Origin of the sequence: Nitrosovibrio sp. Nv4, assembly GCF_900215485.1 — a bacterium.
In the GTDB taxonomy this organism is placed as follows: domain Bacteria; phylum Pseudomonadota; class Gammaproteobacteria; order Burkholderiales; family Nitrosomonadaceae; genus Nitrosospira.
This window is the reverse complement of sequence record NZ_OCMZ01000002.1, coordinates 173,015-230,685: the sequence shown is the minus strand read 5'-3', so window position 1 is coordinate 230,685 and position 57,671 is coordinate 173,015. Positions and strand designations below refer to the sequence as shown.

General features: G+C 54.3%; 57 protein-coding genes and 1 tRNA gene (2 of these 58 running past the window's edge). 13 read left to right on the top strand and 45 right to left on the bottom strand.

Translation table 11 applies throughout. The annotated features are described in order from the left end of the window. A protein-coding gene (gene fliF / locus CRO05_RS09145) for a flagellar basal-body MS-ring/collar protein FliF (protein ID WP_097066923.1) crosses the window boundary here: on the bottom strand, positions 1–513 show its 5' portion. It extends 1,209 nt beyond the left edge of the window; 513 of the gene's 1,722 nt are visible here — the first part of the coding sequence; it begins with the start codon at positions 511–513; the stop codon falls past the left edge of the window. A gap of 110 nt (positions 514–623) precedes the next feature. Here fliF and fliE point away from each other — a divergent pair, with 110 nt between their 5' ends. Then, the gene (gene fliE / locus CRO05_RS09140; protein WP_339389608.1) at positions 624–1,079 is read left to right on the top strand and encodes a flagellar hook-basal body complex protein FliE; all 456 of its coding nucleotides are present in this window, start codon (positions 624–626) and stop codon (positions 1,077–1,079) included. Between the two features lie 43 nt (positions 1,080–1,122). Here fliE and CRO05_RS09135 read toward each other — a convergent pair whose 3' ends face one another. The 23 genes from CRO05_RS09135 to flgB form a co-directional block, all read right to left on the bottom strand. After that, positions 1,123–1,437, bottom strand: coding sequence for an EscU/YscU/HrcU family type III secretion system export apparatus switch protein (locus CRO05_RS09135; protein ID WP_097066922.1), 315 nt, complete (start codon positions 1,435–1,437; stop codon positions 1,123–1,125). Continuing rightward, positions 1,424–2,482, bottom strand: coding sequence for a flagellar hook-length control protein FliK (locus tag CRO05_RS09130; RefSeq protein ID WP_097066921.1), 1,059 nt, complete (start codon positions 2,480–2,482; stop codon positions 1,424–1,426). Before CRO05_RS09130 ends, CRO05_RS09135 begins: the two co-directional genes overlap by 14 nt. A gap of 135 nt (positions 2,483–2,617) precedes the next feature. Next, positions 2,618–2,959, bottom strand: a complete 342-nt coding sequence (locus CRO05_RS09125; RefSeq protein ID WP_097066920.1) for a flagellar protein FliT — start codon at positions 2,957–2,959, stop codon at positions 2,618–2,620. Then, on the bottom strand, positions 2,956–3,426 hold the full coding sequence (gene fliS / locus CRO05_RS09120; RefSeq protein ID WP_097066919.1) for a flagellar export chaperone FliS: 471 nt from the start codon (positions 3,424–3,426) through the stop codon (positions 2,956–2,958). The genes CRO05_RS09125 and fliS overlap by 4 nt, the downstream gene beginning before the upstream one ends. A 32-nt stretch (positions 3,427–3,458) precedes the next feature. Then, the gene (fliD, locus tag CRO05_RS09115; RefSeq protein ID WP_097066918.1) at positions 3,459–5,483 is read right to left on the bottom strand and encodes a flagellar filament capping protein FliD; all 2,025 of its coding nucleotides are present in this window, start codon (positions 5,481–5,483) and stop codon (positions 3,459–3,461) included. A 50-nt stretch (positions 5,484–5,533) separates the two neighbouring features. Further along, positions 5,534–5,848, bottom strand: coding sequence for a flagellar protein FlaG (locus CRO05_RS09110; protein WP_097066917.1), 315 nt, complete (start codon positions 5,846–5,848; stop codon positions 5,534–5,536). 105 nt (positions 5,849–5,953) lie between these two features. Beyond that, positions 5,954–7,123 (bottom strand): flagellin, encoded by a 1,170-nt coding sequence (locus CRO05_RS09105; RefSeq protein WP_097066916.1) that lies wholly within the window; start codon positions 7,121–7,123, stop codon positions 5,954–5,956. 570 nt (positions 7,124–7,693) lie between these two features. Next, on the bottom strand, positions 7,694–8,320 hold the full coding sequence (locus tag CRO05_RS09100) for a response regulator transcription factor (RefSeq protein WP_200814344.1): 627 nt from the start codon (positions 8,318–8,320) through the stop codon (positions 7,694–7,696). Positions 8,321–8,325: 5 nt separating this feature from the next. Then, positions 8,326–9,507, bottom strand: coding sequence for a sensor histidine kinase (locus CRO05_RS09095; RefSeq protein ID WP_097066914.1), 1,182 nt, complete (start codon positions 9,505–9,507; stop codon positions 8,326–8,328). A 200-nt stretch (positions 9,508–9,707) separates the two neighbouring features. Then, complete coding sequence (locus CRO05_RS09090; RefSeq protein ID WP_097066913.1) at positions 9,708–10,040, bottom strand: thioredoxin family protein; 333 nt, start codon at positions 10,038–10,040, stop codon at positions 9,708–9,710. A 170-nt stretch (positions 10,041–10,210) separates the two neighbouring features. Further along, the gene (locus CRO05_RS09085; RefSeq protein WP_097066912.1) at positions 10,211–11,665 is read right to left on the bottom strand and encodes a hypothetical protein; all 1,455 of its coding nucleotides are present in this window, start codon (positions 11,663–11,665) and stop codon (positions 10,211–10,213) included. A 677-nt stretch (positions 11,666–12,342) separates the two neighbouring features. Continuing rightward, entirely contained in the window at positions 12,343–13,620 is a 1,278-nt protein-coding gene (locus CRO05_RS09080) for an EAL and HDOD domain-containing protein (protein ID WP_097066911.1), read from the bottom strand. 157 nt (positions 13,621–13,777) lie between these two features. After that, complete coding sequence (gene flgL, locus CRO05_RS09075; protein WP_097066910.1) at positions 13,778–14,713, bottom strand: flagellar hook-associated protein FlgL; 936 nt, start codon at positions 14,711–14,713, stop codon at positions 13,778–13,780. A 169-nt stretch (positions 14,714–14,882) separates the two neighbouring features. Next, positions 14,883–16,793 (bottom strand): flagellar hook-associated protein FlgK, encoded by a 1,911-nt coding sequence (gene flgK, locus CRO05_RS09070; RefSeq protein ID WP_097066909.1) that lies wholly within the window; start codon positions 16,791–16,793, stop codon positions 14,883–14,885. 303 nt (positions 16,794–17,096) lie between these two features. Beyond that, positions 17,097–18,122 (bottom strand): flagellar assembly peptidoglycan hydrolase FlgJ, encoded by a 1,026-nt coding sequence (gene flgJ, locus CRO05_RS09060; protein ID WP_097066907.1) that lies wholly within the window; start codon positions 18,120–18,122, stop codon positions 17,097–17,099. Beyond that, positions 18,122–19,207, bottom strand: a complete 1,086-nt coding sequence (locus CRO05_RS09055) for a flagellar basal body P-ring protein FlgI (RefSeq protein WP_097067895.1) — start codon at positions 19,205–19,207, stop codon at positions 18,122–18,124. Before CRO05_RS09055 ends, flgJ begins: the two co-directional genes overlap by 1 nt. Positions 19,208–19,263: 56 nt before the next feature. Then, positions 19,264–19,908, bottom strand: coding sequence for a flagellar basal body L-ring protein FlgH (locus CRO05_RS09050; RefSeq protein WP_235001365.1), 645 nt, complete (start codon positions 19,906–19,908; stop codon positions 19,264–19,266). A gap of 134 nt (positions 19,909–20,042) precedes the next feature. Further along, positions 20,043–20,825: a flagellar basal-body rod protein FlgG gene (gene flgG / locus CRO05_RS09045; RefSeq protein ID WP_097066905.1), complete on the bottom strand. Its 783-nt coding sequence runs from the start codon at positions 20,823–20,825 to the stop codon at positions 20,043–20,045. 199 nt (positions 20,826–21,024) lie between these two features. Then, on the bottom strand, positions 21,025–21,777 hold the full coding sequence (locus CRO05_RS09040; protein ID WP_097066904.1) for a flagellar basal body rod protein FlgF: 753 nt from the start codon (positions 21,775–21,777) through the stop codon (positions 21,025–21,027). Positions 21,778–21,932: 155 nt separating this feature from the next. After that, on the bottom strand, positions 21,933–23,156 hold the full coding sequence (gene flgE / locus CRO05_RS09035; RefSeq protein WP_097066903.1) for a flagellar hook protein FlgE: 1,224 nt from the start codon (positions 23,154–23,156) through the stop codon (positions 21,933–21,935). Between the two features lie 55 nt (positions 23,157–23,211). Further along, entirely contained in the window at positions 23,212–23,880 is a 669-nt protein-coding gene (locus CRO05_RS09030) for a flagellar hook assembly protein FlgD (protein ID WP_097066902.1), read from the bottom strand. A 10-nt stretch (positions 23,881–23,890) separates the two neighbouring features. Next, entirely contained in the window at positions 23,891–24,310 is a 420-nt protein-coding gene (gene flgC, locus CRO05_RS09025; protein ID WP_090877794.1) for a flagellar basal body rod protein FlgC, read from the bottom strand. A gap of 14 nt (positions 24,311–24,324) precedes the next feature. Next, positions 24,325–24,729: a flagellar basal body rod protein FlgB gene (gene flgB / locus CRO05_RS09020; RefSeq protein WP_097066901.1), complete on the bottom strand. Its 405-nt coding sequence runs from the start codon at positions 24,727–24,729 to the stop codon at positions 24,325–24,327. A 455-nt stretch (positions 24,730–25,184) separates the two neighbouring features. Here flgB and flgA point away from each other — a divergent pair, with 455 nt between their 5' ends. The 3 genes from flgA to CRO05_RS09005 all read left to right on the top strand — a co-directional run bounded on the left by flgA (position 25,185) and on the right by CRO05_RS09005 (position 26,964). Beyond that, positions 25,185–25,910 (top strand): flagellar basal body P-ring formation chaperone FlgA, encoded by a 726-nt coding sequence (flgA, locus tag CRO05_RS09015; RefSeq protein ID WP_235001364.1) that lies wholly within the window; start codon positions 25,185–25,187, stop codon positions 25,908–25,910. A gap of 258 nt (positions 25,911–26,168) precedes the next feature. After that, positions 26,169–26,486: a flagellar biosynthesis anti-sigma factor FlgM gene (gene flgM / locus CRO05_RS09010; protein ID WP_097066900.1), complete on the top strand. Its 318-nt coding sequence runs from the start codon at positions 26,169–26,171 to the stop codon at positions 26,484–26,486. A 1-nt stretch (position 26,487) separates the two neighbouring features. Beyond that, positions 26,488–26,964 carry a flagella synthesis protein FlgN gene (locus tag CRO05_RS09005; protein WP_097066899.1) on the top strand — a complete coding sequence of 159 codons (477 nt, stop codon included), beginning with the start codon at positions 26,488–26,490 and terminating at the stop codon, positions 26,962–26,964. Positions 26,965–27,015: 51 nt separating this feature from the next. On the opposite strand, the gene motD is transcribed toward CRO05_RS09005, so the two are convergent. The 12 genes from motD to flhD form a co-directional block, all read right to left on the bottom strand. Further along, positions 27,016–27,918: a flagellar motor protein MotD gene (gene motD, locus CRO05_RS09000; RefSeq protein ID WP_235001363.1), complete on the bottom strand. Its 903-nt coding sequence runs from the start codon at positions 27,916–27,918 to the stop codon at positions 27,016–27,018. A gap of 6 nt (positions 27,919–27,924) precedes the next feature. Then, a complete protein-coding gene (locus tag CRO05_RS08995; RefSeq protein ID WP_097066897.1) occupies positions 27,925–28,164 on the bottom strand; it encodes a hypothetical protein in 240 nt (79 codons plus the stop codon). A 76-nt stretch (positions 28,165–28,240) separates the two neighbouring features. Further along, positions 28,241–28,981, bottom strand: coding sequence for a flagellar motor protein (locus CRO05_RS08990; protein WP_097066896.1), 741 nt, complete (start codon positions 28,979–28,981; stop codon positions 28,241–28,243). Beyond that, positions 28,963–29,700 carry an RNA polymerase sigma factor FliA gene (locus CRO05_RS08985; protein WP_097067893.1) on the bottom strand — a complete coding sequence of 246 codons (738 nt, stop codon included), beginning with the start codon at positions 29,698–29,700 and terminating at the stop codon, positions 28,963–28,965. The genes CRO05_RS08990 and CRO05_RS08985 overlap by 19 nt, the downstream gene beginning before the upstream one ends. 8 nt (positions 29,701–29,708) lie before the next feature. Then, positions 29,709–30,611, bottom strand: a complete 903-nt coding sequence (locus CRO05_RS08980) for an AAA family ATPase (protein ID WP_159462714.1) — start codon at positions 30,609–30,611, stop codon at positions 29,709–29,711. Beyond that, positions 30,604–32,232: a flagellar biosynthesis protein FlhF gene (gene flhF / locus CRO05_RS08975; RefSeq protein WP_097066894.1), complete on the bottom strand. Its 1,629-nt coding sequence runs from the start codon at positions 32,230–32,232 to the stop codon at positions 30,604–30,606. Before flhF ends, CRO05_RS08980 begins: the two co-directional genes overlap by 8 nt. Beyond that, positions 32,229–34,322 carry a flagellar biosynthesis protein FlhA gene (gene flhA / locus CRO05_RS08970; protein ID WP_097066893.1) on the bottom strand — a complete coding sequence of 698 codons (2,094 nt, stop codon included), beginning with the start codon at positions 34,320–34,322 and terminating at the stop codon, positions 32,229–32,231. Before flhA ends, flhF begins: the two co-directional genes overlap by 4 nt. After that, the gene (gene flhB, locus CRO05_RS08965; RefSeq protein ID WP_097066892.1) at positions 34,319–35,491 is read right to left on the bottom strand and encodes a flagellar biosynthesis protein FlhB; all 1,173 of its coding nucleotides are present in this window, start codon (positions 35,489–35,491) and stop codon (positions 34,319–34,321) included. The genes flhA and flhB overlap by 4 nt, the downstream gene beginning before the upstream one ends. 169 nt (positions 35,492–35,660) lie before the next feature. Continuing rightward, entirely contained in the window at positions 35,661–36,581 is a 921-nt protein-coding gene (gene motB, locus CRO05_RS08960; RefSeq protein ID WP_097066891.1) for a flagellar motor protein MotB, read from the bottom strand. A gap of 11 nt (positions 36,582–36,592) precedes the next feature. Further along, positions 36,593–37,456: a flagellar motor stator protein MotA gene (gene motA, locus CRO05_RS08955; RefSeq protein ID WP_097066890.1), complete on the bottom strand. Its 864-nt coding sequence runs from the start codon at positions 37,454–37,456 to the stop codon at positions 36,593–36,595. A 294-nt stretch (positions 37,457–37,750) separates the two neighbouring features. Further along, a complete protein-coding gene (gene flhC / locus CRO05_RS08950; protein WP_097066889.1) occupies positions 37,751–38,299 on the bottom strand; it encodes a flagellar transcriptional regulator FlhC in 549 nt (182 codons plus the stop codon). Positions 38,300–38,345: 46 nt separating this feature from the next. Continuing rightward, entirely contained in the window at positions 38,346–38,663 is a 318-nt protein-coding gene (gene flhD / locus CRO05_RS08945) for a flagellar transcriptional regulator FlhD (protein ID WP_097066888.1), read from the bottom strand. 662 nt (positions 38,664–39,325) lie between these two features. Between flhD and CRO05_RS08940 the strand changes: the two genes are divergently transcribed. Continuing rightward, entirely contained in the window at positions 39,326–42,397 is a 3,072-nt protein-coding gene (locus CRO05_RS08940; RefSeq protein ID WP_159462713.1) for an EAL domain-containing protein, read from the top strand. Between the two features lie 616 nt (positions 42,398–43,013). Then, the gene (locus tag CRO05_RS08935) at positions 43,014–43,649 is read left to right on the top strand and encodes a MarC family protein (RefSeq protein WP_097066886.1); all 636 of its coding nucleotides are present in this window, start codon (positions 43,014–43,016) and stop codon (positions 43,647–43,649) included. A 188-nt stretch (positions 43,650–43,837) separates the two neighbouring features. Here CRO05_RS08935 and CRO05_RS08930 read toward each other — a convergent pair. Beyond that, positions 43,838–43,926 (bottom strand) — tRNA-Leu (locus CRO05_RS08930). 319 nt (positions 43,927–44,245) lie between these two features. Continuing rightward, positions 44,246–44,836 carry a CHRD domain-containing protein gene (locus CRO05_RS15830; RefSeq protein ID WP_097066885.1) on the bottom strand — a complete coding sequence of 197 codons (591 nt, stop codon included), beginning with the start codon at positions 44,834–44,836 and terminating at the stop codon, positions 44,246–44,248. Positions 44,837–45,260: 424 nt separating this feature from the next. On the opposite strand from CRO05_RS15830, the gene CRO05_RS08920 reads away from it, so the two are divergent. From CRO05_RS08920 to CRO05_RS08895, 6 genes are all read left to right on the top strand, one after another. Then, the gene (locus CRO05_RS08920; RefSeq protein ID WP_097066884.1) at positions 45,261–47,159 is read left to right on the top strand and encodes a Tar ligand binding domain-containing protein; all 1,899 of its coding nucleotides are present in this window, start codon (positions 45,261–45,263) and stop codon (positions 47,157–47,159) included. 12 nt (positions 47,160–47,171) lie between these two features. Beyond that, positions 47,172–47,585 (top strand): response regulator, encoded by a 414-nt coding sequence (locus CRO05_RS08915; protein WP_097066883.1) that lies wholly within the window; start codon positions 47,172–47,174, stop codon positions 47,583–47,585. Between the two features lie 51 nt (positions 47,586–47,636). Next, positions 47,637–49,346 (top strand): ATP-binding protein, encoded by a 1,710-nt coding sequence (locus CRO05_RS08910; RefSeq protein WP_097066882.1) that lies wholly within the window; start codon positions 47,637–47,639, stop codon positions 49,344–49,346. A gap of 587 nt (positions 49,347–49,933) precedes the next feature. After that, complete coding sequence (locus CRO05_RS08905) at positions 49,934–50,563, top strand: UdgX family uracil-DNA binding protein (protein ID WP_097066881.1); 630 nt, start codon at positions 49,934–49,936, stop codon at positions 50,561–50,563. A gap of 130 nt (positions 50,564–50,693) precedes the next feature. Then, on the top strand, positions 50,694–51,041 hold the full coding sequence (locus CRO05_RS08900; RefSeq protein WP_090877834.1) for a cupin domain-containing protein: 348 nt from the start codon (positions 50,694–50,696) through the stop codon (positions 51,039–51,041). Further along, entirely contained in the window at positions 51,038–51,901 is an 864-nt protein-coding gene (locus CRO05_RS08895) for a DUF72 domain-containing protein (RefSeq protein WP_097066880.1), read from the top strand. The genes CRO05_RS08900 and CRO05_RS08895 overlap by 4 nt, the downstream gene beginning before the upstream one ends. 141 nt (positions 51,902–52,042) lie before the next feature. On the opposite strand, the gene CRO05_RS08890 is transcribed toward CRO05_RS08895, so the two are convergent. Continuing rightward, entirely contained in the window at positions 52,043–52,414 is a 372-nt protein-coding gene (locus CRO05_RS08890) for a KGG domain-containing protein (protein WP_097066879.1), read from the bottom strand. Between the two features lie 415 nt (positions 52,415–52,829). On the opposite strand from CRO05_RS08890, the gene CRO05_RS08885 reads away from it, so the two are divergent. Then, on the top strand, positions 52,830–53,339 hold the full coding sequence (locus CRO05_RS08885; RefSeq protein WP_097066878.1) for a hemerythrin domain-containing protein: 510 nt from the start codon (positions 52,830–52,832) through the stop codon (positions 53,337–53,339). 120 nt (positions 53,340–53,459) lie between these two features. Here CRO05_RS08885 and CRO05_RS08880 read toward each other — a convergent pair whose 3' ends face one another. The 6 genes from CRO05_RS08880 to CRO05_RS08855 form a co-directional block, all read right to left on the bottom strand. After that, positions 53,460–53,888: a KGG domain-containing protein gene (locus CRO05_RS08880; protein WP_097066877.1), complete on the bottom strand. Its 429-nt coding sequence runs from the start codon at positions 53,886–53,888 to the stop codon at positions 53,460–53,462. A gap of 191 nt (positions 53,889–54,079) precedes the next feature. After that, on the bottom strand, positions 54,080–55,390 hold the full coding sequence (locus tag CRO05_RS08875) for a cytochrome c (RefSeq protein WP_235001362.1): 1,311 nt from the start codon (positions 55,388–55,390) through the stop codon (positions 54,080–54,082). Continuing rightward, positions 55,387–56,115: a cytochrome C gene (locus CRO05_RS08870; RefSeq protein ID WP_097066876.1), complete on the bottom strand. Its 729-nt coding sequence runs from the start codon at positions 56,113–56,115 to the stop codon at positions 55,387–55,389. Before CRO05_RS08870 ends, CRO05_RS08875 begins: the two co-directional genes overlap by 4 nt. A 58-nt stretch (positions 56,116–56,173) precedes the next feature. Next, positions 56,174–56,485 carry a metal-sensitive transcriptional regulator gene (locus CRO05_RS08865; RefSeq protein ID WP_339389595.1) on the bottom strand — a complete coding sequence of 104 codons (312 nt, stop codon included), beginning with the start codon at positions 56,483–56,485 and terminating at the stop codon, positions 56,174–56,176. 79 nt (positions 56,486–56,564) lie between these two features. Next, a complete protein-coding gene (locus tag CRO05_RS08860; RefSeq protein WP_097066874.1) occupies positions 56,565–56,774 on the bottom strand; it encodes a heavy-metal-associated domain-containing protein in 210 nt (69 codons plus the stop codon). Between the two features lie 38 nt (positions 56,775–56,812). Next, positions 56,813–57,671 carry the 3' end of a heavy metal translocating P-type ATPase gene (locus tag CRO05_RS08855; RefSeq protein WP_097066873.1) on the bottom strand. It continues 1,535 nt past the right edge of the window, so the window shows 859 of its 2,394 coding nt (coding positions 1,536–2,394); its start codon lies beyond the right edge, outside the window — the gene reads right to left on this strand; its stop codon occupies positions 56,813–56,815.

The window sequence follows — 57,671 nt, the reverse complement described above, 5'->3', positions numbered from 1 at the left end:
TACCGATTGCTTGCCCATGGCCAGATGAACCCGCGCGCTATCGACCGCCGCAATTGCCTGGATCGAGCGGGCAAGTTCGCCTTCCAGCGCACGCTGGAAATTGACTTGTTCAAGAAACTGGCTGGTGCCAAATTTCTGGTTCTCCATCAGCTCAAAACCCACCAGTCCACCCTTTGGTAAACCCTGCGCGGCAAGCTTCAGCCGGACATCATGAACCCGATCGGCAGGCACGAGAATCGCGCCCCCGCCATCGACAAACTTGTGCGGCACATTCATTTGCTGCAGGGATGCGATGATGGCTCCGCCATCACGGTCGGACACGTTGCTGAATAACACTTTGTAGTCTGGAGCCTGAGTCCACATCCAACCGCCCGCCAGCAGCGCAATAATGGCCGAGACAGCCAGCATCAGGCCCGTTTTTTGCGGACTCGACAGCCGGGCCATAAAACCCTGTACAAAATTCTGAATGCCGCCCCCCGGGACGGTTGCGACTGCCTCCGCCGCTACTGCCATGACGTTGTCTCCGGTGATTCCATGCGAATCGAAAAGGATTTTTTATTGGTCGTCATATTCAGGGTAGGCCTGCGGTCGCATAAAGGAATTGGAATTCCAGCATTATCGACATGCGCGCCCCTTTTAATGCAGAGAATAAAAGTGGGTTTCCCGGCTATTTCGGGACATGGGGTTGGGTCAACGGATGCTATCGTGCACACTTTCCTGAAAGCACGAATGGCGGAGGCAATATGGATGTATCGAAAATAGACGCGATGCTCGCGCAGCTGCAAACCGGTGCAGCGCGCGCCGCCGGAAAAATGGCGCCGATCTCGACAGCATCGAACGCGGCTGCGGGTGGAGGTGTTGATTTCACCTCCGTACTCAAGAAGTCGCTGGATCACGTTAATAACGTCCAGCAGCATGCCACAAAGCTTGGTCGGGATTTCGAACTGGGCGCGCCCGAAGCAAACCTGACCGAGGCCATGATTTCCATGCAGAAGGCGTCCATCTCATTCCAATATACGCTGCAAGTGCGCAACAAGCTGGTGTCGGCATATCAGGACATCATGAATATGCCGGTCTGAAATTATCGGCTACCCATAGAAGGAGGTCCATGGAAGGAAATACCTAATCCGGACGCGGAAGCGCCGAAATTTCCATTTTGGTTTCCATTTTGGTTTCCATCTTATAAAGCCACGCCAGCAGTTCCGCCACGGCGCGATAGAGTTGAGGCGGAATATACTGATCCAGATCCACCTGCATCAGCAGGGATACCAGTTCAGCCGATTCATGCACGTAGATGCCATGGGCTCGCGCCTCGCTGATAATGGTTTCAGCGATCAGTCCGCGCCCCTTGGCGATTACCTGGGGAGCTGCACGGCCGGCGCGGTAAGCCAGCGCCACCGCAACTCCCCGCGCTTTACTCGGGTCAGGTTGCTTCATCCAGATCCACTCCCATCCCCAGTAGTTTAATGCCGGCCAATTCCAGCCCTTCCGCAAGCGGCGCCGCGCCGGCGCGCAGCATGAACGCCGTCACGGGTTCCGCTGCCGTTACCCGCACTTCGACGCCGTGTGCGCCGAGCCTCAGGCTGGCCGAGATTTGACCCAGGTTTGGCAGAGTCAGATTCAAGCGGGTCTGCCAGGCGGCTGGAGTTTGGCCGGCCTCATCGGTTGAATCCGGTTTTTCCTCTGCGACCTCCCATTCTATGGTTTGACCAGGCCAGGCGATACCCTGCCAGCTGACCTGCCGCATCTCGAAAGCTTCGAGTTGCTGCCGCACCAGGGCCAGGGCATCGGGATGAACTGGAGCAGGCGCGTCGGCGGTGCTTTCGCTTGCCATGGCAGACATAGCCGACATAGCCGTCATGGCGGATGCGCTCGACCAGGTATTTGTACCAGGCATGGACGGGCGCAGCCCGGACAGGGGTGCCTGTGGCTCCAGCAGTAAATCTTCCAGTGGCCTGGCGCCGGCTATCCACTGCGCCTGATGAGATTCGTAGAACAGACCGCTTTGGCCCAGTGCGCCGGCCAGGCTCCGGGCCAGTTGAACACCGTCGGCAGGTGGTGCCGCAAGCAAGGGGGATCTGTTGGATAGTGCTGGTGTGGTATCGGGAGAAGCCGAGCGGCCCAACAGCCCGCTGATAAATCGTCCGGCCCTGCTCAGCGGTACGGAAATTGCGGTAGCGGGTGTATCTGTCATGAGCATGAATGCCGGCCGAGGATTCCGGGAAACGAAAATCAGATTCAGCGCATCCCCCGGGTGCAAGCCGGCAGGCAGCTTCATATGCAATAGCTGCTTATCCGCCGTATCCGGTGCCTCCAGCATCACCGCAAACTCCCCATTTAAGAGAGCGGCGTGCACCGTTGCACGAAGATGCCGGCCTGGTTCCAGTCCCGCCAGGAAGGCTGCGTAGCTGGCTTGCCTGTGGGCTGACGAACCGCTCGGGCTGGCCGAAACTATTGCATTGAGCGCATTGAGTGCAAGCATTTCAAGTATTTTTTCTGAATTCAGTAGGCTAATGCCGTTGCGCTATTGTTTGTACTGTCCCCTATACCAAGAAAGAAATGGAGCGACTAAGAGAACATATTCAATCTCCACCGTTTTTCGCGTAACGCGGAATTGCTATCTACAATCGTTCTTGTCATACGCCTGATGTACCCGCCGGGCCATCCCGGCGTTGCCAAGCAAAGTCTGCACCTGTTTCATCCAGGGCTCGGCGTAAGTGCGTATTTCCGAATCATCGGCCAGAATCTTGTGTATCAGTTCAATTTTCCGACGCTGCATGTCAGCCGTAAGCCGCACAGGTTGTGCCGCCCTGAGTTGCGCCACCACCCCGGCGCAACAGCGTTCCAGCACCGTCAATCTATCCCATTCGCCGACTCGGGCTGCTTCTTTCATTTCACCGGTAAAATTGGAAATAGCCTGAAATGCGGCGAGGATTTCCGCGTTGCTCATCGTACTCATGCTTTTCCCAAGCCATTGAGTGCGGCTTTGGAAGCCGAAGAGGCTGAAGAGTCGGTACCCGCACTGCCGGGCGCAGTAGAGGCGCCAATTGCTTCCCACGCCTCACTCAACTCGCCAAGCAGGCGAGCGACTTCCTCGATGTATTCAGGTTTATTATGCAAATTGGCAAACAACAGGCGGCGGCCCATGTAATCGTAGAGCGCATTCAGCTGCTGCGCCAGTTCGCCCCCGGCCTTGATATCCAGGCTGGCCTGAAGACCGGAATTTATAATCGTAATCGCCCTGGAAATGGCCTCCCCCTTGGCCTTGATCTCGCCGCTTCTCATATGAGCAAGCGCGGAAGATAGTGCCACTTGTGCACCCTCGAACAGCATCAGGATGAGCTTGTGCGGGCTGGCCGCGATCACACCGGTTTCGAGACCAACGCGGGCATAGGCGTTAACGCCGTTGCGGGATGCTGTATACATATTGTGATACTCCTTCAGGGACTGTTCTTCGTTCAGGAATTGGAATTATTCTTGGGTAATGCCGCGAGTTGCTGCTGGAGAAACTGGCTGGTCTGATTCAAGCTGCTAAGCATCACGTCGAGCGCGGTGAACTGCGCCCGGTAACGAGCCTCGGTTATGTCCAGGCGCTTGATAAAATCTTCCTGACGGCGGTCTATATCCTTGATGCTGGCATTGATTCCATCGACACGGGTGGCGATGATGCCATCGTCAGCCAGCAGATCTTCCGCCAGCTTGTTCAACCGGTCGGCATAACCGCGCGAGAAATTGACTGTCCCCCGCTCACCCAGCGGACCGCCGTTGATGATGAGGCGCAAGCCCTCCGTGGCGTCGCCTGCCCCAGCCGTGAGTATCTGGCCCGTTCCGGTACCGGCCACGCCATTAATCGTACCTGCCGCATCCACTCCCACCGTTGCCGCAGGGCTTGCCCCAAGCAGATTATCGGCGCCATTGCCGCCGGATAATGCGATGCTGGAGCCGGAACCGTAGCGCGCCGACGCAAGGCCGAGTACGCCGGCGGATTGTGAAACCACAACCGAACTGCCCGCCGCCACGAGAGCGGCAGCGCCATTCAGCTTGCTTTGCACCTCGGCCGCAAGCGCATCTGCCGATCCATACGTCGCGGCAGCGAGCGTAATGCTGACCGCCACGCCATCGACGGTGAGAGTCAACTGATCGTTGACACCGGCGGTAATGGTTAGCCCCGCGGCCTGGCTTCCGGTAAGGCCACCCGTGGTAGCCAATTGCGTGACTGTGATCGCATAGTTTCCAGCAGCTGTCTTATCGGTCGCGCCGCCATAGGCGATCAGGCTATCGGTGGGCATGCCACGCGCAGCGAAGAGACCGGCGATATGATCGAGGCCGGCATCGGTTGCGGTCTGCAGCTTGGTGGAATCCAGTGCAAGGCTGCCGTCTTTCTGAAAGGCGACGCCAATCTGTGATAACGAGGTAAAGCTGCCTGATGTGCCGCCCATGCTTCCCACCGAGGCTGATACCGTGGCGCGAAGCCAGCGCTGAATTGATAAGGCTGCGGAATCTCCCTGCAGCACCCCGCCCCTGTCCGCCGCCGTGTTATATGTACTGAGATCCGCGAGTGTCTGATTAACCGAATTGAACGACTTGACGAATGCTTCCACTGACGCCTTGATGCCATCGGTATCGCGTACCACGTTAAGCGTGGTCGGGCTGCCCGCATTGCTCTTGAGCAGGTTGAGTGTCACACCCTCGATCGCGTCGGTAATCGTGTTCGAGGTCTTGCTGATGGCGATCCCATCGATCAGGAGCTTTGCGTCCTGCGCCGCCTGAGCCTGCGTGAGATTCTTTCCGGCACCGACTGCAGCGGTCGGATCGAAAGCAAGCTGGGATAAACCAGCGGTGTCCAGGTTAGCGCCGTCGTCATCGCTCACAGTGATCTTGACGCTGTTGGCAGCACCTCCGTCCTTCGAGGTTAATACCAGGCGGTTGCTGCTGCCGTCGTTGATAATTGTTGCGCTAATGCCGATATTGGCTGCATTGATCGCGTCGCGCACCCCGGAAAGCGTATTATTGGAGGCATCGATCGTTACTGTTTGCGCCGGTTTTGCGCTGTTCAGGGTAAAAGTGTTCGAGCCGCTGTCATAAGTGCCGTATTGAATGGTCAGGGTGCCGCTGCCCACCACGCTGGTAGTGCCGGCAAAACCCCCCGAATGGACTTTTTGCTGTTGCGCCAATTGCTGCACTTCCACCGAGTAGCTGCCAGGCACCGCCTTGCCATCGGTATTGGCAGTGGCAGTCAATATGGAAGCGTCTCCTGCACTGGCCTTTACAGCCTGGAACTTGGTCGGGTCGGCGAGTCCTTGCATAGCAGTCTGGAATGCAGACAATGCGCCCTTCAGTGTTCCATAGGCGGACAGCTTCGCCTTGTAATCCGATTCGCGCCGGTCCAGCAACGCGAGCGGTTGCCGTTCGACCGCCATCAACTGGCTGACGATACCATTCACATCGAGATTCGAGCCCACACCTGGTGCTGTGATTCCCATGTTTGTCTCCCGTTTTGTGCTGTTCGTTAAATTCCGCCCCATGGGCCTGGTCAAGCTTTCGTTTGCAAAAGCAGACCCTTCAACCGGCCAAGCGCCTTGGCCAGGGCCAGCATTTCCTCCATTGGGATCTGCCGTACTAACTCCCCGGTTGCGCTGTCGATGATTTTAACCACTAGCCTGTCGCTCTCGGCGTCAATACTAAACTCCAGCGTAGACGTGTCCGCCTGGGTGATTTCCTGCGCTATCTGCGCACGCGCCGACGGCGATGACATCCTGCCCGAGCGGTTTTGCGTGTCCCCGGCCGGCCGTATTAAGCCGGGTTCGGAGCGGGTTACGGCGCCGGTTCCAACCTGTTTGATGTCCATCGCAGACTCCGAAGCAATTGAAAAGGGAACCCGGAGCGCGCCCCGGATTCCTCATTGCAACAAACTTCCAGCCCGATTCAGGCTGGTTAAGCCGATCAGCCCCGGCTAGCCTCTTAGCAACGCCAGCACGGACTGCGGAAGCGCATTTGCCTGGGCCAGCATTGCCGTTCCAGCCTGTTGCAACACCTGGTTCCTGGAAAGGATGGCTGTTTCGGAGGCGAAATCCGTGTCCACGATACGGCTGCGGGACGCAGACAGATTCTCCGCAGTGGTTTGCAGGTTTGAGACGGCGGACGAGAAACGGTTCTGGTAGGCGCCAAGGTCGGCACGTGCCGCATTGAGCGCGCTCAGGGCCGAATCCATGGAGGCGATTGCAGTGTCAGCACCCGAGGTCGTACTTATGTCCGCCGACGTGAAACCTACGACAGTGGTAACTGTTGCAGCGGTCGTGGCGTCAGTCAGACCAGTTCGTGCCAGGGTCGCTGTCCCACTCATGATCACGTCGATGCCCTCGCTCGAAGTGCTGGTCAACGTAACGGCGCCATCCGTCACACTGGATGTGGCAGTAACATTAGTTGAGCCCGACACTGCGTTAATAGCCGCCGCGATGGCTGCCCCTTGAAGGATATCAGTGCCGCCGGCGGTAATTGCGCCCACGTCGATACCATTGATCTGGAGATCGCCTGCGGCGATGTCGTCCGTCGTCGCCGTGAAGGCCGTAGGAGCAGCGCCGACCACGCTGGTTGCGTAAGTGGTGGTCGTTCCCAGGGACGCGCTTTGAGCATTGACCAGGCTGCTGATGTTGATGGTTTCGCCGACGTTGGCGCCGACCTGGAATGCCTGGTTGGTAAAGGTGCCATCGAGCAGTTTGATGCCGTTGAAGGCAGTGGTCGAAGCGACCCGATCGATTTCGGCTTTGATCTGCTGTACTTCATTGTTGAGCGCGGTACGGTCGCTTACGCTGTTGCTCGCGTTGCGCGATTGCACGGCCAGTTCACGGATACGTTGCAGGTTGTTGCCGATTTCGCCCAGCGCGCCTTCGGCGGTTTGTGACATCGAAATGCCGTCGTTGGCGTTGCGAACGGCCTGGTTCAGACCGCGAATCTGCGAAGTCATGCGCTCGGAAATCGCCAGTCCTGCGGCGTCGTCCTTGGCGCTGTTGATGCGCAGGCCCGAGGACAGACGTTGCAATGTGGTAGCAAGCGCATTCTGCGAGCTGTTAAGATTGCGTTGCGCATTCAACGCAATCACGTTGGTGTTGATAATTGCAGCCATGTAAATCTCCTTGACTAAGTTTTATGGGATACGCCTCACAGCGTTAACTTTGGCTCACCTCGGGGTTTTTCGAGGCTGTTCAACCGCTGTTATGCTTATTAACGGAGGTCCAGGAGAAACATTTAACCGGTTTGTCAAATTTTTTTGTGCAATAGCTTCGAGTTTCCTGCAGGTGCAAAATTTCCGGTGCAAAACTTGTAAAGGCACCGGGTTCTCAAGCGGTAAGACAAAGCAGGTTTGCTTCGCAGCCCGCAACAATTATCATATCGTCATAACCGGATAAATGGTCGCAGGATAATGATAAGCGGATGGAGGACTTCGTAATGCGCCGATCAGGCGGGGATTTGCGCCACAATTCCGGCGTTGAGCCGAGCACGATTTGCAGGGGTGGGTCTGGGACGTACTGATACGCAAGTAGAGACGCGGCGAGGAAACCGTACAAACGTCCTACCAGCGGGAGTTGGTATCCAGCGGCGTGTATATTAGGCCATTTTCGGGGTTCTGGATTCCATGTCAATCCGGAAATAACGAAGCCGTAAATTTTTTACATTTCTCGTCGAATAAATAGAATCAGGCGAGGCCATTCTTGATGGCGTAATGGGTCAGTTCGGCATTGTTCTTGAGTTTCATCTTCTCCAGCAGGCGGCTGCGGTAGACGCTGACGGTCTTCACCGACAGGCACATTTCCTCGGCCGCGTCAGTCAGGCTTTTGCCTGAGGCGATCAGGCGCAGCGTCTGGTATTCCCGGTCGGATAGAGATTCGTGAGGCGCCTGGTCATGGTCGATGGCAAGATTGTCGGCCATGGCTTCGGCCAGCGTCGTCGTCAGATATTTACGCCCTCGCGAAACCTGATGGATCGCAGCCATCAGCTCGCTTGGCGCGCTTTGCTTGGTGAGATAGCCCGACGCGCCAGCCTTAAGCGCCCGGATGGCATACAGCCCCTCTTCATGCATGCTGAGCATGAGCACGGGGATTCTTGGACACTCTTTCTTGATCTGCTTCAAAACCTCGATGCCGTTTCTGTCCGGCAGCGAAATGTCCAGTACCACTACGTTCCACTCGCCGTCGCGTAATTGCCGCATCGCCTCCGCACCGCATCCGGCTTCTCCGATAAGCATGACCTTACCGCTTTCCAGCAGAATTTGCCGCAAGCCCTGCCGGACGATGGCGTGGTCATCGACGATCAGCACGTTCATGACCGCTATGCCTTTGGTCGTGCAGTCTTCGATCGAGCAGCGCTCGATCCTGCCGTAATCGAGTTTCCCTCTCCCGACGCAAGCGGGATCGACAAATGCACCGTTGTACCTTTTCTTCCCTGCCCTCGCTGACCGCTGACAGTCAATTTTCCCTCGAGAAGCCCTGCTCGCTCGACCATGCCCCGGATGCCGAAAGAATTGAACTTCGAGTAATCGGCTGGGGTAATGCCGCTGCCGTCATCCCTAACCTCCAGCTCCAGATGCCTCGTATTCTGCTCCCGTACCACGTTCAATCGCACCCAGACATACGATGCCTGTGCATGCTTGATAATATTGGTGAGCGCCTCCTGGAAAATCCTGAATACGGCAACCGCCGCATCAGGCTTCAGTTCAATATCCTGCTGCGCGCACGAGATTTCGCAAGGGATGCCCAGGCGTTTGGCAAATTCCCCTGCCTCCCATTCGATCGCCGCAGCAATGCCGAAATCCATGATGCCTGGACGCAAATCACGGCAAATGCGCTGAATCGAATGCATCGTGCGGTCCACCATACGAGAGACAGTACGAATTTTAGCCGGCAGCTCGGGATTATCGCCATCGCCGCCCATATGCCGGCCCAGCCAGTCGAGATCGATCTTGATAGCCGTCAGGTTGCCCCCCAGATCATCATGAATCTCCTGGGCAATGCGAATGCGCTCGTGCTCTACCGCCGCCATGACATGAGCTGATACTTCCTTCAACCGTTTATGCGATTCCTTGAGCTCGGTCTCCCTGCGCTTGGTTTGCGTGACATTGATGATAATCCCTTCCCAGATCACGCCGACGCCTTTTTCCCGGCGCGGACTGGCTCGCAGGCTGACCCATTTCACGTCGCCATATGATTCGATCCAGAGCCGCCCTTCCCAATTCCATATCGTCAAACTGGCGGCTGAGTGGGCCTTGGACCGACGCAGACTCTCCCGGTCCTCCGGTAGCACAAGATCCAGTAGCAGGGAAGGGTCAGCTTTAAGTTCATCCACCTTGATGCCCAGCACATTGAGGCACTGGTCACTTACAAATGGTATGGAATGGCCGCCATTCTCGCACTCGATATATTGAAACACCATGCCGGGGGAATTCGCAACAATGGTCAACGGGTGGGCTTCCGCCATGGCGTATAACTCGGATTGTTCCTCTTTTTGCTTCATCGGTAGGCTATGTACTCAATGATATCCGACAAGAGACGGGTAACCGCGGGCGGAACACGATCATGAATACATTTGCTCATGCATTGCCTGGGATGGATGGATGAGGCAAAAGTTAAAGCACAACCATCGAAACCGATAGCATACAGCCTGTATCAATTCTAAAACAACTCAATGGCCCAGTGCGGCTAACATGCTAGCCATCACAGTGTGTCGTTCAGTTTTTCCAGAGCATTGCTAATCACGGCAGAATCGGCAGGCCGAACCAAGCGAGCGATTACCTTGCCGTGATTCAGGAAGATCAGCGTCGGCCAGAGCGTTACTCTGAAGGAACGCCCGAGAGGGCGACCCTTGCCATCCTCGATCTTGATGTGCCGTACGGACGGGTATTCGGACAAGGCCGAAGCAATCAGCGGCTGGGCGGCGCGGCAGTGTCCGCACCAGGGAGCGCCGAACTCTATGACAACGGGGCCTTCCAGTGAATCGATTTCGGCGCGCGATGGTTCCATAGCCGCGTAAACACTGTTCATGCCCATATTATAATCCGCTTCGCCGCATAGATCGCCTGCCGAACTGACCAACCTTCCGCAGTTGATTACACAGCGTATTAACCATGTCCTACCCTATTTCTCCTGAGGATACATCCTAACCGGCGAGTCTGCTAACGCTAAAAATAACTCGATACTCTTTCTAATGGCGCGACATACTAGGGACACTCGGCGTTTTGAGGTATGCAGAGTATGCACGTCCCGTTCGGCAAGTCCTCGCAGCAACGCTGGCCGCGTGGGCAGCTGCTCGGCTCGGGTTCGGGGGGAGGAGGAAAAACGGTTGTAAGAGGCCCTAACTCCTCCTCAATGCTCCCAATTGGACTGAAAACAAAAGAGCTGCCGTCATCGGGCCCGCCCCACAGGATCCCATAAAGGCTCGCCTCATTGTCCGATAACCCAAAAACCGGGGAGCCGCTATCACCGTTGTCCGTGACCCTATTGTCACCAGTACCGACCACGCGAAACTGACAGAAAAATATGATATCGGTATCCTTAACCTGAATATTCCGACATGTACCGTTGACGTTGCCAAAAGCCCAGCCGGTGGTTCTTCCCACCTTATTCAGAAAGATTCCGTCAACAGGTTCCTCAGTTTCGCTGACTATTCTTATGGCAGGATTTGAATCATCCAGTGTTATAGATCCGTTATCATTTGTGGTTCTCGCAATATCCTCCCCTCTGCGAACCGTATAAGCTATAAAAGCGGTATCGCTGAAACAGCACCTTTTTCCAGCCGGGCAGTCGCCGCCGATAAAATAGGCAGGATCGACATTCTCGTCACCAATCTTGTTACCTTCGCTATACCAGGGATCATAGGGTTGATGAAAGTCCGTGCCGTTGCTACCCCCCTGGGTTTCGGTACAGTGAGAGTTGGTCACAAATCCATTTCTACCGTTGCGAATGGTATTAAAGCCAAATGTACAGATTTTGTAGCTGAACCAGCCAGTATCAGCCTCGATCTGAGATCCTCTTCGTACAGGACGCCGCCTATCCCTCAGGGTGGCCTGAAACCTGATGGGCTTGACCACTTCGATGATCATAGCCTTCGACGGTACCCCGAGATTATTCAGTTGTGCTTCGATCGATCCCTGCGTTGTCGAATCCTCGATACCTACTTTCAGACGGTTTTTCTGTTCATCCAGATCAGTGAACACGACGCCAGGCACTCCAAGCATTTTATCCAGACTTTTTCGCCACTCAGCGAGTTGCAAAACATCATATTCACCCTTAATAATTTTTATGTCCTCTCCGCGCTTGTACAACGGCTCCTTTGCGAAATCGCCATAAGGACCCCTAGCTTGTTGAAAGAAATTTTTACCCATCACCTCTTTTATCGCCTTGGCTATCCGTGCTTCCAAATCGCTGATAGCGCTGGTGTTCGGTTGTTCTTCGAGAGCTTTAATGTATACGTTCAGAACCCCATGCTCATCAAAAAACATACCGCCAAAACCCGGTATTTTTTCAGCTATTTTAAGAAATTTATCGTCGAGGGTGATTCCGGCCCGGATTGAACTCTGATCTTGAGTGTTTCTTCCTTCTGTGGTTGCACAGCCCCCTACCAGAATCGCCAACCCAGCCATAGCTGTGATAACTGCCCACCGGAAATAGCTCATCTCTCGCCTCCCAAAGGTTTTATCAGACTGTGGTCCATACTCCTTGAGTGCTGGTATATCCGATCCGACAGGTACCCATCGCAATTCCTCTTATACAATTGGTCTCACTTCTGTAGGAAAGCAAGGAACCGACTATTTCCAATTTAGATCATGTCGTTCAAAAAACAAGCCTCGAAACCGTGCCCACATCAAATTTAACCGAAAATATTTAAGATAATATGGCGTCATCAGGTTAACGAAAAGGAGGTCGCGAAAAGGGAAGAAAGATATGGATCAACTTCACGACCGTGAGCCCGAGATACAGGCATAGCGGACTTTTGAGGCTACCCAAGGCCTTTGAATTACTGCAAAATCTGTAGGTTGGACGAGACCGTGATTTCTTGTTCAGGGACGATCAGGGTCGGCGAGAACTTTTCGAGGAACTCCGAAGCGGATGACTTCGCATCTTCGGCTTGGATATGACGTTGGATAAATACTAAAAGAAGACGGAGGCAATCCGCGGTTGGGCTATTCGACAGTACCTGCACCCGGAGCGCCGAATTCCACGACAGCAAGTCCTTCCAGTTAATCAATCACGGCGCGTGCGGCTCAATAGCTACTACAATTTCTACCATCTTCATTTCACTCCCCTGTGCTCCGCCCCAGTTTAGCCATGAACAATCCTGCGAGAATTACCCCTAGTGCACGAAAGGCAACAAGCTGTTACTCCATTCAAATGCTTCCAGTTGCAGGGGATAAAGATCTTCAACCGGCAGTTCCAGTTTAAGAAGTAGCGGTGCTAACGCTCGGCTGGCTTCACTGGATTTTTCGATACATTCGGAAAGCTTGAGTAAATCACCGTAAAATCCGCGCCGATACAATAATGCTTCGCTGACATCCTTGCCGAGAACGATTTGCCCAAGGATCTTTTCCATGGTCTGTCCGAATAAGGCGTCCAGCAAGGATAAGATGCCGACTGTAAATGCGGTATCAGCAATACTTTTATTCGCGGGTTTGAGTTTTCTGGCAATGAGTTCAAGAAGTTTGCCGCGCGTCGTCGCCAGCAAGAGAAGTGGCGACGCGAAATGAGCGTTTATATGCGGTGCGATGTAGAGCTGGATTTGCAGCCATCGCTGCAACTGATTGCGGCCGAGCACCACCAACGCCTCACTTAATGAGTCGATACTCTTCGTGACACCCATTCCCGTCGTATTGACCAGCCTCAGCAAGGACAAACAGAGCGATACTTCCTTTTTGATGCTGCGCTCAATTTCCGCGTTATCGGCATCCCTGGCTATCAACGCTATCAATTGCATGACTGCCAACTGTGAGGTGGTGAGCTTTTTGCCCGATAGAATAGCGGGCTTGGCAAAGTAATAACCCTGGTAATAGTCGAACCCAAGATCGAGACAATTCTGGAACTGTTCGATCGTCTCCACTTTTTCCGCAAGAAGTAATTTATGGGCCTGCTTGAATTGGCGGGCCAGAATTGCGAGATCCGTCCGAGTCATGACAGAGGTATCGATTTTAACGATCTTTATCAGCGGCAGTAACGGCTTTATGTATTCCGAAAGCGTAATTACATCGTCCAGTGCAAACCTGTATCCGGCATCCACCATCCCGGAGACGCGCTGGACAAGCTCCGGACTTATCTTGTCTGTTTGATGAAGCTCAAACACAACTTTTTTACATGGCAAAAAATTAACCAGATCACCCATCAATATTGTGGAATCCACGTTGAAGAAGCCAGGAACGCCGCCAATTACGTTTTCAAGACCAAGCTCCAGCATGTGCGCGACGAGGGTGGCGGCTGCGCGTGAATCATCAACAGTGGTTGCCAAGCCAGCGCCTGTCCTGCGGAACAATAATTCATAAGCGATGAGATTCTGGTTCCGATCCAGAATCGGCTGCCGCGCAAGGAAAAATTCCTTCACTTGCGGAGCAAAAGAAACAGACTGAGCCGTATCAAGGATCATTCGTCGACCTCAATTCATCCGTTTCAAAAAACCCCGGGCTTCAATTGGAGCTTTATCCGCGAAGAAAAATTGGAAAAGGTGGAATTAAAAATCTATTGGCGAATCATCCGGAGGGCAAGAGGGCATAAGGGCGAACCCTTGGAGAAACCGGTTATCGTCACCGTATATAATCAAATAGTGACAACCCCTGTACCTTCAGAAATGCCATCTGCGTCGCTTCGAGATAAGCCTGCTGCTGGGTGAGATCACTGATCACCTTTGCATAATCGACATCCCGCAGTTCTGATAGCTGCTGCTTATACTGAATATTCAACTCGTCGCCGCCCTCATTGAGCGTATCCACTTCCTTCATGCGTGTGCCCACCGACGCGTGGACCCGCAGCACGTTGTCGAGCGCATTGGACAAATTTCCCTGTGCGGTGGTCAGCCCGCTGGAGAATGCAGCCTTGCTGGCGGCATCGGTCACGGGCGTTTCGAGTATGCCGATCAGATCGGAGAGCGTTTTGAACATGCTCTGATACCCTCCTCCCGAATTCGGGATTCGCTCGAACACCTCTCGTCCCGACTCGTTCACTGCTAGCTGGCGCGATGCGCTGGCCTGGACCATGCGCAAGCCTTCATCCCCAAAATACTGAACACCGCTGCCTGTGTCGTCAAATGGCTTGATTGCGCCCTGGAAACCGGAAAAAAGATATTGCCCGCTCCCATCGGTACGGTTGGCAAGGCTCAGCAGTTCGTCCAGATTGCCGCGTAATTCGGTTGCAATGGCGCTGCGCCCGCTATCGGTCAATGTCCCGTTTCCCGCGTACACGGCAAGTTCCTGCGCGTTTTGAAGCAAGTTCGTGACGCCGCCAAGCGTCGCTTCCAGTATCCCGAAACCGGCCATGGCCTGCTGGCGGTTCATCGCATATTGCGTATTGCCTGCATCGGCCTGGGAGACTTCCAGCACCCGGACATAAGCCGCGGGATTATCAGACGGCGTAAGAATACGCCGGCCGCTGCTTATCTGCTCCAGGTTTTTCACCTGCGTGACCTGCTGGCGGTTGAGGGCGGCAATGCCGAGTTCATAGCTGGTATTACTGCTGACGCGCATCGTGACTCTCCTTTCGTGACTCTATCTCTATCCGGTCTTGTTTCAGCTTGTTCATTGCGTCCGCGATTACAGCCGCGATTTTACCTACCTCGCTTCCTTATGAGTGTCGGGCGTCTGAGAGCGCGATGAGCAAAAAATCGGTTCTGGCATGAATGGCACAGCCGGCTCTTTACCTTGCTATATCAAGCAGTGTGTCGAACATCTGAGTGGCTACCTGTATCACCTTGCTGGCTGCCTGATATGCCTGCTGGTAGCGCAGGAGATTGGCGGCTTCCTCGTCCAGATTCACACCTGACTCGGATTGCTGCAAGGCTTGTGCCTGGCTCAGCAGGGCTGTCTGGGCGGCGCTGGTTACTTCCAGTTCGCGGGTCTTGTATCCCATCAGGCTGACTACCTGGCCATAGGCGCTCTGGTAGCTCGCCGTGCCGCCAGCCAAGGTGTTGCCGCTCTGCAGCGCCCCCAACAGCAAAGCGTTGCGGTTATCCATTGCTCCATCGGTATTCGGGCCGATGCTGAATGTATCGCCCGGCTGGGGCGAGCCGGTTATCTGCACCGTCCAACCGTTGTAGCTGATCGGGCTGCCGGGCGTGAACGTAATGCCGACGGGATTGCCGGTCCCATTGCCACTCACATCAAAAGTCGTAGTGCTGGTGAAAGTAAAAGTGACCGGTTCTCTTAAATCCGGATCGGGGGGTGGGGGTGCATCGACGGTACCGGCGCTGATGCGCCCGGTGCCCGTATTGGCGGTTGGCGCATCGGTTCGAATGGGTGCACCGGCCGCGATCAGACTGGTGTCCTGTATGGCCACCTCTATCTGGCCGGCTCCGTTGGCCGTTGGGCGAATAAGAAATTCGTCTCCGGCAGCAATGGCGCCGGAAGCAAAACTCAAGCGCACACCATCCACCGTTTGCGGAAATCCCGCGAACGTTTGCGTGACGCCGTCATTAAGCCGCGTGAACGTGTAATTGGCGCCATCGTAATGCAGGCGGTAATCGCTGGTGGTGAGCGCCCCGGGATCGGAAATTTCAGTGGCGATGACTGCGTCGCCCAGGTTTCGGGTGGAAGCCGTTGTCGATGGATCCGGCACCGTAAAAAAATCACCACCCAGATTTTCCTGAATATCCTGCCCCAGCTGGTGCTGGTCGTTGAAGGTAACCGCCAAACCGATCGCAACGCGTCCCAGACCATTACGCGCGGCATCTAGTTCTTCGTTGCGAAATTGCAGCAGCCCGCCAAGCTTGCCGCCATCCAGGCTTGATTCCCTGACCGGTATGCTATTGCCGCCGGAAACATAGGCGACTTCGAGGCGGTGCGGGTCAACCGGAGAAGCAATCGTTGAGAGTTCGAAAGCTGTTGAGCCCACGACCAGGGACTGACCAGTGCCGATAAATATGCTGTAACCGCCGTCACTTTGTTCGACGACCTTGGCGCGGACCTGATCATTGAGTTGCGTGACCAGTTCATCGCGCTGGTCACGCAAATCGTTCGCGGGTTGACCACCGGCGTTGTTCTCGGCCTGGCTGATGGTAGCATTCAGTTCGCTGATCCTTGCCGCCAGCGTGTTGATTAGCGAAACACTATTCTCGATCTGTGCGTTCACTCCATCCCGGATCTCATCAAGGCTGTCGTTCAGCGACTGGAAGCGTCGTACCAGTACTTCGGCATTGGACAACATGGACTGGCGGTAAGCTATGCCGGATGGGCTGGTGGCCACATCCTGCACGCTTCCAAAAAATTCCTGTAGTGCTGGCGCCAGGCCAAGGCGCCCGCTCGGATCCGCCAACAGGCTATCGATTTGCTTCATCTGCGTAAAATACGCGTCGAGCTGGGAGGATTCCGTTCTTGCCTGCGTGACCTGATTGACAAGGAGCTCGTTGTATATGCGCCTGACCGTATCAACTTGCACGCCCTTGCCAATGAATCCACCGCCGGTGGCTTGTGCTGCGCTGGTTGACTGAACGATTTGCTGGCGGGTGTAGCCGGGAGTGGCCGCGTTGCTGACGTTGTGCCCGGCAACAAGCAATCCCTGCTGGGCCGCATTGAGCGCGCTGAGGCCAATGCCAAAAATGCCGTTACCCATGTTGTATCCTATTTAGCCGATCAGAAAATAATATGAATTTCGTCATTCGGACCTTGAATCCGAAACCCGTAAAAACCAGCAAAAGCGCTTTACGCACTGTATTACCGCGTTCGCCGATACGACCTTTGTACTGTCTGCCCGCCGGATCAAGAAACCTCCTGTTCGGACTAGCCATATCCATAATCCATACAGGATGCTAACGGCGCCAAGCCAGAAATATTTAGCCCGGTAATCCGATATTTCGAGGACCAGGCAGATCAAATTGGGGCAGGAGAAAGACAAGGAATCCGGCAATGGCTCTTATCAGGACCAGGGTGCGGTCCTGATGATACGGCCCAGTTTATCGGCATAGTCCGGGTCGGTCGCATAGCCCGCCTGCTGCAGGCCTCGCGCAAAACCCTCCGCGTCCAGTCCCTGCGCCACCCGCGCCATCAATTCCGCATAGCGTGGGTTGCTGCTCAGCAGATTGGCGTAGTCACGGAACGCGTCGGCGTAGGATTGATAAGCACGGAACTTTTCCACGCTTTTATGCACCACGCCATTGACGTATTCCGTCGTTACGGTTTCCACTACCGGGCCCTTCCAGTTGCTGCCGGCCTTAACGCCGAAAAGGTTGTAGCTGGGCGTGCCGTCCGCCCCGCGTATTTCCCTTTTACCCCACCCGCTTTCCAGCGCGGCTTGTCCCAGCATGAATCGGGCCGGTATGCCCGTTGTCTGGCTGGCCTGCTGTGCGTACGGCATCAGTCTGGCTTGAAACTCGGCTACCTGTAATTGCTGCGCCTGCGATTGCGCTCCAGGCAGGGATGGCACCGGTACCGTCGGCTCCGGTAATCCTGATGATGTTCGTGCCTGCTGTGATTCCGATTGCGCCGCGGACCCCGGTGCCTCGGGTTGCTGTTGCGTGTATGCGTGCGATTGTCGAGACGCCGGAGATGGCACTCCTGCGGCTGGCGCTTGTCCAGGCACGATAGCGGTCGGCGCATGCGCACCCTGCTCCGCCCCCTGTTCCGGTTGGGTCGGCAATCCATGACGCAATTGCCGTATCATCATGTCAGCCAGACCAATGCCATTGGACGACATGCTCTGTGACAGCTGCTGATCCAGCATCGAGATGTAAAGACGGCTCTGCTCGCTATCCATCAGACTGTCTTTGGGTGTTGCATCGCGCATGCTTTTCAGCATCATGTTCATGAACAGGGCCTCGAACTGTTTGGCGGCAGCTTCAAGCGCAGCCTGGTCTGTCTTGTTCGTCCGGCCTGCAACGCGCAATTCATTGACAGCCTGCACGTCCAGGGCAAATTTGGTAGTAAGGTCAGCCGAAGCAGCCATCAGATGATCTCCAGTTCTGCCCGCAATGCCCCAGCGGATTTCATCGCTTGCAGGATAGACAACAAGTCCTGCGGTGTGGCGCCGATCGCATTCAACGCTTTCACTACTTCGGCCAAGGACGCACCTTCCACCATGGTCAGCATGCCGGATTCCTGCTTGATTTCGATCGTCGAGCGCTGCGCCTGCACCGTGCGCCCGCCGGAAAATGGGCCGGGTTGACTGATCACGGGCTCGGTACTGATTACCACCGACAAATTGCCATGAGCAATAGCACAGGCATCAACCGTGGCGGACTGATTCATGACTACCGAGCCCGTGCGACTGTTGACGATTACCTTTGCGTGCATCTGCGCCGGCCTGATGTTCATGCTTTCCACTTCCGCAATGAATGCCACGCGTTCATCGCTGCCTTGCGGTGTTCGCACTTGAATTGCCCTGGCGTCCAGCGCGTAAGCGATGCCAGTGCCGAAACGCTCATTAATAGCATCCACCACCCGCCGTGTAGTGGAAAAATCCGTGGTATGAAGCTCAAGCCGAATGGTATCCCCTTGGCCCAGTGCAACGGGTACGGCGCGTTCGACCGTGGCGCCACCACTGATACGTCCGGCATTTAGGTGATTCACCTGCACCTTGCTGCCGCTTGCGGCAGCACCGATTCCCCCGACCAGCAGATTGCCCTGGGCCATCCCATAGACCTGACCGTCGGCTCCTTTGAGCGGCGTCATCAGCAACGTGCCGCCGCGCAGGCTTCTGGCATTACCCATGCTCGACACGGTAACATCGACAATCTGCCCCGGCTGGGCGAGCGCCGGTAAGGTTGCGGTAACCATCACCGCAGCCACGTTCCTCAATCGCATATTGGTACCGGGTGGCACGTTGATGCCCATTTGCATCAGCATGCTGTTCAGCGTCTGGATGGTGAAGGGAGTCTGTATGGTTTGGTCGCCCGTGCCATCCAGTCCCACCACCAGCCCATATCCGACCAGCTGGTTGGGGCGCACACCCTGGATCGAGGCAAGATCCTTGATGCGCTCGGCGTGTGCCGGGGTCAATATCGCACAACACCCGAGCCATAGCATGAGCATAGCGTGCAAAGTTTGTTTAAGGATCATGGGGTCGCGGGCAATATTTTGTAAATCGTTCAGAACGGCGAAATAGTGAGGAAAAAGCGCGAAAGCCAGCCCATCGTTTGCGCCTCGTCGATGTAGCCGTTGGCCTTGTACTCTATTTTCGCATCGGCTACCTGGACTGATGAGACCATATTGTTGATGATGGTCTCGGGGCGGACTACGCCCGAGAGGCGGATGTACTCCGAACCCTGGGTCATGGCGAGCTGCTTTTCGCCGCTTACCACCAGGTTGCGGTTGGGCAGCACTTCAAGCACGGTGACGGTGATCGTCCCGCTGAAATTGTTGGCGGAAGCGGCTTCGCCTCTACCCTCGAACTCGTTGGAAGAGGATGCGCCCAGTTCCACCTTCTTCGTGATCGGCACGCCGAACACCAGGGGAGGAATGCCAAAATTTACCTCGCCATTCTTGTTGGCGCTGCTGTTGGACCGCTTGCTTGCATTAGTCCTCTCGTTGAGAACGATGACCAGGGTATCACCGACATTACGCGCGCGGCGATCCTCGAATAACGGCCGGTGGCTAATGTCGGCCTGGTAGATGGCACCGTTGGCGAGTGGCGCCGCTGCCTGAGCCGCCCGAGACGACATCGGTTGCTGTACGATCGGTGGCGGCGCTGGGAGCGTCACGCAGCCTGAGAGCCCGAGCACTATGACAGCCATCAGCGCAGCCAAGGTCTGGAACCGCCCGCCGGGCTTGGCTGAACATTTAGCTGAAGAATCTTTTATCATCAGTTCCCTGTAAGCTTCCGATTCATTTGCCGCGCGTCGATCATCGTTTCTACATTTGACATTGGCTACATCTGTGACAGGCGCTGCAGCATCTGATCCGAGGTCTGGACGGCCTTGCTATTGATTTCGTAAGCGCGTTGGGTCTGGATCATATTGACCAGTTCTTCCACCACGTTGACGTTGGAAGTTTCCACATAGCCCTGGCTGAGCAATCCAGTGCCATCCGTACCAGGCGTATTGACGTTGGGTGTGCCGCTGGAGCCGGTTTCCACAAAGAGATTTTCACCTACGCTCTGTAAACCCACCGGGTTGATGAACGTGGTAAGTTGCAGCGTGCCGACCTGAACCGGCAGGGGCGAGTCTTGCTGGGTTACTGTGACAACGCCGTCGCGGCCGATGGTAACGCTCAGCGCATTGGGGGGAATGGCGATCGCGGGTTGAATATGATAGCCGCTGGACGTGACGAGTTGTCCCTCGGCGTCAATCTGGAGCGAGCCATCCCGGGTGTAGGCCAATGAGCCATCGGGCCGTAAAACCTCGAAAAATCCCTGGCCCTGAATCGCCACGTCTTTCCAGTTCCCTGTCTGTTGCAAATTACCCTGGGTCAATACACGCTCCGTTGCGACCGGTCTGACGCCGGTACCGATCTGCAAGCCGGATGGCAATTGTGTCTGCTGCGACGACTGGGCGCCGGGCTGACGCAAGGTCTGATATATCAGATCCTCGAACACGGCGCGCGAGCGCTTGAATCCATTGGTACTGACATTGGCCAGATTGTTGGCAATGACATCCATCTGGGTCTGTTGTGCATCCAGACCGGTCTTTGAAATCCAGAGTGAGCGGATCAACTGAGTCTCCTGAAGGTTAAGCGTAATTTATGCGGTTCTGTGGCCACAGTGCGGGACCTTTATTCACAGCATTTACGGTATCGTATAGCAGCATGGATAAAGGCTATATCCTGAAAAGAGGGGCAACACCATGTTAATTCCGTATTCATCCTGGTCTGGTTATTTGGTGCAGGGTGATCAGGGTGATTACTAGCGTGGATCAAGAATTGACCGACAGCAGAACGCTGGCTCGCTGGGCGTTACCCTCGGCGTTCTGCAGCATCTTCATGTGCATTTCAAACTGGCGGGAAAGCGATATCATGTCGACCAGCGCCTCGACAACATTGACATTGCTGCCCTCGAGCGCACCACTTTTGATTGTGACATTCGCATCCGCCTCGGCCTCACCGCCGCCTGCCAGGCGGAACAGCCCATCCAGACCGCGCGTAAGCTGACCTTCTGGCGGATTGACGAGCTTGATGCGGTCTATCATCACGGAGATATTCGGCTCACTCGTCCCCGCACCGGCGGGCACGGAAGAGATCACCCCATCCCTGGCGATTGTGACAAGCGTATTGGGGGGAATCGAAATAGTACCTCCATCTCCCTTCACGCTCAGGCCGCTACGTGTCTGTAGCACACCATTGGCGCTCACATGCAGGTCCCCGTTGCGGGTATACGCCTCGGTCCCGTCCTCCATTTGCACGGCGATCCAGCCCGGTCCCTGTATTGCCAGGTCGAGCTCCCGCCCCGTATGCTGCTCGGTACCAGGAGTGAAATCGGCACCAGCGCTTGAATCCACTACAAATGCCCGCGTTGCCAGCGTATCGCTGAATATCGGCACCGCGCGCAACACGCTGGTTTCCGCGCGATAGCCAGTCGTGTTCGCATTCGCCAGATTGTGCGCCATGGCGGCTTGCTGTCCCAGCGTATGCTTCGCACCGGTCATCGCAACGTAGATCATGCGATCCATGTTTTACTCCTGTTATATGTGGTTTTAATCAGGTTTAAAGACTGCTGGTATCGATTGAGTAACCCTGGAAGGAACTTCCCGATTCCGGATGGTATGCCAGGATAACGGAATCGGGTTTTTTGGCAGTCGTACTGACTTATGCGTTATTTATATCTTTATTTCAGATTTACTATCGTCTGCAGCAACTGGTCCTGAGTTTTGATGGTCTGGGCGTTGGCCTGGTAGACCCGCTGGGCAGTAATCATATTGACCAGCTCCGAGGTAAGCTCTACATTTGAATCCTCAACTGCGCCCGCTTGCAGGACACCCAAGCCGCCGGTATCCGGCGTCCCCACCAGGGCGGCGCCAGAGGCAGCGCTCTCCGTCCAGGTGTTATTGCCGCGTAATTCCAGGCCCTGTGGATTGGCAAAATTGGCTAACGCAACCTGTCCCAGGGTTAAAAATTTACCGCTTGAGTAACTGCCGCTGATTATGCCGTCAGCGCCAACCGCGAAGCCGGTAAGGCGGCCCGAGGTATAGCCGTCCTGGTTTAGCGCGTTGACGCCGGAGTTGGATCCGAATTGGGTCGTGCCGGTGAAGTCCAGATCGAAAACCAGGGGATTGACAGCACCGGTAGTGACCGGTGCTGTCAGAGTGAATGTGCTGGGACTGGCCGGGTCAAGGGCGCCATTGGATAAAAAGTCCAGCGTGCCTACCGGTGTACCACCATTGAGCAATGCGCCGTCATTGGCGGCAAACACATCCCAGCTGTTGGTCCCTGTCTTGAGGAAATAAGCCGAAAGCGTGCTTGGATTGCCCAGGCTGTCGTGAATCGATAGAGAGGTTGAACTGTGGTACGTCGTCGGATCGGTGAGGTCGAATGCGCCCGAAATCAGCGCTGCTTCGCGTGAATCCAGGTTAACCAGCCCGTTCACCAGCGTGGTTGCCGCAGGCGGTGAATCAGCCGTCGAAATACGCAGGTCGGTTGGCGCGGAAGCATTGATCACTCCGGCGGCGGTCGCTGTATACCCCGTAAGACGCAGCCCGCTGCTGTTGACAATATAGCCATCCTTGTCCGGGTGAAATTGACCATTGCGTGAGTAACTGATAGCGCCCTGGTCGCTCAGCCGATAGAAGCCGCTGCCGTTGATTGCGATGTCGAGTGGATTATTGGATACGGTGATACTGCCCTGATTGAACTGCTGCGCAATATCGGCCACCTTGACACCGATCCCGGCCTGGAGGCTGCTCCCGCCCGAAAGCGAGTTGGCAAATACATCCGCAAATTGGGCCTGCGACTGCTTGAATCCCACCGTATTGGTGTTTGCTACGTTGTTGCCTATTACGTCCAGGTTCTTGGACGCAGCATTCAAGCCGCTTAAGCCTTGCTGAAAACTCATGATCACTCCTTTGGTAGCGTCTCATTCCCGAGACGGATATTCGATTGATGCCGGTTTAAAAAATCTGTTTGACGTCTGTCAGACCCACCAGCCCAAGCATTCCGACGTTCAGTTGCACGCCCTGACTACTTTGGGAAACGCCTTGAACCGAACCGAAGGCGAGGGTTTTGGCATCGATCTTCTGGTCGCCGCGCAACGCGCTGACGCTAATGCTATAGGCCCCATCTGTGGCTGGGGCACCATCAGCAGTCATGCCATCCCACGCCAGCGCCATGGAACCGGCCGGCTTTGCGCCAAGATCCATGACCTGCATTGCACGGCCCGAGGCGTCGTGTATCGTGACTTTCACCTGATCCGCGGCATGCGGCAGTTCAAGGCCGAAAATTCCGCTACCGCCTGTCAGTTGCAACATTGAACCGGGCACGAGTACGTCTTTTCCGATCATGGTTGCGGCTTGCAGGGATTGTCCCGCGTTAAAGCTGCTCGCCATGGCCTGGATGTTTGCGTTAAGTTTCTCTATGCCGTTCACCGTGCTGATTTGCGCCAGCTGCGTCGTCACTTGAGCATTGTCAAGCGGATTGAGAGGATCCTGATTCTTCATTTGCGTAACCAGCAGCTTGAGAAATCGGTCCTGCACCTCATCCGCAACGGGTTTGGACGTATTGGTAGTGCCATACGACGCAAATAAGTTTGCGGCTGATTGCGTATCCTGAATCGTGCTCATGATTTCTTCCTCATTGTCCGATAGTTAAAGTTTTCAGCAGGAGCGTCTTCGCGGTATTCATCATGTCCACATTGTTCTGGTACGAACGCGAAGCGGAAATCATATCGACCATCTCCTCCACCACGTTCACATTTGGCATAGTCACAAAACCCTCTTCGTTCGCCATCGGATGTGTTGGCTCGTATATCAGCTTCATTGGTGATTGATCCTCAAGGACTCGAGATACCTTGACGCCGGTGGCGGCATTGTTGGGATCGGCGCTGGCGGCTGACGGAATACTCATGAACAGCACTTGTTTGGCCTTGTAAGGCTGGCCGTTGGAAGTCACCGCGCTATCGGCGTTGGCGAGGTTGCTCGCCACCACGTTCAGGCGCTGATTCTGCGCGGTCATGGCTGATCCCGCGACAGTGAAAATATTGAATAAAGACATGATGCGATCTCTCCTTAACCTTGAATGGCAGCGCGCATGATCTTGATCTGGTCGCTGATGAATGTGAGGTTGGCTTCGTAGTGGATGGAGTTATCGGCGAACTGGTTGCGCTCTACATCCATGTCCACCGTATTGCCATCCACGCTGCCTTGTACAGCAGAACGGTACATCAGCGGCCCGCCGCCTGCCGTGCCGCTGACACTGCCAGGTGATGCAATGTGATTCGGGGCGCTTGTCAGCAGCTTCACGCTCCGATTGCTGTTCGCATTTTCAAGCGCGTCCTTGAAGTTGATGTCTCGCGCCTTGAAATTAGGGGTATCCGCGTTGGCGATATTGGAAGCAATCAATTGCTGGCGATGGGCCCGCAGGTTGGCAGCGTCCTGGTAGAAACGGAATGTTCCGTCAAGTTTATCGATCATGAGTTCCTCTCAGGCAATGCACTGCTTCGATCTGCTAGTGCTGTGAGTGCTGGTCAGTGCTGTTAATACACATGAGTTATGGTATTTCATGGCCTATCTACCCAAAAGACAGATTAACGGGGTAAAAACCCTTTATCTCAACGCTTCCCTGCCCCAAGTTCCTGTCTTACTTGCAAGACCATGCTATAAGACGTTGTCCCTGCGACCTCATCAATCACTGCGGGGCGCTGCGTATCCAGCGCGAAAATAGTTCGTTGAGACAGAATCCGGATAAGTGAGGTCCGATTAGCCGCGATACCAAGAATACGGTGACATGCATCAGGTCGATTCACTGAATAACGGATAAAACCGGCCTCAGTTCCGCGGGCCGTTGCGATATGCCCAGACTAAAATACCGCTACCCTCCGCTCGGCCCGACTCGGCCTGATCCAGGGCATTCTTTCAAGGAATCCGCCATGTCCATCATGCCCATCATTAGTTTTCGACGCCTGTCATGCCATTTCAGCCTGATCGTGTTTCTGTCTGTGCCCGCTGCGGCATCAGCCTCTGCCAACGCGAAACAGGACCATCGTCTTATTCAGGACGTTGCTCTGGATTTTCTGCGTACACAGTCAGCCGGCCTACCGGGTCAGGTTGACATCACCCTTGGCGCAATCGACGCACGGGTCAACCTTCCCGTCTGTGCCGCGCTTGAGCCGGCATTGCCGCCTGGTAGCCGGCCATGGGGCAATACGACGGTGATCGTCCGTTGCTCCGTGCCAAATACGTGGACCATTTATGTCCGCGCAACCGTGAAAGTGGTGGCGGATTATGTAGTGAGTACCCGTCCGTTAACGCAGGGCCATATACTTGCCCCAGCAGACTTGACCATACGCAGCGGAGATCTGACCCAGCTTCCACCAGGTATCGTCACTGACCTGAATCAGGCCACCGGCAGAGCGCTGACCAGCAGCCTCCCCTTCGGCAGCCCCGTGCGCCAGGACATGCTGCGCGCGCAAGCAGCCGTAATACAGAATCAAAACGTGAAGCTGATTTCCAGCGGACCCGGATTCAGCGTATCCGGTGAAGGGAAAGCACTTAACAACGCGGCGGAAGGCCAGTTGGTACAGGTAAGAAGTGCGTCAGGCTCGGTAGTTAGCGGAATCGCGCGAGCCGGAGCAATAGTCGTGGTAAGTTATTGAGGAAACGCTACTATGACTAACTTGAGTCGGCCTTAATAGTTACCGTTATAGTAGTGGCGATCTCGATTTTCACCCAGGTTGCCGTAGATATATGGTTAACTGTGACGGCAGGATAAATGGAACTAGAGTAATCCTTAGCATTTCCATTTGAAGAATGGCTATAACAATATGCAGGCAAATTTCACCAATAAAATTGGCCTAAAGTTCCTCACGAGGTCGCCGTTAAATATTTACGGTTAACTGCAGGAGATACACCCTATGAAAATAGAAAATTCCATCAAGACTACACCAGCCTCGCCTGTCGGCGAGGCGTTGGCGTCCTCTGCGAGGCCCGGACAAAGATCAGCGGAGATTGCGACACAAAACGAACCGGGTAACACAGGCGACAGTGTTAAACTCAGCATGCAACTGCAAAGCATCGAGAAAAACCTGGCCACCGGTGAAGTTTTTGACGCCGCTCGGGTGGCTGAAATCAAGCAGGCAATCAGCGAGGGCCGGTTTGTCGTGAACGCGGGCAAGGTGGCGGATGGTTTGCTGGAGACGGTGCGAGACCTGATCCGCACCAGGCAGGGTTGACTTGACCAACAGCGTTTTTGATCCGATTGCAAGCGTCCCCCGCGAACGTGACGCGACGCTGGCGTTCATTGATGTTTTGCGCCGCGAGCAGCACGCATTGCAGCATTCGGATGCGTCTTTGTTACTGTCGCTGGCAACGGAAAAAGCGCGTGATGCCCAACAATTGGCCCAACTGATAAGTGCGCGCAACTGCTGGCTTGCGATGTCGGGCTACTCGCAGGATCGCGTTGGCATGGAGCGTGGGCTGCAAGATTGGCCCGCTGCCGCCGATTCGTGGCGGGACCTGCTTCAGCTGGCTGAAACAGCAAATGAACTCAATAATATCAACAGCATAATTGTCGGTCAGCGGCTGCGCTATAACCAGCAGAGGCTTTCAGCGCTCCAGGCGGCAACCCGCAGTGCTCAAGGCGCTGGTCTGTATGGATCGGATGGACAACCCCAGCCATTCCCTGGCGGACGCATGCTTGGCGAAGTCTGATCCGCGGGGTCTGCGTTCGAGACCTCGGTCATCAAGTCTGCAAGGAATATCTCAGAGGCGGGAAATCATTATCGGCAAGGCAATGCCGATGGGTTGCCGGCTATCCGCCAGGACTCCCGGTAGATCTTCAGGCAGGATTTCAGGAAAGACCTGGGGCAAGGATTCGGGTGGGGTGGAAAGAATCATAACCGTGACCCGCCGATTGCGCATACGGCCCTCCTCGCTGTCATTAGAGTCGACAGGCCGGTTTTCGCCGTGGCCCACCGCTGTCAGGCGGCTCGCATCTACTCCCTGGTTGATCAGCAACCGTACAACACTGCTGGCGCGCATTGCCGACAATTCCCAATTGGAAGGAAATTTCTCAGTGATCGGGATATTGTCGGTGTGGCCTTCCACCTGAATCGCATAGTCGTCATTCTTCAACACCAGCGCCACCGCCTCAAGCACCCTGCTCGAATTCTCCTGCACTTCCGCCTGGCCCGGCGCAAACAGCACGCTGGCATTGATTTCCACACCCAGTCCCACGCTACTCTGGATGACTCGCACCTGACCGTTTTCTACAAGGGGGGCGAAGGTGGACATCATGTCATGGGCGATGGCTGCCATCCTTTCCTGCTGCCGGCGCCTCGTTTCTTCAAAATGATTTGCCTTTTTTATCGCCTGGCTGTCCGCAATCGAAGGTACTGGATCCGGTACCGCGACTATCACGTTGCGTTGATCCGCCTGCGCGTCGAGAGCGTTGACAAGCGACTCCGCCAACACGCGGGATTTACCCGCATTAACTTGGGAGATCGCATACATGACGACAAACAGTGCAAGCAGAAGGGTGATAAAGTCCGCGTAGGACACCAGCCAGCGCTCGTGATTTTCATGCTCTTCCGGTTTGCGCCTGCGCGGCATCTTGGCTCCAGATGGTGGGTTATGGATGAGCAGGGGGCGCTCGTCCGCAGACATTTTCGTTTATTCTTTATCGCTCGTTTCTTTACCGCTTCGGCGCTCCGCCATCCGGCGATCCGGATTTCTCCGGTCAGCTTTTTTTGCGCCTCTGCTATCAGAATCGCGGCGTTCTATACCGGAGCGCCGTTCGCCTTGCCTTCTCTCTATGCCCCCGGTACCTCTCGATGACGCTTCTCCGCCACTATCCGGATTAGCTGCATCTTCAACTTTACCTGCCAAGGCTGTGCGCTCCTTGTCTCTCATTAGTTCTCCTGAATGGATTGCTTTTCGTATACCGCCACTTTGCGTCATCATCGATATTCGTCTGTAAGATCATGCCTTACACTACATAGCCCCCAAGTCGTCCCGCGATCAGGCGCGGATTCTCGCCTTTCGCAATTCCCACCAGCCCATCCACCAGCATTTCACGCATCAGTACCTGACGGGCAATGAGGGTTTTCAGCTTGTTGGCAATCGGCAGAAACGCTAGGTTGGCCAATCCCACGCCATAAATGGTCGCTACGAACGCCACGGCAATACCCGCACCCAGGTGGGTGGGGTCCGACAGATTCTCCATCACCTGGATGAGCCCCATCACGGCCCCCAGAATGCCGATCGTCGGCGCATATCCACCCGCCGCTTCCCATACCCTGGCGCCCTGCCGATGCAGTTCGTCGAACGTATCGATCTCCACCTCCAGCACGCGCTTCAATACGAGCGGATCTGTACCATCGACTACCAGTTGCAATCCCTTTTTCACGAATGGATCATCGATGCCTTCGATATGCGAATCCAGCGAGAGGAAACCCTCTTTGCGCGCCGCGGCACTCCAGACAGCGATATGCTCTACCACTGCCGGCGCATCGAGTCGCGGTGGAACGAATACCCAGCGGCTCATTTTCATGCCGAGCACAAACTGGCGCACGGGGCTTTGTAACAGCACCGCCCCCAGCGTGCCGCCCAGCACCATGGCAAAGGCGGTAAACTGGATAAGCGATCCAGGATTGCCGCCTTCCAGCGCCTGCCCGCCAAAGACCGCGACTACGGCAACAATGATACCGATTATGCTATTGAGGTCCATGCGCATTCCTTGAGTCTGGCGCGAAGCCGCGCAACAGCCTGGCTATGAATTTGGCACACCCTGGATTCAGATACACCCAGAATCGCGCCAATCTCCTTGAAATTCAATTCCTGCTCGTAGTACAGGCCCATCAGCATCTTCTCGCGCTCGGGCAGGTTGCCTATCGCGCTGATCAGCGCTTGCCGGAGATCGCTATCCAGCAGGCTTGCCAAGGGGTCAGCGGAGTCAGGGGTATCAGCGGCGCAGTTGCGCTCCAGAAAATTGTCATCATCGCTATCAGCGAAGTCTTCATAGTGGATTAGCTGAGCGCCACGCGCATCGAGCAGCATCTGGTGATAACCGGCGATAGGCACTCCTAATTCCCCAGCTATCTCGATCTCGCTGGGCGAACGGCCAAGGCGTTGCTGCAGCGCATTAATGGCCGCCTCGATTTGACGCATGTTCCTGCGCGCTCCACGCGGCAACCAGTCCATCTGACGCAATTCATCCAGCATCGCGCCGCGAATGCGCTGCTGCGCATAAGTCTCGAATTGAGCGCCCGGCATTTCCTCGTAGCGATTCAGCGCATCCATCAGGCCAATCATTCCAACCTGGATCAGGTCATCGGCCTCCACACTGCCAGGTAGCCGGGCAATCATGTGATGAGCAATTCGTTTGACCAGCGGAGCGAACGTGACGAGTTGCTGCTGTTTGTCGATCGCACCGCTTGAGGTGTACATTGTCTGATTCATCGTGAACTCGTGTTTAATCCGTTGGCAATGCTGCTTTGACTGCTTTGCAAAAGCCCCTGCATGAAGCGTTCCAGACCTCTTCCCTCGGTCGCTGATTCAGCGTCCTGACAGGGACGGTCTGTCAATAATTCCGCCACATGATGGAATGCAGTCACTGAAGCCGAGGGTTGAAATGTGCCGGCGACCGGCTGTCCCAGGCAGAGCTTGCGGTCCTGTGGGATAGAGCCCATGAAGTCGAGTTCCACCTCCAGATAGCGCCTGGCTGCTCCGGCCATGTTGTCAAAAATCATCTGCGCTTCGGTCTCGTTACGGGCCCTGTTGACCAGTACATTGAAATTTCGCCGTTTGTCGTGATAGAAACCACTGATATGCTTGATCAGCGCGTAGGCGGCGGTAATGGAGGGCGGCTCGGGAGAAACAATCACGACGATCTCATGCGTGGAAAAGGTAAACGGAAGAAGATAGCTGGATCGGCCCGGTGCGGCGTCAATCAATACCAAATCCACCGGTCGAGCAAGATGCGCAAAACAGCCGATCAGATAAGCTCGATCGCCCGCGCTGAGCTTCTCCAGCACACGCATACCGCGTCCTGCCGGCAGGATAAAAAGCCCTTCGGGGCCCGGAATGATGACGTCATCCAGGGTCTTGTCGCGCCGGATCACATCCAGCAGATCCCGGTGCGCACTGAGGCCCAGCGTAGCACTGACGTTACTGGCGCTCGTATTCTCGTCGATCACCAGTACATTTCTACCGTTACGTGCCAGCGCCGCCGCGAGATTGATCACCGCCGTTGTCCTGCCCGCGCCTGTATTGCCGGAAGTGACGGTGATAACACGCAAAAAGTCCTGCACCAGTAAGCGGCGCAGTCCTTCTGCCTGGTCATGGATGGGCTCAGCCAAGGCGAGCCCCACTCATGTCCGTCTTGCGCGCGCCCTTGTTGCCGTCGGGCATGACTAATGAGAACGCCTCTTCCGCCATGGCGAAGGGAGAATCAGAAGGTACATTTTCCAGGGCACAGCTAATCAAATGCGCGGCATCAGCCATTTCCAGGTCTTCCGGAACCCGCTGACCCTGCGCAACATAGTAAAGCGGCAAGCGATGGCGGATTGCGGTGTCGATCGCGCAGCCTGTACTGACCGCTTCGTCCAGCTTGGTTATGATCGCCCCTGCCAGACCATCGCCTCGATAGGCGTGGGCAACTTCATTCAGCGTATGTCCATTTGAAGCGGCATTGAGCAGCAACAGTCGTTTGACCTCAGTGCCGCAACCGGCGAGCATCGCAACCTGTTCGGCCACCATCTGGTCACGCTGACCCATACCCACCGTGTCGATCAGCACCATATGCTTGCCACGCAGTTCAGCCAGGGCAAGGGTCAAGTCCTGCGTGTCCCTCACGGCATGCACGGTTACACCCAGTATCTTGCCGTAAATCCGCAGTTGCTCGTGTCCGCCGATGCGGTAACCGTCGGTCGTCAGCAGTGCAAGCTTGTCCGCTCCATGACGCACCACACAACGCGCGGCAAGCTTTGCGGTAGTCGTCGTCTTGCCCACGCCGGTCGGGCCAACCAGCGCATATACCCCCCCCTTTTCGAGAAGTTCGCGCTCGCTGCCCATGGTCTGCAGATTGCCGGCCAATATTGTTTTTGCCCGGCTTATTGCGCCTTTTTCGTCAATATCGGCAGGTAACTGGTTCATCAGGTCGTGCGCGAGGGAACTGCTGAAGCCCGCCGCCAGTAGCTGGCGCAGCAATCGTCCACGAATGGGATCGCGGCGTTCTTGCTCGTTCCAGTTCAGCGTGGTCAATTGTTCCAGGGTGCCATGCATCAACTTGATTTCTCTGAGAACGCTCGCAGCCACGTCGTCCGCGACCTGACGAAAGTCGAGTGTGGACGGACGCCTTTTGCCGGGAGTCGGGGTATCCGGCTTCGCTTGCGATCGACGATCATTCCGTTTCCGTTTACCAGTACCGCCAACATCTGCTGCTGCGGTTTTAGTCACCGTTCGCCGTCCTATTTCAGGATCAGAAGAATTTGTTGGTGAACCCCGTTTTTTGCCGGCACTTGCCGAGTCCGGCGTCACATTCACTATTGGCGCTGTTGGGCCAGCCAATCCACTTGTCAATCCACTTGTTTTGGGTAGTTCGATTGCGGGATCTGAAATTGCCGCATGATCTGAAATCGCCCCATTCCCTCTCCATCGCTCCTGCTTCTCAGGAGGGATGAAAAGATCGGGCCGAGGCGGATATTTACCATCTGTGCCGCCTTTTTCAACATACGAAGTCCGTATCTGGCGTCCAGGCTTCGCCGCATTCTGTTCCTTGCCTGCCTCGGGCACAGACCCTGCTTCATCAAGCTCGGACGGCGGTAGCAGCAAGGTCATGTCATTATTGCTCAAGGCCAGTATCTCGACACCGCCATCCATCGCACGATTGGACAGAATTACCCCTTCGGACCCGAGTGCTTCACGCACCTTGCGCAAAGCTTCACTGGTGGTTTTAGCGAAAAATCTTTTGATGCTCATGCTCTGGCTCCCAGAATGGATGTGACTTTAATATTGCTGGAATCGGGTACTTCGGCGTGTGATAGTATCTTGAGCTGGGGTACAGCGCGGCGCAGGAAGCGCGCCAGTAATGTCCGTAGCGGTGCGGGTACCAGCAGTACCGGCACAAGGCCGACCTGTTCCTGCCGCTGGCTCGCTCCCGAGGCTTCGCGCAACAATGTGTCGGCCAGACCCGGTTCGATGCCGGTCCCGTTCGGGCTGGCCTGCAACGCTTGCGTGAGCAATCTTTCCAGCCCCGAATCCAGCGCCATGACCTGCAACTCGCCGGCTTGCGGCCATATTTGCTGGACGATTGCCCGACCCAATGCGATACGCACAAGTGCCGTTAATTCGTGCGGGTCCTGTATCCGGACCGCATGCTCGGTCAGAGCGTCAACGATTGTCCGCATATCGCGAATGTGCACGCTCTCTTCGAGCAGATTCTGCAAGATCTTCTGCAGGGTGGAGAGCGAGAGCAGCTTCGGAACAAGATCCTCTATCAGCTTGGGCGAATCCTTCGCCAGGCGGTCGAGTAATTGCTGCACTTCCATACGGCCCAGCAGTTCCGCTGCATGACCATGCACCAGATGGTTCAAGTGGGTCGCCACGACTGTGCCGGCATCCACCACTGTATAACCCAGCATCTGGGCCTGCTCGCGCTGACTGGTTTCAATCCATACCGCCGGCAGTCCAAATGCCGGATCGCTGGTGACGAGGCCAGGCAAGTTCGCGGAGGCGCTACCCGGATTGATTGCCATGTACTGACCCACGTTGACCTCTCCGGCGCCGATTACCACACCTTTAAGCGTGATTCGATATCCGTTGGGACGCAATTCCAGATTGTCGCGGATGTGCACCGGTGGGGGGAGGTAGCCCACTTCCTGCGCGAATTTCTTGCGTACGCCTTTAATCCGCCTCAGCAGTTCCCCATCCTGAATCCTGTCCACCAGCGGGATCAACCGGTATCCCACCTCGAGTCCGAGAATATCCACGGGCATCACGTCGTCCCAACTCGCGTCCTGCGCTTCCGGCTGCGCGGGAAGCGCCGCCGGTGTGCGCGCCGCAGCCTGATTGCTACGCCGAACCATCATATATGCGCCAGCGCCCAGAACAGCCGCCAGGAGCAGAAAAGCAACATGCGGCATACCCGGTATCAGGCCCATGAGGCCTATGATGGCAGCGGTCAGAATCAGTACCTGCGGCCGTGAAAAAAGCTGGCCTGCCAGTTGCGTGCTGATATTTTCATCTGTGCCGACGCGGCTGACTACCAGACCGGCGGCAGTAGAGATGATGAGCGCAGGAATCTGTGCAACGAGACCATCTCCGATGGCAAGCAGGGTATAGTTTTTTGCGGCGGTCGCCATGTCGAGGTCGTGCTGCAGCATGCCGATGATCAAGCCGCCAATCACATTGATGAACAGAATCAGGATACCGGCTATGGCATCGCCTCTCACAAACTTGCTGGCGCCGTCCATCGAACCGTAGAACTCTGCTTCCTGGGCGATGGTGGTGCGGCGTTTGCCGGCTTCCTCTTCCCCGATGAGGCCGGCGTTCAGGTCGGCATCGATCGCCATCTGCTTACCCGGCATCGCATCCAGCGTAAATCGCGCGGCAACCTCCGCGATCCGGCCGGCGCCCTTGGTAATCACGATGAAATTGATCACCACCAGAATGATGAATACGACGATGCCCACCGTGTAGTTGCCGCCGACCAGATAATGTCCGAACGCTTCAATCACTTTTCCGGCCGCATCCGGTCCGTTATGTCCTTCCATCAGAACGATGCGGGTCGAGGCGACATTGAGCGACAGCCGTAGCAGTGTCGAAAGCAGCAGCACTGTCGGAAACACGGCAAAATCCAGCGGCTTGAGCGTGTGAATGCTGACCAGCAACACCATGATGGAGAGCGCGATGTTGAAGGTGAACATCATGTCCAGGAGGAATGCAGGCAGCGGCAGGACCATCATGCCGAGAATCATGAGTATCAATAGCGGGCCAGCGAGGTTATATACCTTCACACTACTGAACAGATAAGCCAGTTTTGCCGTTAAAGTCGTTAAAGTCATGTTCATTTAGTTTTGCCCGGGCCTTTGGAAGTATTATTTTCCGGGTCCAGTTCAGGAGGTACCGGCAGCGTATCCGGCAGCCGAGGGATCTTGCCGCCGGGTTCACCGTTTTCACGATAACGGCGTAGCTGGTAAACATAGGCCAGAACCTCTGCCACGGCGTTATACAAAGGTTGAGGAATCTCGTCCCCCAGCTCAGCGTGTTGATACAGGGCGCGAGCAAGCGGCGGGGCTTCCAGCAACGGCACTTGATGCTGCTGTCCTACTTCACGGATTTTCAGCGCCAGAAGATGCGTACCCTTGGCAACAACGCGTGGCGCACGCATCTTGCCCTCCTCGTACTTGAGCGCAACCGCATAGTGAGTCGGATTGGTGACGATCACGTCAGCCTTCGGGATTTCGGTCATCATGCGTTTTCTTGCCATGGCCCGCTGCTGTGAGCGGATACGGGCTTTGACGTGCGGATCGCCTTCGGTTTCCTTGTTTTCCTGGCGCAGTTCCTCTTTGGTCATCTTGAGCTTGCGATAGTGGTCCCAAAGCTTGAATGGCACATCGACCGCCGCGATCAGCACCATGGTTCCCGCGATAGCAAGAAAGCTTATGACAATAAGCTCGGCTATATGGCCTGCGCTCGCCGCGAGCGGCGCCGCAATCAGTGACAATACCGCTTCCTTGTGATGCCAGACAGTCCAGACGCCCATCGAACCAATCAGCGAGGCCTTGAGAAGAGCCTTGGCCAATTCGACCAGGCTATTCCATGAGAACATACGAGCCATGCCCTTTAACGGGTTTAGCCGGTTGAAGTCAGGTGTGAGCGACTTCCAGGTAAAGAGCCAGCCGGAAAGCAGCATGGGGGCGCTTAGCGCCACCGCGAACATCAGGATCAGGAAAGGAGTGAATGTAAGTAGGGCGTGGGAGGACAGGTCGAACAGACGTTCTGTGAGCAGGTCGGAATCGAAGCCCACCTCTCGGGACAGTTTCATCCCATCCTTCATTAGGTGCGTGAGTTCCCGGCTGAGATGGTCGCCCATCAGCCACAGGCCTGTACCGGCGGCGATCAGAACGACGAATGTGGATAGTTCCGCGGAGCGCGGTACTTGCCCTTCATCGCGGGATTTCTCCAGCCGTCTCGGTGACGCGGGTTCCGTTTTTTCCAGATCGCTATCTTCGCTCACTGCTGATCCCTGAGAACACACCCATAATCGAGCATATGGAGATTATCGAGTGGCTCAGGGATAGATCATCACGGGAAAAGAACGAAATTCCTCCCCCAATTCTGCTTTAAGAGTAGATATGTGCCAGAGCTATGGCTATGGTTACGTGCGGCGTGAATGCACGCTGCGCTCAGGAACCTCTCGGCCGCAGGGCTTGCAAATTCACAATTGTGCCCTTATTGATGTTTGTCGTTTCGCCGCCCTCGCTACTCAGCGCTGCCGCAGCCCTTTTGCTCATTACAATAATACTGATACGGCGATTGACCGGATTCGTCGGGTCGTCTCTGTCGAAAAGCGCAGCTGAACTTAAACCAACCACCCGCATGATCTTTTGTTCGTTTATGCCGCCCATGATGAGTTGACGCCGCGAGGCGTTGGCCCGGTCGGCCGACAGCTCCCAATTGCTGTAATGCTTCTCGCCGCTCGCATAGGGCGTTGCGTCGGTGTGGCCGGCGAGACTCACTTTATTTGGCATCTCATTCAGCACTCCGCCGAGCTTTCGCAGGATCTCCCTGGTATGGGGTTCCAACTCGGCGCTGGCCAGCGCAAACATTGGCCGGTTCTGATCATCAACAATCTGGATGCGCAGCCCTTCAGTGGTAATGTCCAGCAGCAATTGCTTCCTGAACTGGCGCATGGTCGCGTTGGATTCGATCAACCGTTCCAGTCGCTTCTTCAAATCTTCGAGCCTGCGTGCATCGAGACGTTCCAGTTCCGCATGGACTACCTTGAGGTTGGTAGCTCTTCTGGAAGTTTCTCCCTCATATTTTCTGACCTGCCCACTTTTCTCCGTCAAATCCCTTCCACCGCCCTGAATCATGCTTGAGCCGCTGCCGTCGCCGTCCTTCGGCAGGACTTTCGGCGGAGGCTGGAAGTAACCGGAGATACTCTGCAATTCGGCTTTGCTGGAGGAACTGAGCAACCACATGAGCAGGAAGAATGCCATCATTGCTGTAACAAAATCAGCGTAGGCGATTTTCCACTGGCCACCGTGGGGACGGCCAAGCTTCTTGATTCTCTTGATTACAATGGGGCGATGTTGGGCAGCCATGACAGCTCCTGTTATTTATTGGTTCTGGCCTGTCTGACACAATCTTCCAGCTCGCTGAAACTGGGCCGCTCGGTCGAGTACAGTACCTTGCGGCCAAACTCAACCGCCAGCGCTGGTGCATAACCATTAATACTCGAGAGCAGGGTAACCCTGATGCACTGCAAGACCTTGGTGGATTCCCCAAGCTTCTGCTCCAGCACGGCGGCAAGCGGTCCCACGAAACCGTAGCCCAGCAGGATGCCGAGAAAGGTGCCCACCAGCGCCTGGGCAATCAGCACACCCAGCTCGGCCGGCGGAAGACCCACCGACGCCATCGTATGCACTACCCCCATCACTGCCGCCACGATGCCGAAGGCCGGCATGCTGTCGGCCAGCTTGGCGATGCAGTGTACCGGTATTTCACCCTCCTGATGATGGGTCTCGATCTCGTTATCCATCAGGTTCTCAAGCTCGAACGCGTTGAGATTGCCGCCCACCATCAGGCGCAGATAGTCGGTCATGAACTCAACCACCTGATGATCCGACAGGATATTGGGATAATTCGCAAAAATTGCGCTCTCATAAGGATTATCCACATCATGTTCTATCGACATCAACCCTTCCTTGCGCGCCCGGGACAGAAGGTCGTAGAGCAGCGCCATCAGATCCATGTACATGGCTTTGGTGTACTTGGGACGGGCAATGATTTTCGGCAGCGCATGCAGCGTGGCTTTCTGCGCCTTGCCGGTATTGCCCAGCACGAAGGCGCCCAGTGCGGCGCCGCCGATTATCAGCAGCTCCAGCGGTTGAAACAGCGCCCCCAGATGTCCCCCGGCTAGCGCGAAGCCACCGAACACCGACCCGAAGACGACAAGCGATCCGATTATGATTAGCATATTTTCCGAAACTTCCTCATCCGTCCCACCCGAACTGTTGTACCAATTGCACAACCCGTACCTTGATCAACCCTGCCCTGCCGGAGGTTTTCTGCATTTTCCAGATGAATCAACTCGTCAACGGTAGACGCAGAGCAAAACGATCGCGGTGAAATATTCACCTATGTAACGGCCGGATTCAGGCAAACTTTAAGGAATGAACTTGGCGGGAAAGGCGAGAAAAGATTGGAAAAATGTGGATTGCGGGAAGAAAGAAAAAGGCTCCCGGTCGAGAGGACTCGGGAGCCTTTGATGCTAGACCGCTGCAGCAGTGAAAGTAATCGCCCGCGGTTTGTTGGTTTTGCCGGCTCGTGACGGAGTGTGGCACAACCCACACACGTAGCCGTGATAAAGATCGTCGGCATGTACCACAAAGTGGCCGCCGCACTGGGTGCAAGGCGCGGTTTGTAGAATCTTTCCCTCGAAGAAGCGCACCAGGGTCCAGGCGCGAGTCAGACTCAACACCGGCTCCATCTGACACATCTGGCAGTGTTCCAGATAGAGCTTGTAGGTCTTGACAATGGCTTTCATGCCACGGCAATCCGCATGCGTGATCAGATAGCGGTAAATATCCGCAAATACCGACGAGTGGACATTGGGCTGCCAGGTCAGAAACCAGTCGGCAGAAAACGGCAACATCCCTTTGGGAGGGGAAACCCCTCTCAATTCCTTGTAAAGCTTGATAAGGCGCTCACGACTCAGGCTGGTTTCACTTTCCAGCAACTGCATGCGCGCCCCAAGGCCAATCATCTCGATTGCCGCCTGAATCTCCCTGGCTTCCGACACTACACTCTTCTTGCGCATGATGATTTCTCCTCGTTGTCCGGTAATTCAGGAATCCCCAAATGGGTCAGGAAATTTCTTCGGCTGGTTGACCCGCTAGCAGGATAGTCGCGTGGGACTGGACCATCGTCTTTTCTTTACTGTAGTTGGCCAGCATGCCGAATATCAGACTGTCGTCGAAACGTATGCGGCACAGCATCATATTGGAGTTTGACAGCTTGAGGATCTGGGCAGGCGACAGAACCTCGAGTACTTCAGCGATATCCTTGCTAATCCCAAGTCTGAAAATGGCCATGTCCTTGTCGGCTAGAACCATCTGCTGGGCCAGCATCAGGTAGGTCAGGTTGAGTTCCTTTATTTCGTTGGTCAGCTCGTTCGCTTTCATCTTGATCTCCCTTTATGGAATGCATGCATTGTGCGCATTCGCAAAGCGTCAAGAAATTGGAATCCTTCGGATTCCCGCGTAGGAAATGATTGAGCTTCCGTGTAGGAAAATTTCCTACACGGATTACTCGAAGAGTCGAGGAGATAGGATCACATCCTGCGGCGACTGACCAGAGACAGTCTGGAATCTCTGGGCGGCGATGTTAATGTTCCGCCTCTTGTTAACGGCCGTCGTCCGGGAAACTTGAAATGCAGGCCAAAATATTCTGCCTTGCTACTATATGAAAGGAAACTCACCCACTCGGGGCGTCGAAGGTAGTGTAAGACAGACTGCCGGTCGTTCATTTATAATCTTTTGTGATCTTTTTTGAAAAGTAATTCATCGTTAACAAATGTCTTGATTTACTTCTCTTCGGAAGTTTTTCCCAGTTGTAGCAATCATTTGAGCTTGGCGCACCACCTCTACAGAAGATCCACATCACATAAAAGTAGCGTGATTGCTCCGAAACTTCCTTCGCTGGATTAAAGATGGCAGGTCGTCATTTCACTAATATGCGAATCGCTGATTTCTGGAGGCGGAGGATAAGTATTTACAAACAGAACTCTTTTTTTGAACGTGCTCCTTCGCGACCCACCGTTGCCGCCATAACATTTGCGATCTTCATGTCACTCACGCTGGCTAGCTGGTGGGTTGTCAAGGCGCTTCAGGAGCGAAATGCGAATGACAGGTTCAATGAGGTCCTCACTGATGCTACAGCCGAAATCAAGCATCACTTTTCTGGATATGAACAGGTGTTGAAGGGCGGTCTGGGGTTGTTGCGTGCCGCCGATCCAGTTTCAAGAGATGAATGGCGCACATATGTGGGCGCCCTACGGATAGACGACAGTTATCCGGGAATCCATGGCGTGGGTTTCACAAAATATATTCGTCCATCGGAACTCGCAGTCCATATTGATGCGGTGCGGGCCCAAGGGTTCTCCGATTATAAAGTCTGGCCGGAGTCCCCACGTGAAGAGTATACGGCCATCATATATCTCGAACCATTTGCCGGAAGCAATCTGCGCGCTTTTGGATACGACATGTACTCCGAGTCTGTCCGGCGCGCAGCCATGTCCCGGGCGCGGGATACCGGCGAAGCCGCCCTCTCGGGCAAGGTAAAGCTTGTTCAGGAAACCAGCGAGGATATTCAGGCGGGTGTTCTGATGTATCTGCCGTACTATAAGCTTGCAAAGCTCCCCGAAACGATGGAAGAAAAACGTTCGTCCCTTGCGGGTTATGTATATGCGCCCTTCAGGATGAACGATTTCATCCGTACCATTCTTCGTGCCGAGCTTGATATTCTCGATCTGAAGATTTTTGACGGCAAAGTAATGACGGAGAGTTCTCTTCTTTTCGACAGCAACGAAAATCAATCTGAACAGATGGTGGCCCCTCAATTCAGGCGGGCAATACCGATAACTGTTTACGGACAGACCTGGACTATAGAGGCCACCTCACGCCCTGCATTCGAGAAAGCCATAAGCAGTTATGAAGCCCTCCTCGTCTTGTTTGTCGGAATTCTCGCAAGCATTCTGACCGCCATGGTTTCATTTGTCCTTTCCGTAAATAAGGAAAAGGCTCTTGCCCTGGGGCGAATAAACAAAAAATTGCTGTCGGCTATGGAGGAACAACAGGCTGCAACACTTGAACTTTCTAATTCAAAGCTTCGAACGGAAAGAATACTGGAAAGCATAACCGATGCTTTTTGCGCAATCGATCGGGAATGGCGCTTTACCTATGTGAACAAGGAAGCAGAAAATCTGTTACGGCGAGGCCGCACCGATCTTCTGGGCCGGGTGTTCTGGGAAGAATTTGGGGAGACAATAGGAAGTACATTTGATCGCGAATTTCATCAAGCCCTGGCCGAAAACGTCACGGTAACCTTTGAAGATTTTTACGCACCGCTCGGTAAATGGTTTGAGGTCCGCGCCTACCCTTCGGAAGAAGGTCTGGCTATCTATTTTCGTGACATTACCGCGCGAAAGCAGGCTGAACAGGCGCGCCAGGAAGCCGATGTCCGCATTCGCCAGCAGGCATCCCTGCTTGACAAGGCAACGGACGCTATTATTGTCCGTGGAATCGATCATCGCATCCGATTTTGGAACCAGGGTGCTCAACGGCTTTATGGATGGACGTCAGAAGAGGTGATCGGCGAGTCAGTAGCGGTATTGTATGAAGATATCGCAGCCTTCCGTGAAGCGACCGAGCTAGTCATGGATATTGGGGAATGGCGAGGTGAAATCGCACAGCGGTGCAAGGATGGTAGCACTTTGATGACGGAAGCCCATTGGACGCTGGTCAGAAATGATGAGGGGCCACCCCAGTCGATCTTCGCGATCAATACCGACATTACGCAACGCAAGATGGCGGAAAACGAAATCCAGTATCTCGCTTTCTACGATTCTCTGACCGGCTTACCCAACAGGCAACTCCTGCTGGACCGGCTGCGGCAGGCGCTGTCGGTGAGTGCACGTAACAGGCGCATGGGAGCATTGCTGTTTATCGACCTGGACAATTTCAAATTGCTCAACGATACCCTCGGCCATGACTTTGGCGACCTGCTATTACAGCAGGTCGCCCCTCGCCTGATCTCTTGTGTCCGCGAAAGCGATACTGTAGCCCGTCTGGGAGGAGACGAGTTCGTGATTGTGCTGGCGGCTGAATTTAGCGAAGATCATGACGATGCCGTTGCTCAGATAAAGACCATTTGTGAGAGGATCCTTGTTGCCTTCAATCAGCCTTTCAATTTGGGAATTTATAAGCACCACACTACGCCGAGCATCGGCATCGCGCTATTCAGTGATCAGTCGCACACAACGGATGAACTGCTGAAACATGCAGATCTGGCGATGTATCAGGCAAAAGCATCGGGGCGTAATGCCATGTGTTTCTTCGACCCTGATATGCAGGACGAAATGAATGCGCGCGTTGTTCTGGAATCGGATTTACACAAAAGTTGGGAGAGAAACGAGTTTGTTCTCCACTATCAACCCCAGGTCGATAGCAATGGCGTAACAGGTGCCGAAGCATTGATAAGATGGCAGCATCCGCGGCGCGGCCTGTTGGGTCCAGCTGAATTCATTCCCCAAACAGAGGAAACTGGTCTGATTCTTCCCCTGGGCAATTGGGTGCTGGAAGCTGCGTGTAGCCAACTGGCGACCTGGTCTGCGCGGCCGGAGACAGCCCGACTCAATATCGCCGTAAATGTCAGCCCGCGCCAATTTTGTCAGCCGGATTTCGTGGAGCTCGTAGTCTCGACGCTCGACCGAATCGGGGCCGATGCGAGAAAGCTCAAGCTCGAGCTTACCGAGAGTGTGCTGGTACACAACATGGATGATACCATTGCGAAAATGGCGGCGTTGAAAGCCATAGGTGTAGGTTTTGCCCTGGATGACTTTGGCATTGGCTATTCCTCACTCTATTATCTCAAATGCCTCCCACTGGACTGGGTAAAGATCGACCAGTCTTTCGTGAGAGACGTACTGACCGACACCAACAACGCGACCATTGTCCGCGCCATTCTGCTTCTCGCGAAAAGTATGGGGCTAGCCGTGATTGCCGAGGGAGTGGAAACCGGAGCACAAAGGGACTTTCTCGCCAAACATGGCTGCAGCGCGTATCAAGGCTATCTGTTCAGCCCCCCACTGCCGCTGGATCAATTCGAGGAATTTATATCTGGGAGAGATGGGCACTAGCAGTAGTGGGGACGACTAGCGCTATGAGCCGGATTAAGGACACTTGCAGTAACCGGAATACGACATGCGGGTTGTTTGGCGAACATTGTCCACTCGGGTTTGCTCAACTATCTATAACGTCAGTCGTCGAAGTGGTAGATCCCTCAATACAATCCGTTCAATCAGGATGCTACGCAACCAATACCTGGATCGTGTCAAAGATATTGCTTTTGCGATCGCCAATGTTAAAAAATACTACAACTCAAGAGTAGCAAACCGAGATTTAAGATTAGAAATATGGTTTAAGTACTTGTTTTATAGGTTTTAAAACTGAAGCCTAAAAAAGCCTGGTCAATGCCCACCTCGGATCACTTGCGGCGTCCCATAATGTTGATTTGCATCTTTTGCAACAGAAAGAAATTTGCCAGGAGAAGACATTGCGGGGAGGGATGCCGGATAATCAGTCACGAGATTCGCATGCGAGCAAATGGAGTTTGTAACCCCTTTTTTTCGGTAGTCACCTTTAGTGCGGTTTCGCTCATATCAAATATCAAGTGCCCGCTTTGAGAAGAATAAGCCGACCATTCCCCGTCCATAAGGACGCACAACATTTCACCCATCCCCATTCCATTAGCTAATGCTTTCAATTTTGGCCCTAACCATCAAGAAAACCATCTCGCTGTTCGTGCTGATGGGACCTGTTTCCATGATCCCGGTTTTTCTCGCGGCTACGGAGGGTTCTGATCTACCCAGCAAGGGCCGCTTTGCAAGGACTATCGGGGTGAGCGTTACGGTGGCATTGCTGGCGGCAACGTTTCTGGGGATGCCCATTTTAAGAGTGCTAGGCGTATCACTGGGCGCGATGCAGGTTGGTGGAGGAATTATTGTCTTGTTGCTGGCAATAGCAATGGTCCTGGGGAAGGAAACAACCTTCAAGGGATCGCCCGGTATTGCTAATGAAGATGGTGTTCGGGAAGCCGCAATCGTTCCTCTGGCTGTGCCACTACTGGCTGGCCCCGCGGCATTCAGTTACGTAATGGCAAACAGCGCATGGCATACCTACTCCGATTTGATTCATGTGGTGGCGCCTATCCTTATCGTAGGTATTGTGTGCTGGATAACTTTTTATATGGCTTGCCACGCGGAAAAGAAGATTCGGCAATCCACTTTGGATGTCGTACAGCGCGTTGGAGGATTTATCCTTGCGGCGATAGCCGTAGAGATGATGGCGACTGGATTACGCGGACTGTTTCCGATGCTTGCTTCAGCGTAATGCCAGAATTCTTATTAGAGAAAGATTGGACCAAGGTGGGTCGAGAACGAAAATCTACTATTGCTCAAAAATGGATGGGTACCACACATCGGCAGCAGTATTTTGAGGGGCACGCCACGGGTAACTCGTGGCAAAAAGAAAATCAGAAAACTTTCGCGTTGGGATTCTTGAGTTAACTCTTAATTTGTTGGTGCCCGGAGCCGGAATCGAACCGGCATGGGCGATTAAGCCCGAGGGATTTTAAGTCCCTTGTGTCTACCAATTTCACCATCCGGGCAATTGATCTGAACGCGTCAATTGTAACCCGAAGTAAAAAAGCGCGATATATGTTCAGGGGATTCGTGCAAGTGGGAGGATTCGAGTCCTCCCGAATGATGTTTGAACGAAACCGGTCAAGTCTTATGGGTGCAAGCACTGAATGACTCAAGTTGGATTAGCGATTAGCGATTAGCGAAAAGAAGTGAGTATGGTACGGATTAGCTATAGTGCAATTTGAGAAGAGACCGATCAACCGCAGACGAGCGCGGTATCAGTTTTTACGACGCGGCACAAAAAAAGGGGCCCGACAGGCCCCTAAGCCGAATACAGTTCCTGGGTCAAACACGACGGCGGCGGGCCATCGCACTTATCAAGGCAAGACCGGCCAGCAGCATTGCATAGGTTTCAGGCTCGGGTATGGGCGCCAGGAAACCGCGGATCTCGCCCCCGGGGAACTCGGAGGAGTGAATATTCGCGTAGGCGCTGCCGCTATTTATCCCTGCCACAAGCGCATCGAATGCGCTATCGGCAGTTCCTCCATTGGCTGTGATGAACGCAGGATTGTAACTTGACGCCTGTGTCATATCAAAGGTGTGATCGTAATCTCCCGCCGTCACGTCGGAGGGAAAGTCGGTAAACGTAGGCATCGTAGTCGCCACACCTGCGAGACCGGCATTTGCTACAGTCGTACAGCAATGGATGTGTGAAGCTGTAACGCCTTCCACGAGACCACTGAAATTCTCCTGAACACGCATTGTACCCAGATCAGAGTCGATGGTGACCGTTGCCGCACCGGTAGCGGGAGACGTATTCGGCGGTTCCTCATTGGGGCCGCTGAGCACGGCTGTATAAATTGACTCATCAGCGGCGGCAGGCATCGCCGCTGCCGCCGCCAACAGGCACGCTGCAAATAAGGGACTGAGTTTCATGATTGCTTATCCTCCTAAGGTAAGTATGAACTGCCAGGTACAGCGGATACTGCAAGAACAATCGATGAATCGTGAACAGGTGATCAAGTGATCAAGTTGGGAATACAAGGGTCCCACTCGCATAGTACACATCAGCACTGGTCTTTCAATAGGCCATCTGGTTGCAGTGTGGGTGTGATTGAGGAACCGTTAGCTACAACCCAGTTCAGCCCTCATTTAATAGATTTGGGGTTAAGGCTATTCTGCTCGCCAAATATTAAATGTTTTGGACTCTGCATCCACCCCGCTTATTCTGAACAACAGAATCCAATTGGCAAATTAAATGAAAAGATGTTTTTCACTTGCGGTTCATACGGGTAATATGCATAACCTCTGGTGCAACACTGCAAATTAAGGCGCTTTCCTTTTGAAAATTCAGGTCGACATGTTTAGAAACCTGACCATCAAGTCTCGCTTGATCTTCACCTTTTCCTTCCTGGTGGCCTTTCTATTGGGAATGGGAATGATCGGTTTGTTCGGAATGAGCAGCGCGATAGATGGATTGAGGACGGTTTATCATGATCGAGCCGTCCCGCTCAGCCAGGTAGGTTATATCGAGTCGCTCTTGCTACAAAATCGCCTGGCTGTCACATCGACTCTCGTTATGCCGACCCCCGAGATCATCAAGAAAAAAACCGCGCTGGTCGAGAAGAATATCGCGGAAGTTACGAAAACCTGGGAAAGTTACATAACCACCCAACTGACTCCCGTAGAAAGAAAACTGGCGGCAAAATTTGCTGTTGACCATAGGAAATACGTGACAGAGGGTCTGATTCCAGCAGTAAGCGCTTTACGGTTAAATAAAATCGGGGAGGCGAACCGAATTCTCGTGGAAAAAATTCGCCCCCTCTATGCACCGGTCGGCGAAAGCATTGACGCTCTTGTTTTGCTGCAGGTCGATGAGGCCAAGAGAGAATATGATCAGGAACAAGAACGCTATAACACCATCCGCAGTATTCTCTTTGCCTCGATAATCATTGCCTTGGTCCTGGCTGCGCAATTCAGCCTCGTATTCATTCGTGTCATTTTTCGACCACTCGAGGAGGTAGTGAAGATTGCCCGCGGCGTTGCGGCGGGTAATTTGAGGCAGGAAATCGAAGTCAGATCGACCGATGAGATCGGGCAGCTCATGCAAGCCGTGAAGGAAATGCGGGATAGTCTGGTCGATACCATCGCTCAGGTTCGGGAAAGTGAAGCGCGTACCGGAGCTTTGGTGAGCAACTTGATTGACGGTGTTGTCTCGGTCAATGAGCAGGGCGTGATCGAAACCTTCAATCCTGCTGCCGAGCGGATTTTTGGTTACCCGGAGAACGAGATTATCGGGCAAAATATCGGTCTTCTGTTCCCGGAACTGGAGCAAGGAAAAGGTCAACGCGCCGACTATTTCAAAAATTATCTGGAAACGGAAGGGTCCAGAGCGCTAGGGGTGGTTACGGAGGTTGTAGGACTGCGCAAGAGCGGTGCAACGTTTCCACTGGACGTGGCGGTTGTCGAGATAGGTGGCGGGGATGATCGGATGTTCGTCGTCATCTTTCGCGATATCAGTCCTCGCAAGGTGGCGGAAGAGCAGAAAGCGAACCTGATGGCTGATCTGGAAAGCGCCAATGAGGAGTTGAAAAGTTTTGCCTATGTGGTATCTCATGATTTAAAGGCGCCGCTACGGGCCATCGGGGCATTGGCAGATTGGCTTTCCACCGACTATGCGGAAAAATTCGATGACGAAGGCAAAGAACATATGCGCCTCCTTGTCAGCAGAGTGCACCGCATGGGAAATTTGATCGATGGTATTTTGCAATACTCGCGGGTGGGTCGAGTAAGAGAGGCGCCGGTGGCAGTGGATGTCGGTGAGGTAGTACAGGACGTGATCGATCTCCTCGCCCCGCCGCCGAATGTTAACATTATTGTTGAGGATTCCTTGCCGACCGTCGTCGTAGAGCCAACCCGTATCCAGCAGATATTTCAAAACCTGCTTTCCAACGCCATTAAATACATGGATAAATCCGAGAACGTGATTCGGATTACCTGTACTGCCGAGGGCGAGCATTGGAGATTTGGCGTAACCGACAACGGGCCCGGCATTGAATCCCGCCATTTCGAAAGGATTTTTCAGCTATTCCAGACACTTGCGCCCCGCGATCGAATAGAAAGCACGGGTGTCGGTCTGGCCTTGGTGAAAAAAATTGTGGAAATGTATGGCGGCCATATCTGGATCGAGTCCACAATTGGTGAAGGTAGTACGTTTTTCTTCACTCTACCTCAAACTGCAGCAATCGCTAATAAATAAAGGAGAAGCAACGTGAAAATTACCAATAAACCCATTCTCCTGGTCGAAGACGATCAAGTGGATACCATGACCGTAATACGCGCGCTCAAGGAGATCCACGTAACGAATCCGCTCGTGCATCTGGAAAACGGGGAGGAAGCGATACATTATCTTCGGGAGCCGAAAAGCGACAAGCCCTGCATTATCCTGTTGGACCTGAATATGCCAATCATGAACGGGATCGAATTTCTACAAGTGGTAAAGCATGATGATCAGTTAAAGCGTATTCCGGTAGTGGTATTGACTACATCGGAGGAGCAGCAGGACAAAGTAAACAGCTTCAATATGGGTGTTGCCGGGTATATGGCAAAACCGGTCGATTATAGGCAATTTGTCGAAATCATGCGCTCTATTGACGCTTATTGGACCATTAGTGAAATGCCGTAACAAGGACTGAAAAGGGTACTTTCTGGATTCTTATCGTCAATTAGCTCTGCTATGACCAAACCATTGATTCGCGTACTCCTCGTTGAAGACGATGCTGTGGATCGCATGGCCTGCCGACGTGCTCTTGCGCGAAATGTGGACTATGAATTCGCGCTTTCCGAAGCGGAATCTGGCCATGAGGGGCTACAACTCGCCCACGAGCAAAAACCGGATTGTGTTTTGCTTGATTACCACTTGCCCGACCTGAATGGTTTGGAGTTTCTGGCTGCGTTAACCGATGATACGGGAGATGTGTCCATACCCGTCATGATGCTGACGGGCACGGACAACGCGACTATCGCTGTAGAGGCGATGAAGCGTGGCGCCAGGGATTATCTCATCAAAGATATGGAACACCAGTATCTTGAGTTGCTGCCTGCCGTCATCCAGCGCGTGCTGAGCGAACGGCGAATGCTTACCGAAAAGAAGCTAGCGGAAGATAAACTGGCCCAGGCCGAGGCCAAATACCGTTCGCTGGTCGAGACAATCCCGGCAATCGTTTACATCGCCACGCTGGATGGTACCAATCGCTTCCTTTACGTCAGCACGCGGATCGAAACGCTCGGGTTTCCTCCGGAGGAGTGGCTCAATGATCCGGATATCCTGCTTGCCCGGATTCACCCGGACGATCGGCCGCGTGCATTGGAGGAACGTGCCAAAAGCCGCGCTACCGGCGCTCCCCTGCGCTGCGAATACCGCCTGATTTCCCATGATGGAACAGTTTTGTGGTTTCGCGATGAAGCGAGCGTGGTACGGGACGAGTCAGGACGTTCCCTCTTCCTGCAAGGGATTCTGGTCGATATTACCGAAAGCAAACAGGCGGAAGCGGAGTTGCGGGAACACCGTTATCGCCTTGAAGAACTCGTGGCAAAACGCACGGACGAGCTGGCCAAGGTGAATGCGGAATTGCGCCGTGACATCGCTGAGCGGAAACTGATTGAGGAAGAGCTGACCAAAGCCAAGACAGATGCTGAAAAAGCGAATCTCGCAAAATCGGATTTCCTGTCCAGTATGAGCCACGAGTTGCGTTCACCGCTCAACGTCATGTTGGGTTTTGCCCAGCTCTTGGAATCGAGTTCACCAACGCCAACGTTCACGCAGAAGACAATGCTCAAGGAAATAAATGTCGCGGGGTGGTATCTGCTGGAACTGATCAATAAAATACTTGATCTTGCCACAATTGAATCCGGCAAGCTCGTCGTTTCCCAGGAACCGATGTGCATAGCGGAAGCCATGGCTGAATCGCGGACCATGATTGAACCGCAGGCCCAGGAGCGCGGCATACAGCTGATCTTTCCTCCGCCGGATATGCATTTTTTTGTGAAAGCAGACCGGACACGCGTGAAGCAGGTTCTGATTAATCTACTGTCGAACGCGATCAAGTACAACCGCGAGGGGGGTACCGTCGAAGTGACGTGCACCGTGACCGCTCCAGGGCGTATTCGCGTCAGTATCAGGGACACGGGAACAGGCTTGCCACCGGAAAAATTGACGCAGCTTTTTCAGCAGTTCAATCGGCTCGGCCAAGAGGCGGGCTCCGTCGAAGGTACAGGCATCGGCTTGGTAGTGACAAAGCAATTGGTCGAATTGATGGGAGGCGAAATCGGTGTGGAAAGCACGGTCGGAGAAGGCAGTGTGTTCTGGTTCGAACTGATCGCGGACGATGCCTCCAAACCTGCAACGATAGGAAGTAAAAGCGAGGAGCTTGGCACCGAAGGTTAAAGGGGCGCGCGCAATGCCGCTTAGAACCATCTAATCCACGGAGCGCGGCTCGCTTGCTCAAAGGGCTGAAATCATCTGTTTCCTACGCCAGGCCAGCGTATCGTTATCCAACAAATCTCTCTGCTTAATGCAGTAATCAGCAAGACACCGCATACATCTGTCGAGTTTGCCTACGTTTCGGGGATGGCGAACATCTATTTGCGTTTCGGCTATGCGAGTCGTCATAAGTTGTGCGCCAATTACCCCTGCGCAGAATACGGCATCCCTCCAGCATCGGTCCCATCGCTGCGTCAGGTCATCGAGGCGTTTGCCTAGCTATTGCATCGGCCGATGTGGGAAGTGTTGTGACGGGAGCCATCCCGATGGATGCGGATTTCTCAGCTCAAGCGGGCGGGTTCGAGCCAGGGGAACGTTCGCTGATAAACGGTGCTGATGGGAGTTACCGCTTTGAACGATGAAACCTGCAATTCTAAATCTTTACCGATAACTGGCAGTCTTCAACTATCGAGACTAAACTATTTAAATCCAGCGGCTTTCTCCTTTATGCGATTTTCCACATATTAATCTACCGTTGATGCCATACCGGTATGAAAGATGATACGAAAAATGCCACGCATCCCGCGGAGCAGGCTGGAAACTCCATAGAATCCTTGCGTAAAGCGGCCATGAGTTGCCGCGCCTGCCCGCTCTGGGAGAACGCGACGCAAACCGTGTTTGGCGAAGGCCCCTCGCACGCGCCAGTTATGCTCGTCGGCGAGCAACCTGGCGACCGGGAAGATCTGACAGGCCATCCATTCGTCGGTCCCGCAGGCCAACTTCTGGCACGAGCGCTAACAGCAGTCGGCATCCCGCGTGAAGAAGTTTATGTCACCAATGCGGTCAAGCACTTCAAATTCGAAATTCGCGGCAAGCGCCGCATGCACAAAAAACCTGTCGATTCGGAGATCGCGGCATGCTACGACTGGCTAAGGCGTGAAATTGAACTGGTTACCCCACGGCTCCTGATTGCGCTGGGCGCGACAGCCGCGCGCTCACTACTTGGCCGCGCAACACCGATTACGGTGAACCGGGGGAAATTGCGTGAGTATGCGTCGGGCGTATCGTTACTGATAACAGTCCATCCCTCATTCCTGCTGCGCGTGCCGGACCGAGACAAGGATGATGAATACGACCGCTTTGTGAACGATCTCAAGCTGGCAAGGGCCTTTCTGGACTAGTGTTCTCGCCAGCGTCCCTACTGGCAGATTGGATGCTGACTGCCGATACCGAGATTTTTTCAAGGCCCCTCATCTATCTCAAACCGCCATATTTTTTGCCTGCGAATTTTCCTTGATACAGGAGACGTAAATGAAACGGAAGAATCTGCGATTCGAAAGTGGATTTCGCGTGGTCCTTGGCAACAACGGCTCCCAGGCAGCGGAAATGGTTTTACCGCCGGGTAGCGCAGAAGGCGGTCCCGAAAATCGCCATCGCGGTGCCGACCAATGGCTTTATGTGCTTTCGGGAACGGGTATTGCGACGGTGAACGGTAAGCGCTATCGGCTGGGCGAGGGCTCCCTCATGCTTATCGAACGCGGCGACCAGCATGAAATACGCAACACCGGCGATGACCTGCTCCGCACACTTAATTTCTACGTACCCCCGGCATATACCAGCGACGGAGAACAGCTACCGCGCGGACGGAGCCAAGCGTGAGCAAAACGTTCATCGGAATTTCAGGCTGGCGCTATCCGCCCTGGCGCGGCGTCTTCTACCCTCCGGGCCTACCACAAAATCATGAGCTGCAATACGCTTCTCGAGCATTGCCGACAATAGAGATAAACGGGACCTTTTACTCCCTTCAGAAACCAGAGAGTTTTCAACGCTGGTACGACGATACACCGCCTGGCTTCATTTTCAGCATCAAGGGAACCCGTTTTATAACGCATATAAAACGCCTGCGCGACGTTGAAAAACCGCTCGCCAATTTTTTCGCCTCAGGCTTATTTAACCTGCGAGAAAAACTTGGCCCCATCCTGTGGCAATTTCCCCCAAGCTTTCGCTACGACTTTGAAAGGATGAAGTATTTCTTCGAGCTTTTGCCGCGCGATACTCAACAGGCGCTGAGCCTTGCTCGCCGGCGGGAGCACCGCATGAATGGCCGGGCACGGCTGGCGATCGATGCCAAACGAGTGCTCCGTCATGCTGTGGAGATACGGCACGAGAGTTTCATTGATGGATCTTTCGTCGAACTGCTGCGCGACTACAACATTGCATTGGTTATCGCTGATACCGCCAGAAAATGGCCTTACCGCGAAGATGTTACGGCAGATTTTCTCTATCTCCGCTTGCATGGCGACCAGGAAATTTATGCGAGCGGCTACACCGATGAGGCATTGACACGCTGGGCAGCACGAATTCGTGCTTGGCGAAAAGGCTTACAGCCACACGATGCGCATCTTATCTCGGCTCAGTCTGAGCTGAAACAATGCCCGCGCGATATCTATTGCTATTTCGATAACGATGTCAAAGTAAGAGCACCGTTTGACGCTCAACATCTGATTGGGAAGCTCTAGTCGGAAGTGTCTGGATAAGACTCATCCCTATTGCTGAATGTTCCTGATCGGCTTCCGCCGGAACCCTCGCTCTGCCGATCCTTGTTCAGAAACTGTCGCTCAAAAAAAGGAGAATTTCCCCTTTTTCTTTACATTAGACTTCTAGTGATTTTTATGGCTTTGACTGCCGGCCTTGGCGCGCCGCTCCAATGTTCTACCCTGGGTTGAAGACGAGGAATAATCATCACGCGATCCGCTTTTCCCACGGGCTTCACCCCCTTTTCGGCCAGCTTCGCGAGCCTCTTCGGAATCAAACTCGTGTGCCGTTCCCTTCTCATGCGCAGCCTTGCCGCCTTTCCTGCCGGCCTCGCGAGCTTCTTCCGAATCAAACTGGTGTGCTGTGCCTTTCGCATGAGCTGCCTTCCCACCCTGGCTCGCTATTGCCCGCTGTTTACCTTCATCCATGGAAGCAAAACCGCGTTTGCTCTGTCCACTGCTCCGGGCATCGCCATTTTTTTCTCTATTTGAAGCCATGTTAAATCTCCTGTCATGGATAATTCAGTTTTCCCGGCGACCCGCAATCCTGGAAGCATCATTTGATGTCTTCAGGATTCTTATCTCCACTTATTAGAGTTAAAACCAGAGAATGAGGGCAATCCTAAATGCCAAAATCACTTTGCTCTGTTCGAAAGCATACATAGCCATAGATAGCTTATAGGCTCCTGTAGTAGCCCCCATTCGCACAACCGGAAAGTTAACAAGGCAATATAGTCATGTCTAAAAGCTGATGCAAAGCTCACGGGAGGAATGTGGGTTGGCGAACAGAACTCCAACAGTCTTCAGGGTTATTTTCTTGCTAAAGCATAGCTATTCGTTATGCATTCGTAAAGAAGATGCGGTTTGCTGACCGCAAACCATTCACCCATCACCACCAATGGAGATAATAATCATGCCAACCACCCAAAGCGCTACAACACGAAAAACCGCAGCACATAGAACCACGACCAGCAAATCCAAAAACGAAGCCATTAAGTTGTTGACGGCTGACCATGCCAAGGTAAAAAAGATGTTCAAGGAATTCGAGAAACTATGCAAAAAGAACGACGAAGGAGGTAAAGAAGAGCTCGCGGTACAGATTTGCAGGGAACTTACCATACACGCCCAACTGGAGGAGGAAATATTCTACCCTGCTGCGCGCGAAGCTATCGATGACGACGATCTGATGAATGAGGCAGTGGTCGAGCACACGGCAGCCAAGGATTTGATCGCCCAGATCCAGTCGATGGATGTATCAGACCCCATGTATAACGCAACGGTAACTGTTCTCGGCGAATATGTTAATCATCATATAGAAGAAGAGCAGAATGTAATATTTCCCAAGGTGCAGAAAGCAAAAATGGACCTCGAAGAAATTGGCTCTCAAATAGCGGAACGTAAGGAAATATTGATGGAGGAATGACAATCTGAACAGGGCCCGAAAACTTCGGGTTCTACAGATCAGCCGTGCGGACGGATATCGATGAGGTGATCAGGGATGGCGAGCCGGGAACACCGACTCGCCATCACTCATGCTGAATCACTATCTGTTTTTATGGCTTTGGGTGCCGGTCTTGGGATGTTGCTCGGGTGTTCCACCCCGGGTTGAAGACGATGACTTATCATCGTACGAACCGCTTCCACGGGATTCTCCACCTTTCCGGCCGGCTTCCCGAGCCTCTTCCGAATTGAACTCGTGCGCAGTACCCTTTTCATGAGCAGCCTTGCCACCTTTACTGCCGGCTCGGCGAGCCTCCTCGGAACTGAACTCATGGGCTGTGCCTTTTTCATGCGCGGCTTTGCCACCTTTACTCCCAGCCTCGCGAGCCTCTTGCGAATTAAACTCATGCGCAGTGCCCTTCTCATGAGCCGCCTTGCCACCCTTGCTGGCTATTTCGCGCTGCTTATCTTCATCCATTGAAGCAAACCCGCGCTTGTCGCTACTGCTGCGGCCATCTCTATCTGAAGCCATATGAATCTCCTGATATCCGAAATTTCGAAAATCTCCCTGCGACTTGCATCAGGTGATGATGCCTTAGGGTTCTTATCTCTATTTATTAGGATTGAAAACCAGAGAATGACCGCATCCTAAGTGGCAAAATTACTTTACTCCGTTCGGAAGCATACATAAGAAAAGAGTGGAGCTTGACTGCTACGCTGATTTCATTGCACGCCCTTTCGACTCCGATCAACCTGAACTGCCGTGACCAGACTACCTCGATTACCCCATGCATTGCGGATATACGACAGGACCAGCGCGATCTCTTCGTCACGCAAGGCTTGTGCAAATGGAGGCATCCCGTAGGGGCGCGGATTGGCTGCGGTAACGGGCGCATAGCCTCCATGGAGAATGCTGCGTATCGCATTGATCGGGGAAGCCAGCGTCACACCCCGGTTGCCCGCGAGCGGAGGATAAACATTTGGCGCGCCCTGCCCCAGACTCCCGTGGCAATCCTGACAATGTGTCTCGTAGATTTCGCTGCCTTGCCGCAGTTGTCTATCGACTTCCGCGGTAAGCTCAGGCGCTATTCCCCTGGAATACGGCGCGCTCTCGGGCAAGGATTGCAGATAGGTAGCCATGGCGCGGGCATCATCCTCCGTCAGATGCTGCAGGCTTTGACTGACGACATCCGCCATTGGTCCGGTTGTCACTGCACGGGAGGCAAAGCCGGTCTTGAGTACTTGCGTGATATCCTGGATCGGCCAGTCGGCGGTGCTGGCTTCCTGGAGGGAAGTCAGAGAGGGCGCATACCAGTTCGAACCCATGATCTGGCCTCCTCCCAGTCTATCGCCCTGGCTTGCGCCAAGGGGATTGCGGCTGGTATGGCAGGCGTTGCAATGCCCAAGTCCCTGCACGAGGTAGGCGCCGCGATTCCATTCATCGCTCCTGCTGGCATCAGCTTTGTAAATGCCCTGGGTAAAGTAAAGGGCGCGCCAGAGATACAGGAGAGGACGGAAGTTGAAGGGAAAACTGATCAGGTGTGGCGCATTGCGTTGCTTGACGGCTGGCAACGATTGCAGATAGGCGAAGATAGCATTGGAATCCTCGCGCGTGACTTTCGTGTAGTCGGTGTATGGAAATGCAGGGTACAAAAGGCTTCCATCGCGGGATTGGCCATGGTGCATTGTGCGCCAGAAGTCCTGTTCATTCCAGAGCCCGATACCAGTTTCCTGATCCGGCGTGATATTCGGGGTGATGAAGGTGCCGATAGATGTGGCGAGGATGTGCCCGCCAGCGTACGGTTGCCCATTCTGTGCAGTATGGCAGCCCATGCAGTTACCGGCTTGTGCGAGATAGGCGCCCATCTGCTGGGCCTGCGGTGCTTGCAATATCGCAACATCGCCGGTCTTTGCCGTCAGCGGTGTTGCGTCTGGCGGTTGCAGGCCCACCAGTGACAACCCCATCGGTGTAAGAAATAAACCGAGACTGATGAGTCCGGCCAGCGCGACGGCGATGACAACAACAAGTTTCACTGCGACTCTCCAGGTTGCAGGACGACACTGCTGCAACGCCTCGTCAATTCTGGCGGCAGGGTTGCTCCCGAATCCGCTTTTTTTTGGGATTCGTCAACCGGTTGCGCGGCCAGCCATGCGGCGATGGCGCTGATCTCGCCGGTTGTGAGCTGTTTGGCAATTTCAGACATGCAGTCTGGCGTCTGCCCGCGCATCAACGCGCCATGTTGCCAGTTGCCGAACTGGGCGATGATGTAGACTCGTGGCAGACCCAATAATCCAGGAATAAAAGGTGCTGTTCCCATCAGGTCTTTACCATGGCATTCAACACACGCTGGGATTTTTCGTATGGGGTCGCCCTGGGTAACAAGTTTCCGGGCCAGCGCGACTTCGGCGGGAGAAGCGGTCATGGGTTCGGGCGGAGGAAAGGCCTGCTGCAGTGAGGCAAAATAGATGGCCATTTCCCGCAGGTATTGATCCGGCAGGCCTTCCAGCAGCAAGGCCATGGGCCGGTAGTGGCGTCGGCCGTCCCGAAAGTTGCGCAGCTGATTGAAAAGATAACCTTCCGGCTTGCCTGCGATACGCGGGTAGTAGGCATCTCTTCCTGCTTTATCCTCCGGACCATGGCAGATAACACAGGCTTTTACCCGCTCTGCCATCGTGTCAGGAGCGTAAACCGGGGGAATATCCGCCGCCACGACGGATGCAGTGAAAAGCAGGCAGGCAGTCAGCACAATTCGTCTCATAGGACAGTCTTTATATTTACAAGATGGGGCGACACCCTATTGAAATGCCGGACTCCCGCTACCGTGCAAATTTCCGCACGACAGTCATCAACTCATCAATAACCTCATCACCTTTACCGGACTGGATAGCACTCTGCATACAGCCATGGGTATGGTTCTCCAATAACAGCATGGCGACAGCGTCCAGCGCCGATTGCAGCGCGGAGACCTGGTTCAGGATGTCAACGCAATAACGATCCTCCGCTATCATTTTGTTGACCCCACGTACCTGGCCCTCGATGCGGTTAAGACGCTTTATCAAGGCTTCTTTGTCCGGTTGCACCACCGTCTGCGGTGTATGACATGACTTCTTGCTACTTGGCGGCTTCAAAATAGACATCCTTAAAGTGATTCTTCAATTAATTGTTTCTATTCCTTGAATTTAATAACAATTCATAGCAGTAGAGCGGTCAACTTATGGATTCAAAACCCGCGTTTCTGATAGCAAGCCTGAACTGCTGCGGGTCGGCTTCGCTTTCGTCGTACTGCAGGATGACTTGCTTCTGTTCCAGCGAAACATCGGCCCGCTTCACTCCCGCTATACTCTCCAGCCCGGTTTTCACCTTATTGACGCAACCCATGCAATTCATTCCATCAACTCTGATAACTTCTGTTTGCATTTCCTGACTCCTTTTGGTCAAGTTGAGTAACGGACAAATCAAATACCAGCACGCCACCGTTTCAACAATAATGAGTTACTTACTACGGAGACCGAACTCATCGCCATCGCAGCTCCCGCAATCACAGGATTAAGCAGCCCTATCGCCGCCAGCGGTATACCCAGCACGTTATAAATGAATGCGAAGAAAAGATTCTGTCGGATTTTTCCCAGCGTCGCCCGCGAGAGCGAGATGGCGTCAGCCACGCTCATCAGGTCGTCGCGCATGAGGGTGATGTCTGCTGCTTCTATCGCCACGTCGGAACCTGCGCCGATTGCGAAGCTCACATCGGCGGCGGCCAGCGCCGGAGCATCATTGATACCATCCCCCACCATTCCCGTAACTTGACCATCAGCCTTCATTTTGCCCACTTCGGCGGCCTTGTCTTGTGGCAGCACCTCGGCGCGATAAGCGGTAATGCCTACTTGCCTTGCAATTGCCGCAGCGGTGGCGGCGTTATCGCCGGTCAGCATCATCACTTCAATACCCATCGATTGCAGTCTTTCCACCGCCCGCCTGGACGTGCTCCGCAAGCGGTCGGCAATGGCGAGATAACCCAGCACTTCGGGAGGGTCACTGGATACAATGGCCACGCCTATGACGGTTTTGCCTTCCGCCTGGAGATCAGCTATCGGATTGTCATCAGTCACCGCGCCGCGCTCGCGCAAAAATTTGGGTGAACCCACGATATATTCAGCACCACCTATCCGGGCGGTAATCCCGCTACCGGTAACGGCCGCAAAATCGCTTATGGCTTGCGGCTGGATATTCATACTCTCCGCACGCTCCATTACTGCTTTTGCGAGCGGATGTTCCGAGCCCTGCTCAAGTGTTGAGGCGACCTGCATCAGCGCATGC

Coding starts and splice junctions, on each gene's coding strand:
- fliE (WP_339389608.1), top strand. CDS start 624: ATGCGCGCCCCTTTTAATGCAGAGAATAAAAGTGGGTTTCCCGGCTAT.
- CRO05_RS09135 (WP_097066922.1), bottom strand. CDS start 1,437: ATGAAGCAACCTGACCCGAGTAAAGCGCGGGGAGTTGCGGTGGCGCTG.
- CRO05_RS09130 (WP_097066921.1), bottom strand. CDS start 2,482: ATGCTTGCACTCAATGCGCTCAATGCAATAGTTTCGGCCAGCCCGAGC.
- CRO05_RS09125 (WP_097066920.1), bottom strand. CDS start 2,959: ATGAGTACGATGAGCAACGCGGAAATCCTCGCCGCATTTCAGGCTATT.
- fliS (WP_097066919.1), bottom strand. CDS start 3,426: ATGTATACAGCATCCCGCAACGGCGTTAACGCCTATGCCCGCGTTGGT.
- fliD (WP_097066918.1), bottom strand. CDS start 5,483: ATGGGAATCACAGCACCAGGTGTGGGCTCGAATCTCGATGTGAATGGT.
- CRO05_RS09110 (WP_097066917.1), bottom strand. CDS start 5,848: ATGGACATCAAACAGGTTGGAACCGGCGCCGTAACCCGCTCCGAACCC.
- CRO05_RS09105 (WP_097066916.1), bottom strand. CDS start 7,123: ATGGCTGCAATTATCAACACCAACGTGATTGCGTTGAATGCGCAACGC.
- CRO05_RS09100 (WP_200814344.1), bottom strand. CDS start 8,320: ATGAACGTGCTGATCGTCGATGACCACGCCATCGTCCGGCAGGGCTTG.
- CRO05_RS09095 (WP_097066914.1), bottom strand. CDS start 9,507: ATGAAGCAAAAAGAGGAACAATCCGAGTTATACGCCATGGCGGAAGCC.
- CRO05_RS09090 (WP_097066913.1), bottom strand. CDS start 10,040: ATGGGCATGAACAGTGTTTACGCGGCTATGGAACCATCGCGCGCCGAA.
- CRO05_RS09085 (WP_097066912.1), bottom strand. CDS start 11,665: ATGAGCTATTTCCGGTGGGCAGTTATCACAGCTATGGCTGGGTTGGCG.
- CRO05_RS09080 (WP_097066911.1), bottom strand. CDS start 13,620: ATGATCCTTGATACGGCTCAGTCTGTTTCTTTTGCTCCGCAAGTGAAG.
- flgL (WP_097066910.1), bottom strand. CDS start 14,713: ATGCGCGTCAGCAGTAATACCAGCTATGAACTCGGCATTGCCGCCCTC.
- flgK (WP_097066909.1), bottom strand. CDS start 16,793: ATGGGTAACGGCATTTTTGGCATTGGCCTCAGCGCGCTCAATGCGGCC.
- flgJ (WP_097066907.1), bottom strand. CDS start 18,122: ATGGCTGCTTCGGCTGACCTTACTACCAAATTTGCCCTGGACGTGCAG.
- CRO05_RS09055 (WP_097067895.1), bottom strand. CDS start 19,207: ATGCTCATGCTATGGCTCGGGTGTTGTGCGATATTGACCCCGGCACAC.
- CRO05_RS09050 (WP_235001365.1), bottom strand. CDS start 19,908: ATGGCTGTCATAGTGCTCGGGCTCTCAGGCTGCGTGACGCTCCCAGCG.
- CRO05_RS09040 (WP_097066904.1), bottom strand. CDS start 21,777: ATGGATCGCATGATCTACGTTGCGATGACCGGTGCGAAGCATACGCTG.
- flgE (WP_097066903.1), bottom strand. CDS start 23,156: ATGAGTTTTCAGCAAGGCTTAAGCGGCTTGAATGCTGCGTCCAAGAAC.
- CRO05_RS09030 (WP_097066902.1), bottom strand. CDS start 23,880: ATGAGCACGATTCAGGATACGCAATCAGCCGCAAACTTATTTGCGTCG.
- flgC (WP_090877794.1), bottom strand. CDS start 24,310: ATGTCTTTATTCAATATTTTCACTGTCGCGGGATCAGCCATGACCGCG.
- flgB (WP_097066901.1), bottom strand. CDS start 24,729: ATGATCGATAAACTTGACGGAACATTCCGTTTCTACCAGGACGCTGCC.
- flgA (WP_235001364.1), top strand. CDS start 25,185: ATGTCCATCATGCCCATCATTAGTTTTCGACGCCTGTCATGCCATTTC.
- flgM (WP_097066900.1), top strand. CDS start 26,169: ATGAAAATAGAAAATTCCATCAAGACTACACCAGCCTCGCCTGTCGGC.
- motD (WP_235001363.1), bottom strand. CDS start 27,918: ATGTCTGCGGACGAGCGCCCCCTGCTCATCCATAACCCACCATCTGGA.
- CRO05_RS08995 (WP_097066897.1), bottom strand. CDS start 28,164: ATGAGAGACAAGGAGCGCACAGCCTTGGCAGGTAAAGTTGAAGATGCA.
- CRO05_RS08990 (WP_097066896.1), bottom strand. CDS start 28,981: ATGGACCTCAATAGCATAATCGGTATCATTGTTGCCGTAGTCGCGGTC.
- CRO05_RS08985 (WP_097067893.1), bottom strand. CDS start 29,700: ATGTACACCTCAAGCGGTGCGATCGACAAACAGCAGCAACTCGTCACG.
- flhF (WP_097066894.1), bottom strand. CDS start 32,232: ATGAGCATCAAAAGATTTTTCGCTAAAACCACCAGTGAAGCTTTGCGC.
- flhA (WP_097066893.1), bottom strand. CDS start 34,322: ATGAACATGACTTTAACGACTTTAACGGCAAAACTGGCTTATCTGTTC.
- motB (WP_097066891.1), bottom strand. CDS start 36,581: ATGGCTGCCCAACATCGCCCCATTGTAATCAAGAGAATCAAGAAGCTT.
- motA (WP_097066890.1), bottom strand. CDS start 37,456: ATGCTAATCATAATCGGATCGCTTGTCGTCTTCGGGTCGGTGTTCGGT.
- flhC (WP_097066889.1), bottom strand. CDS start 38,299: ATGCGCAAGAAGAGTGTAGTGTCGGAAGCCAGGGAGATTCAGGCGGCA.
- flhD (WP_097066888.1), bottom strand. CDS start 38,663: ATGAAAGCGAACGAGCTGACCAACGAAATAAAGGAACTCAACCTGACC.
- CRO05_RS08940 (WP_159462713.1), top strand. CDS start 39,326: ATGTCACTCACGCTGGCTAGCTGGTGGGTTGTCAAGGCGCTTCAGGAG.
- CRO05_RS08935 (WP_097066886.1), top strand. CDS start 43,014: ATGCTTTCAATTTTGGCCCTAACCATCAAGAAAACCATCTCGCTGTTC.
- CRO05_RS15830 (WP_097066885.1), bottom strand. CDS start 44,836: ATGAAACTCAGTCCCTTATTTGCAGCGTGCCTGTTGGCGGCGGCAGCG.
- CRO05_RS08920 (WP_097066884.1), top strand. CDS start 45,261: ATGTTTAGAAACCTGACCATCAAGTCTCGCTTGATCTTCACCTTTTCC.
- CRO05_RS08910 (WP_097066882.1), top strand. CDS start 47,637: ATGACCAAACCATTGATTCGCGTACTCCTCGTTGAAGACGATGCTGTG.
- CRO05_RS08905 (WP_097066881.1), top strand. CDS start 49,934: ATGAAAGATGATACGAAAAATGCCACGCATCCCGCGGAGCAGGCTGGA.
- CRO05_RS08900 (WP_090877834.1), top strand. CDS start 50,694: ATGAAACGGAAGAATCTGCGATTCGAAAGTGGATTTCGCGTGGTCCTT.
- CRO05_RS08890 (WP_097066879.1), bottom strand. CDS start 52,414: ATGGCTTCAAATAGAGAAAAAAATGGCGATGCCCGGAGCAGTGGACAG.
- CRO05_RS08885 (WP_097066878.1), top strand. CDS start 52,830: ATGCCAACCACCCAAAGCGCTACAACACGAAAAACCGCAGCACATAGA.
- CRO05_RS08880 (WP_097066877.1), bottom strand. CDS start 53,888: ATGGCTTCAGATAGAGATGGCCGCAGCAGTAGCGACAAGCGCGGGTTT.
- CRO05_RS08870 (WP_097066876.1), bottom strand. CDS start 56,115: ATGAGACGAATTGTGCTGACTGCCTGCCTGCTTTTCACTGCATCCGTC.
- CRO05_RS08860 (WP_097066874.1), bottom strand. CDS start 56,774: ATGCAAACAGAAGTTATCAGAGTTGATGGAATGAATTGCATGGGTTGC.